Source organism: Acinetobacter sp. ANC_7654, assembly GCF_056779855.1.
This window is the reverse complement of the sequence record NZ_JBWYIR010000012.1, coordinates 1-57,671: the sequence shown is the minus strand read 5'-3', so window position 1 is coordinate 57,671 and position 57,671 is coordinate 1. Positions and strand designations below refer to the sequence as shown.

Here is a 57,671-nt window from a genome sequence, read left to right as displayed (position 1 = left end):
GCGCAAGGGGTCACAGTGAAGTTACATGATCCTCAAGCTTTGCCTGAAATTGAAAAAATTTATAGGCATCGTCCTGATTTAATCTACTGCACAAACCAATATGACGCAGTCAAGGATGCACATGCGCTGTGTTTGCTGACCGCTTGGAAGCAATATTGGAGCCCAGACTATGCTGAATTATTAAAAACCATGTCCCATCCACTGATTTTGGATGGGCGAAATATTTATGATCCAAGTTATGTGAAAGCGCAAGGATTTGCTTATATGGGGGTAGGTCGCTAATGAGCAGTCATGCAAAACCTTATGCGGTTGAAGATCGCGCGACAGTCATACAACAATTAAACACATTGAAAGCTGAATTTGCGCAATTACATCTAACTGAGTTATTTGCCAAAGATGCCACACGCTTTGAAAAATTTTCAGTGGCTGTTTCACCGATAGTATTTGATTTTAGTAAACATCGTATTCATGCAGAGGTTTTAAGTCGTTTGGTCGCTTGGGCAAATGCGCAAGAGCTCACGCCTTGGATCAAGCGTTTATTCTCTACAGAACAGATCAACTATACAGAAAACCGCGCGGCCATGCATTGGGCGCTACGCTTACCGAAACATGATCAGTCTCATCCTGAATTGGCAAAGCAAGTGCATGCACAGCTTGATCGGATGTATGCCTTGGTCAATAAAATTCATGCAGGTCAATACCGCGGTGCAACGGGTGAAGTGATTCAGGATGTGGTCAATATTGGTGTAGGGGGATCAGACTTAGGACCACTTATGGTCAGTCATGCACTGTCTGATTTTAAGAAAATCACAGACAAACCACTCAATGTGCATTTTGTATCCACGATGGATGGTAGTCAGCTCTCAGATTTATTACATAAGCTCCGTCCTGAAACGACACTTTTTATTATTTCATCGAAATCGTTTGGGACGATTGATACCTTATCCAATGCACAAACCGTGCGTCTATGGTTGGAAAAAGCTTTAGGTCAGGAAGCGAAAATTTTAAAACACCATTTTATTGGGGTGTCAACCAAACCTGAAAAAATGACCGCTTGGGGACTTGCACCTGAAAATCAACTGCTCCTTTGGGATTGGGTCGGCGGTCGTTATTCATTGTGGTCATGTATTGGTTTGCCGATTGCTTTAACGGTCGGTGTGGATGGCTTTAAACAGTTACTAGCTGGTGCTTATGCCATAGATCAGCATTTCCAAACAGCCCCTTTTGCTAAAAATATTCCTGTACTGATGGGTTTACTGGGTGCTTGGAACACGAATTTTCTAGATATTCAAACCCATGCGGTATTGCCTTATGACGGCCGTTTGAAATATTTTGCCTCTTATCTGCAGCAATTAGAAATGGAATCGAATGGTAAGTCGATTCAACGCGATGGCAAGAAAGTAGATTTAGATACATGTCCGATTGTATGGGGGGAAGTAGGACCCAATGCACAGCATGCTTTTTATCAGCTATTGCATCAAGGTACGCAGTCCGTCAGTTGTGATTTTATTGCACCGGTCAAACGTTATAACGGGCAACAATTTACCTATATCGACAATGCAGATGCTTTAATCGAACAACATCATTTGGCATTATCAAATTGTTTAGCACAATCACGTTTATTGGCATTTGGTAATCAGGCATTGGATCAAAATGAAGTTGCAGATTTACCTGAATATAAACAATATACAGGCAATCAACCGAGTACCACCATTTTAATGCAAGAATTGAATCCCTATAGTTTGGGCATGCTGATCGCGATGTATGAGCACAAAGTCTTTGTACAATCGGTGCTTTGGAATATCAACCCATTTGATCAGTGGGGCGTTGAAAAAGGCAAAGAGATTGCCAATCAACTGTTGCCAATTTTAAGTGGCGAACAAACAGATTTATCCAAGCTTGATGCGTCGACACAAGGTTTAATTCAGATATTAATGGGAAAAGACAATGTCTAAAGTTTTAGTGACGGGTGGTGCAGGTTATATCGGTTCGCATACCTGTGTGGAACTCCTTGATGCAGGACATGAAGTTGTCGTACTGGATAATTTATCCAATAGCTCAAAAGAATCCTTAAATCGAGTACAGCAACTCACTGCAAAATCTTTAGACTTTGTCGAAGGTGATATTCTCGATCAAGCCATTTTGGATCAAATTTTTCAAGATCATCAGATTGATGCTGTGATTCATTTCGCAGGCTTAAAAGCAGTAGGTGAAAGTCAGCAAATCCCGCTGAAATACTTTGAAAATAACATTGCAGGTTCGATTAGCTTAGTTAAAGCGATGGAGCGTGCCCAAGTCTTTAATTTGGTATTTAGCTCGTCTGCAACCGTTTATGATGAAGCCAATGTCTCACCACTCAATGAAGAGATGCCAACAGGGATGCCAAGCAATAACTATGGCTATACCAAGCTGATTGTTGAACAGTTATTGCAAAAACTTGCACAAGCCGATGTACGTTGGTCAATTGCATTACTGCGTTACTTTAACCCTGTTGGTGCGCACAAAAGTGGTCAAATTGGTGAAGATCCTCAGGGGATTCCAAACAACTTAATGCCTTATGTGACCCAAGTGGCTGTGGGTCGTCGTGAAAAATTGTCGATTTTTGGTAATGATTACGACACAGTTGATGGCACGGGGGTACGTGATTATATCCATGTGGTGGATTTGGCCAATGCCCATTTATGCGCACTGGAAAATCGTTTAAATGCACAAGGTTGTCGCGCTTGGAATATTGGGACAGGCAATGGCTGTTCAGTGCTAGAAATTAAAAATACCTTTGAAAAAGTGAATGGTATTGAGATTCCTTTCGAATTTTCACCGCGTCGTGCAGGGGATGTCGCAACATCATTTGCAGATAATGCGCGTGCAGTTGCTGAATTGGGTTGGACGCCAAAATCGAATCTGGAAGATATGTTGGCAGATAGTTGGAATTGGCAAAAACAAAATCCAAATGGCTATCGTGAATAAAAAATGGAGCGTTACAACGCTCCATTTTTTTATGTGGTTTTAAGCCTGAATGAGTTGAGTGAGCTCATCGATATAAGCTTGCATCGGCTTTGGATTTTTGTCTTTACGGCTTTCAATATTTAAACGGAGTAATGGCTCTGTATTTGAAGCCCGTACATTTAAACGCCAAGCACCAAAATCTAAACTGACGCCATCCGTTTCATCAATTTTGGGTTTTTGGTCAGCAAAATGATCAAAGATGTTTTGAATGGTTTCTTTTGTGTCCGCAACTTTAAAGTTAATCTCGCCAGAACATGGGAATTTTTCAATCATTTCCTCAACCAGAGCAGAGAGTGGTTTTGCCGTTTCAGAGACAACCGAGATTGCCAATAACCATGGAATCATGCCACTGTCGCAATAGGCAAAATCACGGAAGTAGTGGTGCGCTGACATCTCACCACCATACACTGCATTGTGTTCACGCATTTTATCTTTAATGAAGGAGTGGCCTGATTTCGATTGCACAGCTTCACCTTGATATTGTTCAACAATATCGAAGGTATTCCACACCAAACGCGGATCATGCACAATTTTTTCGCCTTTTTGTTTCAGTAAAAATGCTTGTGCTAAGAGACCGACAATGTAATACCCCTCAATGAATTGACCTTTTTCATCAAAAAGGAAACAACGGTCAAAGTCACCATCCCACGCGATGCCCATGTCAGCCTGATGTTGAAGTACAGCATCGGAGGTGCTTGCACGGTTTTCAACTAAGATGGGGTTGGGAATACCATTTGGAAAGTTGCCATCCGCTTCATGATGAATTTTGATAAATTCTACTGGAATATTCAGGGTTTTAAATTTTTCTTCGATCGCATCGATCACATGACCTGCTGCACCATTCCCCGCATTGACCACGAGTTTTAGTGGTTTGATTTTAGCAGGGTCAATATAGGTCATCAAATGATCAATAAATTCAGGCAAGATATTATAATGCTGAGTTGTGCCTTTAATTTCGACTGCTTTGAACTGATTTTTTTCAGCAAGAAGTTGGATATCTTTTAAACCCGAGTCTGCACCAATCGGACGAGCATTTTCACGTACAAGCTTCATGCCGTTATAGTCCATCGGGTTATGGCTGGCTGTTATTTCGATCCCGCCTTGCACATCAAGATGGAATGCACCGAAATAAACTTCCTCAGTCCCAGTCATGCCTAAATCTAAAACATCAACGCCTGCATCATTCAGGCCATTGATGGTGGCTTGTTTCAGTGCTTCACTGGTTAAGCGCACATCACATCCGACCACTACTTTTTGAGGTTGATAAATTTCGCCATAAGCACGTCCAACACGGTATGCGATATCTTCATTGAGTTCTGTGCCCAATTTTCCGCGGATATCATAGGCTTTGAAACAGGTTAATTTTTCCATGTTAAGGTTCTAATCTATTGAGTAAATTGAATACGAAAATTATAGCGATTTTATGTAAGTCAGGCATGGGTTGAGATGAAAAATTACATTTAAATTCAGTAAATTAATTTACTTTATAATGCTTATTTTTGATTGTAAGTAAAGCAGCGCTCATAAGTGGATGAATTTTTTTGGAAAAAGTGCAGTAAACGTTTATTGGTTTTAAAAAATGAATTTATAAAAATTTTAATAATAAAAAAGCCCTGATGAATATCAGGGCTTTTTTTGAATCTGGAGCGGGAAAGGAGACTCGAACTCCCGACCCCAACCTTGGCAAGGTTATGCTCTACCAACTGAGCTATTCCCGCGGAGTCTATCAATTTTTTAAGTGAAAAAACTGAATGAAAAAATTTTGAGCGGGAAAGGAGACTCGAACTCCCGACCCCAACCTTGGCAAGGTTATGCTCTACCAACTGAGCTATTCCCGCATGCCGTGTATAATACAGCATGAAAAATCAGGGTCAACAACTTTATAAAAAAATATCGTGTGATTGAATAAAATTAAAGCATTTCAATGTATTTCGCTTAATTTTTGATAGGTCTTAAGCTCAAGATTAAAGCGTAACTCTCCAATGGCGGTGTGTTTTATTTACTTTTTATTCTAAAACTTCACGGTATACTGCTGGCAACCAATGAATGCGTGTGGAATGTAAGCATGACTTTAGAGCAACAATTAATTGAACGTTTACAACAATTGTCTCCTGTGCACTTGGACGTGGTGAATGAGTCATCAGGTCATGGTGGCTATTTCCCTGGTAAAGAATCGCATTTTAAAGTCACTGTTGTAAGTGAAGTGTTTCAAGGCTTACGTTTAGTACAACGCCATCAAAAAGTATATGCACTGGCGGGTGACCTATTGAGTCCAGGAAAGATTCATGCTTTGGCGATTCATGCTTATGTGCCAACTGAATGGACTGGTCAAGCGCCAAATAGTCCTGAATGTGCACATGCACCGAAAGCTTAAATTTTAAAAGTAGGAGAGTGGCTGAAATGGATACACACTTAGTCATTAAAATCGTGCATATGTCGAGTTTGCTCTTGTTGATCATTGCTGTATTAGCACGTGCGACAACCTTATATTTTGGCGTCGAAAATCAACAACCCAATCCGAAAGGACGTAAGGCTTATGTTGCGCTTCAACATTTGGCATTTACTTTGGTCATTGGGACAGGCTTGATTTTATTGTTTTTGAATAATTTTCAAGTTCAGCCTTGGTTCTATGCCAAAGTGGTCTTAGTGATCGTAATGTTATCTTCATTAATTAAAGCATACCGCCAAGATGCGTCTGTACTGTTAATTCAACGTCGTGCGGGGGTACTGATTAGTTGTGTCGCATTTATGGCCATTATTGGCATTGTGATGATTAAGCCAACTTTCGGTTAATTGTTAGACACAATCGCTTAGGCTCTCACCCCTCTAGGTTAAACTTGATTCATAGAATGAATTGAGCCTAGAGGGAATGATGCGTACACGTGTGGTGTTTAATCAAAAAGGTGGCGTTGGTAAATCCAGTATTACAGTAAACTTGGCTGCACTGAGTGCACATCAGGGTTTTAAGACACTTGTCATTGACCTCGATCCTCAGGCCAATTCCAGTCAGTATCTATTGGGGGATGATGCGACTTATAATGCCGATAAACCTGCACTAGAACCCAATATTGAAAATTTTTTCGAAGATGTATTGGCGAATCAGTCGAGCAAAGGTTTGATTGGTCAAGCCATTGGAAATTTACTCAAAAATAAAAATAAAGGCTTAGAAGCCTATATACATCAGTCACCATTCCCATCTCTCGATGTTTTGCCTGCAAGTCCCTCGCTTGGTGCTTTAGAGCATAGCCTCGAATCCAAACATAAAATTTATAAGCTGCGTGATGCGATTCAGCATCTAGCAGGGACTTATGATCGGATCTATATCGATACACCGCCTGCATTTAATTTTTTTACTTTGTCGGCATTAATTGCAGCAGACCGAGTGTTGATTCCATTCGATTGTGATGTCTTTTCTAAGCGTGCTTTAAACACGTTGATCGAAAACATCATGGAAACCCAAGATGATCATAATGATCGCTTGGAAATTGAAGGTATCGTCGTTAACCAGTTTCAAGCGCAAGCAAAACTTCCTCGTGAAGTGGTACAGCAGCTCAGAGATGAGCAACTACCTGTGCTCAATGCGATGTTGCCACCGTCGGTATTGATGAAAGAGTCTCATCATAAAAATATGCCGTTAATCTATTTAAATACAGATCATAAATTGACGCAGGCCTACCAATCATTGTTCAATGAAATCGAGAATAAATAAGATTTGAGAAGTGTATGAACTCACGCGCGATGAAAATGGTCATGCAACTTAGTGCAGTCGGTACGGTTGCTGTATTGATGACTGCTTGTGCGACGACGGTTAAACCGAGTTATGTTTCTCCGACGCAATATCAAGCATTGAACTGTGTACAACTTGGTGCTGAATTCAATCGTATTCAGCAGTATATCAATAATGGTGTACAACCGCCTAAACGTACAGGTGTTGGCGTTGGTCTAGGTGTTGGTGGTGGCTGGGGCCGTGGCGGTTGGGGCTTTGGTCCTTCAGTTTCCGTCAATATGGGACAGTCATCGAATACCAAAAATACTGAATTGTCGCGATTATATGGTGAGCAAGATGCGATCTCACAAGCGGCAACATTTAAAAATTGTCCTTATGTTCCTAAGCGTCAACAGCAAGCTCAGTAATTTAAAAGGGCTGTTCAAACTGAGCTTGAGCAGCTTTTTTTTAGCAAAATGTTTCAATGTAAATTTATTAAAATCAATATTTTATAAAATTATTAACTGAAAATAGACGCGACATTCATCATTCCTTCACTTTAAAAACTTGTCTTTAAATTCGTTTTTCGTTTAAGGTGTGCCTCCTCTAAATCTCTGATTTTAATCTATGGTAGAAAGTTGGCTTTATATTTTTGCAGTGTTCGCGGTATTACTTATTCCCGGTCCAACCAATGCATTATTGGCTAGCGCAGCACATCACCATGGCGTATTAAAAGCATTCTATTTCGTACCTCTTGAATTACTGGGTTATATCTACGGCATTAGCATTTGGGCACTGTTGGTGCATTTAACCCTACCAATTTGGCCGATGCTGATTCATATCTTACATTTGGTAAGTGCAGTTTATGTGATTTGGATGGCTTTTCATTTATGGAAAGCTTCACATCTTAAGCAATTGAGCCAAAAAAACATTCGAATGAGTCGCAGTCATCTTTTTAAATCGACACTGAAAAATCCAAAATCTATTTTGTTTGCAGTTGGTATTTTTCCAGCATGGACTTGGGATTCTTTTCAAAACTATTTTTTAGTTTTGGGTGTATTCACCTTATGTTTAATTCCATGTGCTTTATTTTGGATGTATTTTGGTCGTAAAGTCTTGGCAGGGAATCAGACGGTGGTCAGCGCAGATCGCTTATACAAAGGTTCTGCCATGTTACTTATGCTCAGTATGTTACCTGTCATTATTGGATTTTTCTAAGCCATTCAATATTTTGTAGTGATAAAAAAAGCAGATTCTTGGTGGAGAATCTGCTTTTTTTGAAGCCTAAGATGATTACATCATTTCGGGATTTTTCTTTGGGAAAAACTTGTGGCGAATAAAGCCAATGATCCCCGGCAATACGCTCAGAATAATGATTCCGAAAATTAAATGGGTGAAATTATCTTTCACGATCGGCATATTACCGAACAAATAACCCAAGGTGATAAACGAAGAAATCCACAAGAAAGCACCAACGACATTATAAGTAATGAAGTACTTGTAGTTCATGCTTCCTGCACCAGCGACAAAGGGTGCAAATGTACGTGCGAATGGGACAAAACGCGCAAAAATAATGGTTTTACCACCGTGTTTTTCGAAGAATTTTTGCGTATAAACCAAATGTTTTTTATTGATAAATCGAGATTCAATCTCAAAAACGCGTGGTCCAATATATTTTCCAATATGATAATTTAAGGTATCACCCAGTACTGCCGCAGTGAATAACAACATGCCCAAGAGCCACGGATCCATTGCACCTGTTGAGGCTGCTAACGCACCTGCTGCAAACAGTAAACTGTCCCCAGGTAGAAAAGGCATGACCACTAATCCCGTTTCTACGAAAATAATCAGGAATAAAATTCCGTAAATCCAAATGCCATAATTGGTAATAAATTCAAGTAGATGATCATCTACATGCAGAATAAAATCGATTAAATCCATGAGGGGTGAACTGAGCAAAAATGTGTTCAAATGCTAACAGCCATCGGCGCTGATGTCAGTAGTCAATTGATTTAAATTATAGGTGAATTATTGTTCTGATTATGCAACGCTGATTCTTTGTATTGATTATTTATCCTAAAAATAAAAGCTACTAATCTAGGGTCATTACCAAAAACAAAACATAGATAGGTCAACCCAATGTTTAATCCAAATCAAGTGATTCAAAAAATTGTTGCTCAACCCACAGTGCATGCAACTTTAACCTTCGTCGCACGTGTCCTTTTAGCATATATCTTTATTGTGGCGGGATGGGGCAAACTCGCAGGTTATAGCGCGACAGTTGGATATATGGAAGCGATGGGTGTGCCAGGTGCATTATTGCCAATAACCATTTTGGTTGAACTGGGTGGAGGCTTAGCACTGTTGTTTGGAGTGCAAGCACGATTATTCGCAGCAGCTTTAGCTGGTTTCAGTTTAGTTACCGCATTTCTTTTTCATGGTACACCTGAAGATTCGATACATTTCATGAAAAACTTTGCTATGGCGGGTGGTCTAATCTTTCTCGTATTGCATGGTGCAGGTCAATGGAGTGTGGATCAGCGTTTTGAAAAATAAATGACGAATACGCAATGCAGGTGAAATGAGAGAATTATTCGCCTGCTGCATCGTGATCTGAATGTAACTCCAAGGCTTGCATGATCAAAGCAATCAACTGAAATTGTTGAATAAAAAGATAATATTTAATAATAATGTATTGAAATATAGAGAGATTTGAATAGTGTGCGTAAGCTTAATAAAAATGATAGAATAGCGCGCTAATCCTTCGTTAGCCTTTCATAGTTGTTATCATGACTACCAATACTCAAATTACCGAAGATCGTATCCTGATTTTGGATTTCGGCTCTCAATATAGCCAATTGATCGCACGTCGTGTACGTGAATCAGGCGTATATTCTGAAATGTATGCTTTTGATATGTCGGAAGAGGACATCCGCGCATTTAATCCAAAAGGGATTATTCTTTCAGGTGGTCCTGAGAGTGTTCACGTTGAAGGCAGCCCACGTGCGCCAGAAGTTGTGTTTAACTTAGGCGTACCAGTATTGGGTATTTGTTACGGTTTACAAACGATGTCTGCTCAGTTGGGCGGTAAAGTTGAACCGGGTACAGTTCATGAGTTTGGCTATGCTGAAGTCGATATTAAAGTACGTGATGCTCTAATTGGCGATCTTGAAGATTCAGCAGACAAATTGAAAGTATGGATGAGTCATGGCGATAAAGTGACTCAAATTCCAGAAGGTTTCCAAATTACTGCAAGTACACCAAGCTGCCCAGTGGCAATGGTGTCTGACGAAGCTCGTCGTTTCTACGGTATCCAGTTCCACCCTGAAGTAACCCATACTGCTAAAGGTAAAGAGTTACTTGAGAACTTTGTACAAAAGATCTGTGGTTGCCGTAGCCTATGGAATTCTGAAAACATCATTGATTTGCGTGTTGAACAATTACGTGAACAGATTGGTGATCAGAAGGTTCTTCTTGGTCTTTCAGGTGGTGTAGATTCATCTGTTGTGGCTGCATTGCTTCACAAAGCAATTGGCGATCAATTGACATGTGTATTCGTTGACAATGGTCTTCTTCGTTTAAATGAAGGGGATCAAGTGATGGAAATGTTTGCGAAAAACATGGGTATCCGTGTGATTCGTGCTGATGCTGAACAACGTTTCCTTGACGCTTTGGCAGGTGAAGTTGATCCTGAAGCAAAACGTAAAATCATTGGTCGTGAGTTCATCGAAGTATTTGCTGAAGAAGCACGTAAGCTTGATGGCGTGAACTTCCTTGCGCAAGGTACGATTTATCCTGATGTGATTGAATCTGCTGCAAGCAAACAAGGTAAAGCACATGTGATTAAATCACACCATAACGTGGGTGGTTTACCCGAAGATCTCGCTTTTGAATTGGTTGAGCCAATTCGTGATTTATTTAAAGATGAAGTACGTCGTTTGGGTACAACTTTAGGTTTACCATTTGAGATGCTTTATCGTCACCCATTCCCAGGACCAGGTCTTGGTGTTCGTATCTTGGGTGAAGTGAAGAAAGAGTATGCTGACATTCTTCGTTTAGCTGATGATATTTTCATGCAAGAACTTCGTGCAAGTGGTTGGTATGACAAAACTGCACAAGCATTCGCTGTATTCCAACCAGTGAAATCTGTGGGTGTAGTCGGTGATGGTCGTCGTTATGCATGGGTGATTGCACTTCGTGCGGTTGAAACAGTTGACTTTATGACGGCTCGTTTTGCGCATCTTCCTTATGATCTTGTTGATAAAATTTCGACGCGTATCATGAACGAGATTGCAGAAGTTTCACGTGTTGTTTATGACGTATCGTCTAAACCACCTGCTACGATTGAATGGGAGTAATTTAGGGCTTTCAAGAAACAACGTTTCTTGCCTAAATTACGCCAACGGCTGTCCCAGCGGCAGTGGGGGATTTCGGACAGCATGGCTGTCCGCTTGAATTACCCAAGCGCTGCGTGCGCGGCAGTATCTAAATCAAGACATATCCCAATAGAAAGGACGCTTAGGCGTCCTTCCTATTTTTTTATCTAAAATTTAATTTAGAAGAATTCTATATTTTAAGAATTAGTCAAAATACGTAAAGCATTGGAAGTCATTAGCCCAAATAACGTTGTTTTAAGAAATTCCCCAAACTCTTGCTGTGGCAATGCAAGCAATTTGATTGCTACTTACTTAGAATCTAAAGGATATGGTGAATTCCAATATATTTTAGGAAAAAATATAAAGGAAACAGAAAGTCATGCTTGGCTTTTAAATGTAAGAAGTAGATATATAGTTGATCTAACAGCAGATCAATTTGGATTGGATAAAATTATTTATACATTAGAGAATGAGTATCCTTTATCACAGTTATTTCCAAAACTATTAAATCAAGGGCGAGCAAGCATTCTATTTTCAATACATACAAAACTCTAATTGTCCTACCTATAGTATTCAGCGTATTAAGTCTAAGGTGGTTCAATTTGCATGACCTTGTTAATATCTATAACAAAGATAGCCATTTGCCAAACTTTTAGGATAACAATATGACCAATAATACTTATACCGAATTGTCTCATTCAGAAGACTGTGAAAAGCACGCCAACCAATTTATTCAGGAGTTTCCACTGCGCCGTGCAGAAATTGGTCAAGGGACAGTGATCAAACGCGCTTTACCAAGTCGCCATAAGCGTATGATTGGCGCATGGTGCTTCTTAGATCATGCAGGTCCTGTAACATTTGAAGCTGGACAAGGTCTAGATGTTGGTCCACATCCACACATTGGTCTACAAACCTTTACTTGGATGATTGAAGGGACCATGTTGCATAGCGACAGTTTAGGGACAACAGATCAGCTGATTCAGCCCAAGCAAGTCAACCTCATGACAGCAGGTCGAGGTATTTCACATACTGAAGTCGCGCCAGCGAATGAAACAAAAATGCATGCTGCACAACTTTGGATTGCATTGCCTGATGACAAACTTACCATCGATCCAGCTTTTAACCACTATCCAGAATTACCCGTCGTCAATCAGTCAGGTATCGAATTTACGGTATTGGTCGGTGAGTATCTAAATACAGTATCACCAGTCAAAGTACATACAGAGCTTTTAGGTGTTGATTTATTTGCGCAAGCAGCCACAAAAGCACGTTTACCTTTAAATCCAAAGTTTGAATATGGATTTATGGCGCTTGAAGGTACAGCAACCATCAAGGGTCATCATTTAGATGAAGACAATATGGTAATTTTAGAGCCAGGGCTAGAATATGTGGAAGTAGAGATCCATGACAATAGTCGTGTACTGCTTTTGGGCGGTGAGCCATTTGAGTCACCAATTTTATTATGGTGGAATTTCGTTGGACGTACGCAAGAAGAAATCAAAATTGCACGTGATCAATGGATAGCAGAAGATCCACGTTTTGGGTCAATTCCATCATACCAAGGCGAGCGTTTGAAAGCTCCAACATTGCCTGATAGCATGCGCCCATCTAAATAATAAGACAAAGAAGGAAAATAAAATGGCAACGATCGCAAGTGCAAAGGTCACCACACTACCTGAAAAATGGGGCGGTGAAATTCAATCTGGTCAGCACACATTTCTCACCGATAAACCTGAATCATTCCAAGGTTTAGATCGTGGGCCTGCACCGTATGATTTTATTTGTTCAGGATTAATTTCCTGCACAATGATCACATTACGGATGTATGCAGAGCATAAAGGACTGGATTTAGGCGAATTTACTGTCGAGGCAGATTTTAAAGCCAATAAAGAAGGGCAGGAATGGATTGAGCGTCGTTTAAGTTTTAAAACTAACTTGGATGAAGCACTACAAGAAAAAGTTTTAAATGTGTGCCAAAAAACACCCGTCACTAAAACATTGCTCAGAAGCGTCGAAATTAAAACAACAATTGTTTAAATATAGACAATTTAATAGCCATCAACATTCTGTATTTTTGTAATTTACAGCTAAAAAGAAGACATTTTGTGTAAAGCAGGATGTCTTTTTTTTATTCAAAATGGCTATATAGAGAGAAATAAAATTAGGTGGTCTTATGCTGACATTACATCATTTAGAAAAATCACGTTCTTTAAGAATCATTTGGGCGCTAGAAGAGTTGGGTGCTGAATACCAAATTCAACATTATAAAAGATTGCCAACTTACGCCGCTCCACCAGAATTGAAGAAGGTTCATCCTTTGGGGAAATCACCAGTGATTACAGATGATAATTTAGTGATCGCAGAATCTGCGGTGATTTTAGACTATCTGGCTGATCTCTATGATACCCAGCATCAATTTAAACCCCAGTCACAGCCTGATTTAACACAATATCAGTATTGGATGCATTATGCTGAAGGTTCATTAATGCCACTTTTAGTGATGACCTTAGTTCTCTCGTTTGTACCTCCTAAAGTACCTTTTGTGATTCGACCAATTGCCAATAAAATTATTGATGGGGTGACTGATGGATTTATACAACCGCGTCTCGCTGAACATATTGAATTTTTAGAACAGCATTTGGCGCAACATGAATTTTTTACATCTCAGTTTTCATTTGCAGATATCCAAATGAGTTTTCCCTTGATCGCGATGGATGAACGCTTAAATGGAAAATATCCGAACATTCATGCCTATGTAAAACGCATAAAACAAAGACCTGCTTATCAGCGAGCGGTTATCAAGGGGGGTGATTAAGATGGCAGATCAGGCAGTGAAATTAATCTTCCTGCCCGGAGCATCTGGCAGTACTGCATTTTGGAAACCTGTTCAATCACATTTTGAATCTGAGTACGACACGCACATCATTGCTTATCCCAGTTTTGGTGAATATCCTGATCATCCACATGTAAATTCAATGTCAGATTTACAAGATTATGTATTTGATCATCTTCAGCGCCCAAGTATTCTGATCGCTCAATCTATGGGTGGGGTCATTGCTGTTCAAGCGGCGTTGAGGTATCCAAAATTGATTCAAGGTTTGGTGTTGGTCGCTACGTCAGGTGGCGTTGATTTAACACCATTTCATGTTAAAGATTGGCGTGCAGAATATCAAAATGAATATGAAGTGCCGCACTGGTTTATTGATGATGAAACCAAATTAGATGAACGGCTTGCTGAAATTGAATGTCCTGTACTATTAATCTGGGGCGGAGATGATGACATTAGTCCTGTCGCAGTAGGTGAGTATTTAAATCACGCTTTTAAGTATTCAGAGCTGAATGTGATCCCGAACGGACAACATGATTTAGCTAAAGTTTATGCGTCAGAGTGTATTTCTTTTATCCAACGCTACTTAGCAAAATTTTAGGTTTGCTCTAGACTAAAAAAGGATGCTAATCGCATCCTTTTTTATGATTATCGTTTTACAACGATTGAATCAATACCGCTGTGTTGTAGGGTTTGCTGAGCGATAACAGCTGCTTCTTGAGAGTCATAAGGTCCAGAGACAACCCGATACCAGGTTTGACCGCCTTCCGTGGTTTTAATGACATCTGCAGATAAGCCGTTGAGAATAATTTCAGCACGACGTGCATCAGCACTATCTGGATCTGGATAACTTCTGACTTGTAAAAGGTAGCTACTCGCCACGGGTTGAGGTTCTGCATTTTCAATCAGCTCACCCTCTGTCGTTGTAGCATCAGCAACCACAGGTGCTTCCACGATGACAGGTGCGGTGTTCACTTGCTGATTTTCAGGTACAGCTTGATCGGGGATTGGAGTCACTTGTTGTTGAGGCAATAAATCGTAGAAGCGATAATCTTTATTCGTATCTTCTTGATAATGTTCAGATTGAATATCATTGCTTTTTGGTTGGACTGGCGCCCACGGTTTCCATAGCATTAAGGCTACGGCAAAACTCAGTACAATTAAAATCAGAACAAGCATACCTAACCATTTTGGTATTAATGGTTGTTTAGGTTTGTTAGGTCTTTCTGATACACCACGCTGCGTTTTTCCAAACACTTGGAAACCTCTCTTATTTTAAGATCATGCAATGGAAAATTGGATTACCATCACATGGAGTTTTTATCTCATTTTTTTCAATAATAAAAGTCTAAAGAGGTGAATCTTTTAAAAAGATTCACCTTCGATGACTTACATGCTTTCAGGTGCAGAAACGCCTAAAAGCTCTAAACCATTTTTCAAGACTTGACGAACATTTACCGATAACAACAAACGTGCTTGGGTCAGATCAGCATCATCACCGAGTACTTTATTTTCGTTGTACCAACCATGGAACAATGCTGCAAGTTCTTTTAAGTAGTTACCTACTTGATGCGGTTCATGGCTGTTTGCAGCACGTGCAAGAATTTCAGGGTATGCTGCAAGTTTTGCTAAGATTTCAGTTTCAGCTTCTAATTCAAGCTTTGCGGCAAAACCACGCGCAGTGGTCGCATCGAAGTTGATGTTCAAGCTGCTTGCTTTTTCTAGCATACGACAAATACGTGCATGGGCATATTGAATGTAATACACCGCATTGTCTTTACTTTGAGAAACCGCGAGATCTAGATCAAAGTCGATGTGCTGTTCAGACTTACGCATGACATAGTAGAAGCGAGCAGCGTCGTTGCCGACTTCTTTACGTAGATCACGCAATGTGACGAATTGACCTGAACGAGATGACATTTGAACCATCTCACCACCGCGCCATAGGCTGACGAATTGTACTAATAACACAGTCAGTTTTTTTGAGTCATATCCCATCGCATCAATCGCTGCTTTTACACGTGCGATATAACCGTGGTGGTCTGAACCCCAAATATCAATAATGTCAGTATAACCACGCTGAAGTTTATTCAGATGGTAAGCAATGTCAGAAGCGAAATAAGTGGTTTGACCATTACGACGTTTTACAACACGGTCTTTTTCATCACCAAATTCTGTTGATTTGAACCAAATGTTGCCATCTTTCTCATAGAGGAAGCCGCGTTGATCAAGTGTTTGTAATGCTTCTTCAATTTTTTCAGTCAATGATGCTTCACTAAACCATTGGTTGAAAGTCACACCAAATTCACCAAGATCATCTTTAATATCATCAAGAATTGCTTTTAACGCAGCTTGATGAAAAACGCGATAACCTTCACCTATTAACGTCTGCGAGTTAAAAATTAGACCATCAATGTGTTTTTCTTTATCGCCAGTAATTACAACCTTGTTACCTTCGGTATCAAGTTCTTCAGCATACTGCACATCTTCTGGTACATCTTTATAAACATCAGCTACAGGGCGAACATATACATCGCCGTCTTGATCAATAATGCTTTGTGCGATTTCTTTGACATAGTCGCCTTGGTAAGCATTTTTAGGGAATACTAATGTTTGACCAGTTAACTCAAGGTAACGTAGATAAGTAGACGTCGCTAAAATATCCATTTGACGACCAGCGTCATTCACATAGTATTCACGATCCACTGTAGCACCAGTTGCTTCAAGTAAATTCGCAACCGTCATGCCATATGCTGCGCCACGACCGTGACCCACATGTAAGCTTGATGTCGGGTTCGCAGAGACAAACTCAACTTGGATTTTTTTCGTAGCATTTACTTGTGTACGACCAAAATCATTAGCTTGTGCCTGAATAGCATCAAGAACAGCAAAACGTTGGTCTGCATTCAAGAAAAAGTTGATAAAACCAGGACCAGCGATTTCCGCTTTACTGATATCCGCAACTTCTGGCAGTGCAGCAAGAATTTTTTCTGCTAAATCACGAGGCTTCATACCTGCAGCTTTAGACGCGATCATTGCGATATTCGAAGCGAAGTCACCATGGCTTCGGTCTTTGGTTCGCGTTAAGTTTCCGCTGTTGTTAAAGTCAGATGGGAGGACCCCTTCAGCTTGAAGAGATTGCACTGCATGATCGAGAGCTGCTTGTATTGCCGTATTCATAATTTATCGAAAAATTAATGTCGCAGAAAAACGACAAATATAGCAAATTTAGCGCTCATTAGCGAAGCAGATTTGCGTTGAATAAAACTTATCCGACATAAAAAATAATAAAATCAGTTTTTTTAATCACTATGCGCTATTTGCAGAATTAACGATGATGAAATTAATCTTTTACATCTAATGCATATCGATGATTGAATTGAGCCTGATTGTCTTTATCTCATTTAATGTGAATTTAAATAGAAATCAGGCAATTTTATGACTCGAAATTAAGCCATACACGTGACAGGCTTATTTAGTAATTCTGCTTTACCATTTTGGAAAGTGTATAACTTAGATGCATGGAAGATTTTAATGGTTTTGGCCTTTTGAGCAGCAGTTTGAAATGTCGCTAATTTTTTTTGATTCGCCAAACTAAAAGGATTTCCGTAATTCTTATTGTCGAGTAGTACTTGGATCGTTCCAACTTCAGGCTGAAGACTATTTAAAATTTCTGATCCTTCCGCATTTTGTATGCTGAGACTTGGTTTTTGGACACTATTCTTACAATTTAAGCGCAGGAACAGCATGTGACCATCAACTGCTTTGTTTTGTAAGTCATAAATTCCTTGAAGGTCATTTTCGATATATACCCACTGACCAATCGGCATATTTTGTTTAAGTTTCTCAATTTGCTCGAGTGTTGTTTTACTAATATCGACAATGCCTTTTTTATCAATTTCAGGGGTCTTATCGGCGCGTGCTAAACCCACCATTGAAAGTGCTTTATCACCGACCTTTGAGGTCGTGTCAGTGATGGTTTGGCAACCCGTTACATTTAGCAGTGAAATAATAGTTAATGGCAAAATGGCAATTTTAGCTGTAATTTTCATGTGGATCTAATAATGAAGTAAAAATACGATTGAATCCGATATTAGCTGAATCGTTCAGATTAGTTTGCAAAAAAAAGTTAATAAACATGAATAATACATTTGAAATGTGACAGTTTTATCTAATTTTCTATCAATAGAATGATGGATTGAAGTTATAAAATTTAAAAATACTGCCAATATTATTATCAATTTTATAAATATACATTTGTCTTCATTTCGGCTTAAGCTATTTCTTAAATAAATGGTAAAAATGAAATGAAAAAGGTCTGAATTTAGGCCTGATCCATGAGATTAGAGATGACAACTGAACACACTGAAGTAAAACACCCTCTTTATACCCCTTATGCTGGCTTTACTTTGCTTGAACTACCTCTTCTTAATAAAGGCTCTGCGTTCACTGAGGAGGAGCGAGCGAGTTTTAATCTAAACGGTTTGCTGCCTCATGTGATTGAAACGATTGAAGAGCAACACCAACGTTCATATCAACAATTTACGTCATTTCATGACGACATTAATAAGCATATTTATCTGAGAAATATACAAGACACCAATGAGACTTTGTTTTATCACCTCATAGAAAATCATTTATCAGAGATGATGCCGATTATTTATACCCCAACGGTAGGTGAGGCTTGCCAACGATTTTCTGATATTTACCGCCGTCATCGTGGTGTATTTATTTCATATCCTGATCGTGCCAACATTGACGATATTTTACAAAATGTGAATAAGAACAACGTCAAAGTCATTGTAATCACAGATGGTGAACGCATTCTTGGTTTAGGTGACCAAGGGATTGGTGGGATGGGAATTCCAATCGGAAAATTATCTCTCTATACCGCATGTGGTGGTATTAGCCCAGCGTATACATTACCCATTACATTGGATGTAGGAACCAATAATGCACAGTTGCTAAATGATCCAATTTATTTAGGTTGGAATCAGCCTCGTATTAGTGGCGATGAATACTATGACTTTGTGGATGACGTACTTCGTGCGATTAAACGCCGTTGGCCAAAAGCTTTGATTCAATTTGAAGATTTTGCTCAAAAAAATGCAATGCCATTGCTGGAAAAATATCGTAATCAATATTGTTGTTTTAATGATGATATTCAAGGCACTGCTGCTGTTGCAGTCGGCAGCTTAATCGCAGCAAGTCGTGCTGCAGGAAAGCAATTACGTGACCAGAAAGTGGCATTCTTGGGTGCTGGTTCAGCGGGCTGTGGTATCGCTGAGCAAATCATTGCGCAAATGGTGGCTGAAGGTTTGAGTGATGCTGAGGCAAGATCAAGAATCTATATGGTCGATCGTTTTGGATTATTGACCGATAATCAACCAAACCTTTTAGATTTTCAGCGTAAACTGGTTCAAAGTTCAGAAAATGTATCCGCGTGGGCTGATGCGGAAGGCATCATTTCATTGCTAGATGTTGTAAAAAATGCACACCCGACTGTGTTGATTGGTGTTTCTGGACAACCGGGTCTGTTCACTGAAGAAATTATTCGAACTATGGCATCCAATTGCGAGCATCCTATTGTATTGCCATTGTCGAATCCAACGTCGCGTGTAGAAGCCGTACCAGCAGATATTATTCAGTGGACGGACGGTCGCGCTTTGATTGCAACTGGTAGTCCATTTATGCCAGTTAATTATCAAGATAAGCTACACAATATTTCTCAGTGTAATAACTCTTATATTTTCCCAGGGATTGGCTTAGGGGTGATTGCTGTGCAGGCAACGCGTGTTACAGACAATATGCTGATGGCATCAAGCATGGCGTTAGCAGATTGCTCTCCAAAATTGCAAAACCCTGACGACGACTTACTTCCTGATCTTAATGATTTGCAGAAAGTCTCCCGAATCATCGCGTTTAAGGTTGCAAAAGCGGCAATTGAGGATGGTGTTGCTTTGCCATTGAGTGATGAGCTGATCGAAAAAAGTATTGAAGATAATTTCTGGAAGCCTGAATATCGCCGTTATAAGCGAATTCCATTTTAAAAAAACTTGAATTTTCAATATAAATTCATTGGAAATAAATAGGAATCAATGCGTTGGTTCCTATTTTTTGTTTAGAATAATTACAATATTTAAAAGCAAGATTGAGCGGAATACGCTACAATTTTCAAAAATCATAATAATAGCTTTAATCATTCTATGCTCAATAATATCAATTCAATTATAGAAGGCTTGGGTCTTAGCCCGCAAAAGCGCGCCTTACATATTAAATTTTCTAATCCAATATTAGATAGCCAAGTTTTCATTCAACGAATTCAGGGTCAACACTTTATTAATCAAGGCTTAAAAGCTGAAGTATTATGCTTATCGACGAATGCGCATTTACAACTTAAGCAATTCATTGGTTGTTTAGTGGCTGTCGATCAAGTTACGGATCTTGGAAAATTAGCTCGGACTACTGGGATTGTGACAGGGGTGAGCCAAGGTCAAAGTGATGGAGCATTGACCTTATATAAGTTGACTGTTGAAGATGCAACTTCACTTTGGCACAAACGCCGTAACAGTCGCGTATTTATGAACAAATCCGTGGTTGATATCACTGAGATTATTTTTAAAGAGTGGCAGACGAAAAGCGTGTTATTTAGTGCCGCTTTGAGTCTGTCAACGGCGGGTTTAAAAGCATCATATGATATACGTCCATTTGTGATGCAAGCCAACGAATCAGACTATGATTTTCTAACACGCTTATGGCGGAGTGAAGGCATTAATTGGTTGATTGATGAGACAGATCAAACTGTGCCATTCTCAGTGAAAGAAATTCAATCACAAAAATTAAGGCTAATAGATGAAAATAGTCAGTACGAGCCTTTAGATCGACGCACGCTCAGATTCCATCGCAGTCATGCAACAGAACGTTTTGATACGATTACCAGCTTTATTGCTCAACGCTCAATACAATCTACAGCAATTCAGGTACAACGTTGGCAGGGCGATATACTTGCGCAAGATCAAGATGATTATCAACTCAGTGCTCATCAACATAGTGACCAGTTGGACAATGAAACCTTAAGTCTAGAACAAGCATGGACTGTGAGTCCTGCTTGGATTGCTGATTTAAAAGGTGAAGATCAAGCCACTCCATCAAACAATTCACAACTGCAAAAACTGAATACACAACTCAATCAATACCAAGATTTGCAGGCTAAATACTTTACTGCGGTGAGTAGCGTTCGAGATGCCAATGTTGGGTATTGGTTTGAATTTATGGGTCATCCAGAAATAGATCAACATCAAGGGGCAGATCGCCAATTTATTATTTTAGGAAAACATTTTTTTAATCAAAATAATTTACCTAAAGATTTAAATAATCAAATTGAAACATTAATTGATTTAAGTCGTTGGAAAAAGACAAAAACAGATGAGCGTTTATCTACAGAACTGAGTTTAGTGCGCCGAGCTATACCTATTGTTCCAGAATATGATCCATTGAAACATCGTCCAGTTGCTTATCCTCAACGGGCAAAAGTGGTTGGACCTGAAGGTGAAACGATCTATGTGGATCAATGGGGACGTATTAAGGTTCGCTTCGTATTTACACTTAATGATGACCATCAACATGATGGTGGGGCAGGGGCGAATGATAATGATACAGACTCTGCATGGGTTGATGTTTTAACCTCTTGGGCTGGGGAGGGTTATGGATCAAGATTCCATCCACGTATAGGTGAAATTGTAGTCATTGACTTCTTTGATGGAAATGTTGATCGACCTTTCGTTGTTGGGCGTTTACATGAGGCTGAACGTCATCAAACCATGTTTGATGTTAAGGGGCAGTTACCTGATACAAAAAAACTCAGTGGAATTCGCACGGCAGAAGTTGGTGGTTCTGGATTTAACCAACTCCGATTTGATGATACGACAGGACAAATTAGTACTCAGTTGCAAAGTAGTCATGCGGCAACTCAATTGAATTTGGGTAATTTGAGTCATCCTAAGGATAAGGAAAAAAGTGATGGACGTGGAGAAGGATTTGAGCTGAGAACTGATGCCTATGGTGCTGTTCGTGCAGGGAAAGGAATGCTCATTACGACTTATGCACAAGAAAAAGCAATTGCTGATCATCTTGAAGCTACACAGGCTCAATCTCTGTTGAGTCAGAGTGAGCAGAGTATGAAAATGCTCAGTGAGATTGCAGTAAAACAACAATCGGATGCATTAAATGTAATTAGTAGATTACCTAAATTTATTCAATCATTAGAAATCAAAAGTAGTGCTCAAGCTTTGCAGTCTACAGTGAGTTTATTTAAAGAGGGAATAGCGAAGGATCCAGTAAATGCATTGAAAGATTGTGGTGGCTTTATTAAGGATATTGGTACTTTAGGTGGTAATGCTGCTGGTATTGTAGATGAGTTTAATAGTTACTTTGAGCATGCTCAAGAAGCGGTTGATAATCTCAAGGAATTTATTGATAACGTACAAGAATATGGTTCTGAGGCGATAAAGAGGAAATTTGAAAGTATTAAAAATGGGATTAAAGATAACCCATTTCAAGCACTTCAAGATGTGAGTAAAGCAATTTCGAGCGTTGACTTGAATGTGGAAGATCAACTGGTGTTATGCACTAGTTTTGGTGGTGCAAACAAAAAAGATGATATTAATCCAGTAAAAGCCTTAAGCACACTGACAGGTTTTATGGAGGGATATACTCAAGGATTAGAAAATAGTTCTAATCAAAAAAAACAAGAGCAAGGACGTTTATTTAGACAGGCACTCATGCTTTTGGCTTCACCGAATGGGATTGCATTAACAACGCCTGAGGACATTATTCTTCAAGCATCACAAGATATTGCGGAGAGTGCACAGGGTTCAATTAATTTAAGTGCGCAAAAAAACATTGTGGGGCATGCTCAAGACAAGATCAGTTTGTTTGCTGCACAGAAAGGATTTCGAGCGTTCGCAGCTAAGGGTAAAGTTGAATTACAAGCGCAAGATGATGCGATTGAAGCAATTGCACGTAAGGTGATTAAGCTTATTTCAACCGAAGATAAAATTGAAATTACCAGCCCTAAAGAAATTGTACTGACCGCAGGTGGCTCGCAACTCAAGATTAATGCTAGTGGAGTATTTAGCACGACGGGTGGAAAATTTGAGAGTAAGGCAGGGCAACATTTGTTTACGGGTGGAGCCAATATTTCTTATGAGTTTCCGCAATTACCAAATACAACTTTATTCAGCAATAAGTTAGACATTTATGATTTATTTTGGGAAAGTGATTTTAGTAAACTGAGTTATAAAGCATTTATACCAGACACCAATTCTTTTGTTTCAGGTCAAATTGATGAGCACGGTCGAACTGGCAAGATAAACACAGCAGATCCCTCAAAAATACAAGTTCTTATTGGCCCTGATGAAGAATGGGGAATAACAATAGATGGCTTTGATGAAGAAGATTTTTTAGGTAGTTCAAATAGAGCAACCCTAAATTTTAAAGATAATAATAAATAATATACGGTCTAAGTTATGACAAACTCTAGGAAATCATTAGTAACTATTAAACTAGTAGATATATTTGGGAATCCTATTTCTAAAGTTCAATATCAGGTTAAAAATACAAAAACAGGTCAACTAATAGCTGCGGGAGCAACAAATTCGGCTGGTTGTATTGTTGAGATTAGTAGAGATAAAGGCACTAGCTTAGATGTATATATCAAAAGTATGTTTAATGGAATGATGCTGAATGTTAAAAGTTTTGTGATGTCAAAAGATCGTATGCTGGTCACTATCGCAAGTCCCAAAGTGCTATTGGATTTGAAAACACTCAATAATCAAGGTGCTGCTGGTGTATATAGAAGAAAAACTCATGTAGTACGAAAAGGTGAGACGCTAACTGCAATTGCTAAAGCAAATGGAACTACTGTTAGAGCATTGGAAAGATTAAATCAGTTAAAGAATCCAGATAGACTAAATATTGGGCAAATTTTAAAGCTGCCTGTTAATATACCAGCTACAGGTGATAGGAGTATTCAAGATAAACCCAAACCCATAACGCAATCTAAACCTTCTCCAAAAAAGCAACAAACAAGCACATCGACTACCGAAAGAAACGACGGCTTTAGTGGCTTAACGAATGAGGCAAAAGAGTGGCTGAACAAAGTTTACGAAGATGGAAAGAAGGCTATTACTGAAACGGTAGATTCAGCTGTCAAAATTTTGACGGTAGAGGATAGAAGTCAAGAAAGTGGGACCCCAAAAACATCAGCCCCCAATATGTGTAAAACTGATCCTCAATGTATTTCAAGTGGAAAGAGTGAATTAATACAAGAAATCAATATTCGTTTAGCTGGTTTTGGCGGGGCTTTACCAAGCGATGAATTCACTGAGTTAACTGCCAAATGTATTAGACAATTCCAAAAAGATTATATGGGCGTTCCTGAAACGGGCAAAATTTGTGGAAGTGTTTTAGCGGCACTTGATAAGTTTTACTATGAATATCCAGTAAGTAGTTTTATGAACAAAGCTTCATGCCCATGTGGTAGTTGTTCGGGTTATGGTAATAATAGAAGAGGTATTAAATCTGGAAGTAATATTGCTAACGAATATCCTGGGTTACATAGATCACTTATCTGGATTGTGAAAGCTTTGAATTTCTATTTAAAAAATGAATTTAAAACTAAAAACTTAGAAATTGCTTATATTGAATCTGGATATAGGTGCATTGAAAATAATAAGAAAAAAAGCAGGACTAGTGTTAATCATATGGGTTTAGCACTAGATTTGCATATCAATAAAAACGGAGTTCGAACCCGTGATTTGGCGGATATGGAATTTATACGTAAGAATATTATGGCGGTAAAAATGGATGCCACTGAACGGAGAGCTAGCAATAAAATTTACTTAGAACCTAAAGTATTTAATGATGGTTCTTCAGGAGCACAAACATGGGTACATTTTGATATTACTAGGTTATCAAACATATATTTTGAAGATGAGTTTTTTAAAAAAACGGTAACTGAATTGAATGGTGGTTCAATAGTTGATATAGCAAAATCGCTAAACTTGAACTCATTATTAAGTTGTGCAGGTTTTACTGCAACTTCTACACAACTCTCTAAAATTACAGACAAAACTATTGATCAATTAGTGATTGAATTGGGCGATGCTATAGCAAGTGGTGAGGGGAGTTATGAAGCATGGAATGCGGGTGCACCTGAAAATAAAAGAGTAAAGTTTGGAAAAATGAATGATTTGCCTGGGACAATAACAGGAAAAACAATTAATCAGCTATTGGATGCTTCAACCAAATATACTTGGCAAGATGAACGACGCCGGTTTGCAACTGGGAAATATCAAACAATACCTTCAACATTATCTGCAGCAAAATCGAGAATGAATCTTACTGGTGATGAACTTTACGATGCAGATATGCAAGAAAGAGTATTTAAAGAGCATTTATTGAGAGGAAGATCTGCAATTTACAATCTAATTTCAAATGGAAGCTCCACAGTTGAAATGGCCATGATTGATGCCTCTAAAGAGTGGGCTTCAATTGCATTGCCTAAAGGTCACAAAAATAAATCTAATGTGGTTTCTGACGGTACAATAGGTTATCACGAATCAAATACTAACAGAGCAAATAGTCATTCAACTGCTAAGGTTAAAATGATATTTGAAGAAATTAAACAATACCACTCTGCCAAATAGGTTGAAAAATGAATATGTTTAAATATTTAATAACATTAATATCTGGATTTTTAATTACGAGTTGTACTTATTCAAAAGAGCAGAGTGAAGATTCCTACTCTACAGCAACAGTTTTAACAAAAAACAATGTTTCTAATTGTTTTATTGAGGAGATAAATGTAGATTTTTGTAGTGAAGACAAACTCAGAAAATATAATATACATATTAAAGATCAACCTAATTTTTTTCATAATAAAATTATTTTAGTGGATGATGGAAAAAGAGATATAGGTAAAGGAGAGAGAAGGCACATAAAAAATATTATTCTTCTTGATCCGAAAACTAATAAAGTTATACCGTTGCCACAGAGTTTAGGGAACTTCGTTGATGAAAGATTACAAGTAATTTTTGATGAAAAACCCCAAATTAGGTTTTCAAAAAATGATAATAAAATTTGTCTTTCGGGAACGACATTTGCAAAAAGCGACAATAATATTAATGTTGAAAATGACTGTTATATATTTGAAAAAAATAATTTTAAAAAGATGGAAGTAGAAAAAAATGAAAATAAAAAAAGTTATAAAACATCAATAATTTACAATTCAGATTTACATTTTAAATGTATTAATGATATTAAAGTTAAAGAATGTGAGAATTTAAATCTATTTTCAACGAGTATTTTATTCAAGAAGTATGACTTTATAAATATTAATGATGGACCAAGTGCAATATTGGAGAAAGATAATTTTAAGATTATTATTTCACCATTTGAGGATGAGAGTGGTCCAAACTTAAGAATCATGAAGGTTAACAATAATCAAATGGTAGAAGAAAAATATATCTACGCAAATAAAAAGGTTTTAATCGACAGCGATTTCAAAGTTGAATATTCTGAAGGATTAGGAAAAAAAACTTATAACTTTAAATAAAATTAAAGAAAGCCGACTTACGTCGGCTTTCTATTGTTTAATCTTCGAATACCTTTTCTAGCAACTCTTCACTTGGGGCGAAGTAATAAGCTCCATCTAAAGGCGCAACAAAGTGCAATAAACGATCATGAATACCATCGCCACTAGTTCCAAACATACGTGTCAGCATGCGATCAATACGGGTTAAATCTTTCGTATAAGCGATAAAATACAAACCTTGATCACCACGTCCATCCCCATATGGTAAAGAGTGGCGAAGAATTTCAAGCTCCTCACCTTCATCATCTTCAACAACGGTGCGAGCCACATGTGCATTGTCGGGTTTAACATCGTCATCAAGCTCAATGCTTTCGAGTTTGGTGCGCCCAATCACTTGCTCTTGTGCATCAACTTTAAGTTTTTTCCATTTATCTAAATCATGACGATAACGTTGAGCAAAAACGAATGAGCCATCAGTGAAAATTCCTGCATCTTCACCTAATAAAGCTGTTTCAGCACGATCATCTGGAAATTGAGGATTTTCGGTGCCATCAATAAAACCAGTTAAATCTCGACCATCAAAATTTCGGAAGCACACGCGCTCATCTAAAACCTCAACTAAATCCTGAATGCCTTCAAAAAAAGCTTGGCTTAAGGCAAAACAAATATCAGTGCGCTGTGCTGCGATATGGATTAAAACATCAGCAGGGACCACAGGCATTGTGAAAGAGCCTTGAATTGGTTCAAGCTGTTTAAAACCTTTTGGTTGGTGAGGGTAAAGTTGTGACCAAAGTTCTGGTCCAAAAGCCACCGCAGTTTTAATTTGAGCATGAGGATGTTGAGTAATTAAGCGATCACGAGTCGTAAAGAGATCTTCAAGTTTTTCTTTTAGTTGATCTATTGATAAATCTTTTAAACGCAAAGTGATAAAGCGAGCATGATCTGAAGGTAATGGTAAGATTACGGATTGGGAAGTCATTCATGGCTCCTGAAATTATAATATCCTAATTTTGCTGATCACATTGTGCCTGATCATCATAGTGCTGAACAGACAGACGTTTAAAAAAACATTCAAATTTTAAATCTTAAAAAAGTCGAATTGTCATATAATCTCATCAAAATAAATCTCCCAAATCGTTATGTCTTATCAAATGTGGTTTGCCTACATGCTTGCATGTTGGGTTATTAGTATTTCGCCTGGTGCAGGTGCTATTGCATCTATGTCTAGTGGTTTGAATTATGGATTCAAACGAGGCTATTGGAATGCAATTGGTCTGCAACTTGCACTTTTGGTTCAAATTGGAGTTGTCGCTGCGGGAGCAGGCGTACTTTTTGCTACGACTCCTTTGGCATTTTTGATCGTCAAATGGTTTGGGGTTGGGTATTTATTATATTTGGCATATTTACAGTGGAAAGCCCCAGTGCAGTCCATAGAAATTCAGTCTGATTTAAAGCAAAAGTCAGCGATGAAGCTAGTAATCAGCGGTTTCTTTGTCAATATGAGTAATCCAAAAGCAATTGTATTCTTATTGGCAGTATTGCCACAGTTTCTGGATCTTTCAAAGCCTCAATGGCCACAATACCTCATCATGGCTTGTACAATGATTGCTATTGATCTTATCGTTATGGCTGGATATACAAGTCTTGCAGCGAAGGTATTGCGTTTACTTAAATCACCTCGTCAACAAAAAGTCATGAATCGTACCTTTGCAGGTTTATTTGCAGGTGCGGCTTTTTTATTGAGTTTAGTGCATCAATAAGACACAATAAAATAACGAATGAGGGTTATTTTGTTGAAAATTAAAATATTAATTTTGACTATTCTGTTGGGGCTCGGCTTAATTTCAACTCCCTATATCTGGGCGTATTTTTATTTACAGCCTGAAAGTGTGTGGGAATGGATCAAGTTTGTGATGTGGGGCGCGGGTGTTGGCATATGCGCCACATTTGGTCTTACAGTGATTTTAACTTTGATCACCACCCTTATAAAAAAAATGATTGTGGATGATACTTCGCAATATAAGATGTTTTTCAAACAAATGGTTTATTTTATGTGGATCAATGTGGTCTTATTTATCACGGCTGCAATCGGTTTACTATTCGAATGGTTGCCTTTCTATATTGTTGAATATTGGTTTATGCCTCAGACCTTTTTTGGCTTTTGGCATGTGATATGGATAAAAGGCCTCATTAATTTATTGGTTATGGTGGTTTTTTTATTCTCTTGTTATATCTTTCTCTGTCTTCATAAATATTTTATAAAGAAGCAAGATTAATGAATAGCCCAAATAAATCAGGCTATTTTTTTAAATTTTTGAATGATAAAAATCACAGCAAATACGATTGCCATGGTTAATACAATGCTTAAACCTGTCGCAATATTTAAACCTGCACTCGACCATAAGCCCACAGTCACACCAACTTGAGCCACAATAAAAGACCATAGCACCATGCGTTTAGGTGAATGTGCTAAAAGTCTTGCGGTTAATGCAGGTATAACCAATAAAGCACCCATGAGTAATGAACCTACTGCACGTAACGCTAGTACTGTAAATAAGGCAAGAAGCAGCATAAAAATAAGGCGCTGCCATTTCGCATTCACACCTTCACTTACCGCAATATCAGGATCAATCGCAATTTGAATCTGAGATTGCCAACTTTTATAGAGCACAGAGAGTGCAATGACAATCACCACTGCAAATGTCGGTAAGTCGGACCAAGATATTGTTAAAAGATCGCCAAATAAATAACTCAGCAACTCAGGTCTTAGCGCAGGGAGGTGTTGGATGACCAATAGTCCTGAGCAAAGCAGCGTTGCTGAACATAACGCAAGTAATGCATCGTTGGGCAGGCGAGGATCATGCAATACCCAAAGGACTGCGACCAAGAGTAACGCGGTAAACGTAACCCCCATCCATAAGGGGAGGGTGAGTAAGCCAGCAATCGCCACACCCAAGAGAGTTCCATGCGCCATTGTGTCTGCAAAGAATGACATACGGCGCCATAACATAAGACAACCGAGCGGTGCAGTTAGAAACACTAATAATGTTCCCATAATCCATGCGGGTAATAGAAGTTGTAACCATTCCATCATGATCTAAGCTTCCGGTTCTGGATGAATATGGGGACGAGGATCGTGTTGACATGGCGTTGCTGTATCACCATGTGCACAATGATCGTGATGATGTTGGTAGAACACTCGATTAGTGCCGAAAATAGCTTGATACTCAGGGTCTTGTTGAATATTTTCAGGCAAACCGCTACAACATATATGTTTATTGAGGCATACCACGCGCTGTGTACCTTGCATCACCCACTGCAAATCATGAGAGACGATTAAGATCGAGCAACCGTAGCGCTCAGGTAGACTTCGAACATAATCATAAAGTTCAGCTTCAGATTGAATATCTAAACCTTGCATCGGTTCATCGAGTACCAATAAGTTGGGTTGACGCAGTAGAGCGCGTGCTAAAAGTACACGCTGGCGTTCCCCACCAGACAGCTGTTGGACTTTCGAATCTTGTAAATTTATGATCCCAGTATCTCGAATAATTTCTTGTTTAATCGCAAGATCACAATTTTCTAAATCAAGTAAATCTTTCACTCGAAGTGGCAAGCTGTGGGATGGATTGAACTTTTGAGGGACGTAAGCAAGCTTTAAGGCTTTATGATGTTTAATTTGACCAGAATTGGCCTTCACAATTCCAAGAATCACTTTGATAAGCGTAGATTTACCCGCCCCATTGGGACCAATGAGGGTAATAATTTCTTTGTCATGAATCTGAAAGTCAACATTCTTTAAAATGTCTCTTTCATCAATTCGCACATTAATTTGCTGCAGTTCAATTAATGGCAATGCAGAACTTACTGAGAGCACTGCTGACATAATCCTGAAATCTCAATAATGCTATGTTGAGCCTGAAAATGATCAGACGAAGCCAATTGATCAAGTTGTTGAATCAAACCAAGAGCTGAAGCCTCTTTTACTGTATTGCATTTAGAGCAAATGAGAAAAGCGGCTTGATGTCCAGCACGAGGATGGCAACATGGAATATAGGCATTAATTGAAGTTAAACGATGAATAAAACCTTTTTCGAGCAAAAAATCGAGGGTGCGGTAAACAGTTGGAGGTGCTGCTGGACGTTCAGCATTACCTTTTAATTTCGCCAACAAGTCATAAGCGCCCATAGGCCCTGAGGCCGTTAAAATTAACTCTAAAACTTCTCTGCGAAGCGGAGTCAATTTAGCGCCTGAAGCAGCGCAGCTTGCTTCAGCTTCTAATAAACGAGCTTCAACATTCGGGTGATCATGCACACCGTGTAAAGTATCATGATGTTCGTGTGAACATGCGCTCATGGACTGACCTCAAGACTTCGAAAAGGGAAGGGGATATCTCATAAATAGTATCATGAGACCTTGCAACTTACGAACAGCATAGGCATTTTCAACTGTTTGTTATATTATAACGTCAAAATTCGAGTGGTAATTAATTTCATGTTGCGTCTGCTAGCACTATGCTTTACAGCATTATTCACAACCTTGGCTTGGGCACAAGCACCCTTGGTGGTTTCGACACACCCAGTGTATTTGATTGCAAAAGAAATCACTCAAGGTATTGAAGAACCAAAATTGTTGCTAGAAAATCAAACAGGGCATGATGTTCATCTGACCCCTGCGCACCGCAAATTAATTCAAGATGCAGGATTGGTTATTTGGCTTGGTAAAGCGCATGAAGCGCCATTAGAGAGTATTTTGGCGAAAAACTCTAAAGCAGTTGCCTTATTGAATACAGGAATATTGCAAACATTGCCGCTTAGAAATAGTCGAGGGGACGTAGTAAAAGGAACTGTCGATACTCATGTATGGTTAGAACCAAATAATGCAGTTCGTATTGGCTTTTTTATAGCGGCATTACGCTCACAACAACAACCTGAGTTTAAAGACAAGTATTGGAGTAATGCTAAACTTTTTGCACATGAGATGCTGAAAACCTCACAAAGTGTAAAACTCAATCATGGTGTTCAGCCGTATTGGTCATTACATGATGCATACCAATACTTGGAGCGTGCGCTGTTGCTAAAATTCGCTGGTGCGATGACAGAAGACCCACATATGGCACCTACAATTGCTCAAATCAAATATTTAAAAGACCATCGCCCTCAGCAAAAGATGTGTCTTTTGGCTGAAACTGTAGCTAATAAAAATCAATATAAGTCTCTAGGTCATGTGAATTTTCTCGCAGTTGATGAGAGTTTTGCTAAACACCAGAATTTTATAACAGCATGGCAGACTCTAGCGATACAAGTACGTGCATGTGTAGAAAAAGCACAAAAGTGATGTAAAAACAGCCGATAATTGTATAAGTGCTCAGCAATAAACGATCTAAAAATACCAGACTTAGGTCGGGAAAAGATTGCATGTTCAGGGGTGTAACTCTATAATGCCTGCGATTAAAAATAATCATCAGCTAAACTTGTCAAGCATTATTGCTGTGAGTGGATAATAAATGAGCCGAACTAGTCGCTTGATTGACCGACGATTAGCGAAAGCTTTAGTCATCTTGCAAGCATGTATGATACCTGTTTCAGCCTTGATAGCGTGGGTCTTGAAAGACTCGACTGCGGCTTTGAGTGCAGCATTAGGTGCATTCGTATGTTGGCTAGCCAGTTGTTATTTTTCATGGCAGTCGTTCAGAGCTGCAGGTGCAAGAGCTTCGAAACAGGTTCTATCGAATATGTATCGGGGGTTGCTCGGTAAGTTTGGAATTGTGATTGTTGGCTTCATTTTGATTTTAATCAATGTGAAACCGTTGTCAGCGGTCGCATTGTTTTGTGGTTTCATACTCGTTCAGACCATGTCGTGGGTCGCACCTTTTTGGGCGTCGCGTCTATCAAAATGAGTTGAATTGCAACGAAAAATTGAAAAGTTTTTTAGATGTTTAACGAGATATCAAGCAGCACGCGATATTCGTTAACTCTAATTTGTATTTGACATTAACCAGGTGTGATTTATGGCTGCTGAAGAACATACCCTTACCTCGTCTGAGTATATTCAGCATCACTTAACGAACATGACCTATGGTAAAGCACCAGATGGTACGTGGAAGTTAGCTGAGACTGCTGAAGAAGCGAAAGAGATGGGGTTCACTGCTATTCACTTGGATTCTATGGGTTGGTCAATCGGCCTTGGCGTCATTTTCTGTTTGTTGTTCTGGTTAGTAGCGAAAGCTGCAAACTCTGGTGTTCCGACCAAGTTCCAGGCTGCAATTGAAATGATCGTTGAGTTTGTTGACTCAAGTGTTCGTGATACCTTTCATGGTAAATCACGTTTAATCGCGCCTCTAGCTCTTACCATCTTCGTGTGGATTTTCCTCATGAACTTGATGGACCTTATCCCTGTTGACTGGATTCCTTATACAGCTCAACACATAATTGGTGGGCTATTCGGTATCGACCCGCATCATGTTTACTTCAAGATCGTTCCATCTACTGACCCTAACGTAACCCTTGGTATGGCGTTATCAGTATTTGCGTTAACTATTTTCTATAGTATCCGTGAAAAAGGTCTTGTCGGTTTCGGTGCAGAATTTGCGCTTAACCCATTCAATCCAAGTAACCCATTTTTAAAAGCATTATTAATTCCAGTAAATATTCTTCTTGAATTAGTAACTTTTATCGCGCGTCCAATTTCATTGGCTCTCCGTTTGTTCGGTAACATGTATGCGGGTGAATTGATCTTCATTTTGATCGCATTATTACCGTTCTGGATTCAATGGGCGTTGTCTGTGCCTTGGGCAATCTTCCATATTCTTGTTATCACGTTACAAGCATTCATCTTCATGATGTTAACGATCGTGTATATGAGTATGGCTAGCGAGAAGCATTAATTAATATTTGCTCGACTACACTATGTAGTTGGGCTAAAGTTTTTTTGTTTGATTTAAACTCAACCTCTGAGGATTTTTTCATGGATTTAGTAGTTGGCTTATCTGCTGTTGCAGCTGCTCTTTTAATCGCGTTCGGTGCTTTGGGTACTGCGATCGGTTTTGGTCTTTTAGGTGGTCGCTTCCTTGAAGCTGTTGCTCGTCAACCAGAATTGGCTCCACAACTTCAAACTCGTATGTTCTTAATCGCGGGTCTTCTTGATGCTGTGCCTATGATCGGTGTTGGTATTGGTTTGTTCATTATCTTTGCAAATCCGTTCATCGGCCTAGTAGGTTAATTAGCTAAATTCCGAAATCAACTATTTGAGGAATAGCAATGAATATTAACTATACTCTGTTTGGTCAAGCGATTGCGTTTGCGATCTTTGTCGCATTCTGTATGAAATTCGTTTGGCCTCCACTAATCAATGCGATTAGTGAGCGTCAGCGTAAAATTGCTGATGGCTTAAATGCAGCTGAAAAGGCGAAAGCTGATCTTGCAGATGCGCAAGCTCAAGTTAAAGCTGAATTAGATGCAGCGAAAGCACAAGCGGCTCAATTGATCGAACAAGCGAACCGTCGTGCGGCTCAATTGGTTGAAGAAGCTCGTACTCAAGCATCTGCTGAAGGTGAGCGTATTCGTCAACAAGCGAAAGAAGCTGTTGACACAGAGATCAATGCTGCTCGTGAAGAATTACGTCAACAAGTTGCAGCTCTTGCTGTTGCTGGTGCAGAGAAAATTCTGAACCAACAAGTTGATGAAGCAGCTCACAATGCCATGCTTACTCAGCTGGCTGCTAAACTTTAAGCGAGGCGATTATGGCTGAACTCTTGACGTTAGCACGCCCGTACGCTAAAGCAGCATTTGCTTTCGCTTCTGAGCAAGGTGCAACTGACAATTGGTCAAATGTGTTACAAGTGCTTAGTGCTGCGGTGCAAGATGAAGCATTTTCCGCTTACTTGAGTCGCCCTGAGCTTACTCCTGTGGAGCAAGTAAGTTTATTTGCTAAGGTTTTAGGTGCAGATCAAACTGCTGAAGTGTCTAACTTTTTGACACTTTTGGCTGAAAATGATCGTTTAACTTTGTTACCTGAGATTGAAGCAGAGTACGAACTTCTTAAATCACAAAATAACAATGTGGTAGATGTTGTGATTGAATCTGCATTACCACTTTCTGCTGAACAAGAGCAATTACTTGCATCTGCGTTAGAGAAACGTTTCAACGCAGCTGTAAATGTTTCAGTAGAAGTTAACCCAGCGTTAATCGCGGGTGTTGTTATTCGTGCAGGCGACCAAGTGATAGATGATTCTGCGCTTAATAAGCTTGAAAAAATGCGGACTCGTCTTCTTGCATAATTGCGTAAAAAGAAGACTGAACTTAATAAAGATTGAGGTATAGCGCAATGCAACAACTGAATCCATCCGAGATCAGTGCGCTCATTAAACAGCGTATCGGCGATCTGGACACCAGCGCGACCGCTAAGAACGAAGGAACCATTGTTATGGTTTCCGACGGTATTGTGCGTATTCACGGCCTTGCTGATGCAATGTACGGTGAAATGATCGAATTCGACGGCGGCTTATACGGTATGGCACTGAACCTAGAACAGGATTCAGTGGGCGTCGTTGTTTTAGGTAACTACTTAAGCCTTCAAGAAGGTCAAAAAGCGCGTTGCACAGGTCGTGTATTAGAAGTTCCGGTTGGTCCAGAACTTTTAGGCCGTGTAGTAGATGCTTTGGGTAACCCAATTGATGGTAAAGGCCCAATTGATGCAAAATTATCTGATGCAGTTGAAAAAGTTGCACCAGGCGTAATTTGGCGTCAATCGGTAGATGAGCCTGTACAAACTGGTTATAAATCAGTTGATACAATGATTCCAGTTGGTCGTGGCCAACGTGAATTAATCATCGGTGACCGTCAAACTGGTAAAACAGCAATGGCGATCGATGCGATCATCGCACAGAAGAATTCTGGCATTAAATGTATCTACGTTGCAGTTGGTCAAAAACAATCAACTATCGCAAACGTTGTACGTAAGTTAGAAGAAACTGGCGCTATGGCGTATACGACTGTTGTAGCAGCAGCGGCAGCGGATCCAGCAGCAATGCTTTTCCTTGCTCCGTACTCTGGCTGTACAATGGGCGAATACTTCCGTGACCGCGGTGAAGATGCGTTAATCATTTATGATGACTTATCTAAACAAGCAGTTGCGTATCGTCAAATTTCATTGCTTTTACGCCGTCCACCAGGTCGTGAAGCTTACCCAGGTGACGTATTCTATCTTCATAGTCGTCTACTTGAACGTGCTTCTCGTGTATCTGCTGACTATGTTGAGAAATTCACTAACGGTGAAGTTAAAGGCCAAACTGGTTCATTAACTGCATTACCGATTATTGAAACTCAAGCGGGTGACGTATCTGCATTCGTACCAACGAACGTAATTTCGATTACTGATGGTCAGATCTTCTTAGAAACATCATTATTCAACGCAGGTATTCGTCCTGCTGTGAACGCGGGTATCTCTGTATCTCGTGTTGGTGGTTCTGCTCAAACTAAGATCATCAAAAAATTGTCTGGTGGTATTCGTACTGCTTTAGCACAATATCGTGAATTGGCTGCGTTTGCTCAGTTCGCTTCTGACCTTGATGAAGCAACTCGTAAGCAACTTGAGCATGGTCAACGTGTAACTGAATTAATGAAGCAAAAACAGTATGCTCCATATTCAATTGCTGACCAAGCTGTTTCTGTATATGCATCTAACGAAGGCTACATGGCTGACGTAGAAGTGAAGAAAATTGTAGACTTTGATGCTGCATTAATTTCTTACTTCCGTTCTGAACATGCTGCGTTAATGCAACAGATCGATGAAACTGGTGATTGGAACAAAGACATCGAAGCAGCATTCAAAGCTGGTATTGAAAGCTTTAAAGCGACTCAAACTTACTAATTTTCAAACTGTTGAAATTTAGTGTCGGTTTGGTTCACGGAATCAACCTTCGAGGGCTCGAAAGGGCCTTCGAATACTAGGTTAAGCGTATGGCAAATTTAAAAGAAATTCGCGCCAAAGTAGCTAGTATCAAAAGCACGCAGAAAATTACTCGCGCGATGCAGATGGTAGCAGCTTCTAAGATGCGTCGTGCGCAAGAGCGCATGGCTCAGGGCCGTCCGTATGCCGAAAATATGCACCGTGTAATTGCTCATTTAGTACAAGCGAATCCTGAATATAAACATCGTTATATGGTTGAACGCCCAGTTAAGCGCGTTGGCTATATCATCGTGTCATCAGATCGCGGTCTTGCTGGTGGTTTGAACATTAACTTGTTCAAGAAAGTGGTAAAACACGTTCAACAGCAACAAGAGCAGTCAATTGAAGTTCAATTTGCTTTGATTGGTCAAAAAGCGGTTTCGTTTTTTAAAAACTACGGCGGTAAAGTACTTGGTGCAACCACTCAAGTGGGTGACACTCCAAGTCTTGAACAGTTGTCTGGTTCTGTACAAGTCATGTTGGATGCATACGATAAAGGCGAATTAGATCGCATTTATTTAGTGTCTAACGGCTTTGTGAATGCCATGACTCAAAATCAAAAAATCGAACAACTTGTTCCTTTAGCAGCTGCTGAAGATGACAAGACTCTTAACCGCCAATACGGTTGGGATTATATCTATGAACCAGAAGCTGAAGAGCTTTTAAATGGTTTATTGGTTCGTTATATCGAGTCTGTGGTATACCAAGGTGTGATCGAAAACATCGCGTGTGAGCAATCTGCTCGTATGGTTGCAATGAAAGCTGCAACGGATAACGCGGGTGAATTGATCAAGAACCTACAACTTATTTATAACAAGCTGCGTCAAGCCGCGATTACTCAGGAAATTTCTGAGATCGTTGGTGGTGCCGCTGCCGTTTAACATTATTTTGAATTGAGGAGACAGCAATGAGTAGCGGTCGTATCATTCAGATCATCGGCGCGGTTATCGACGTCGAGTTTGAACGCAACAGTGTTCCTAAGATCTATGACGCTCTTCAGGTTGATGGCACTGAAACTACATTAGAAGTTCAGCAACAACTTGGTGACGGCGTTGTACGTACAATTGCGATGGGATCTACAGAAGGTCTTAAGCGTGGTTTGAACGTAACTAACACTAACGCTCCGATCTCTGTACCAGTTGGTCCAGCGACGCTTGGTCGTATCATGGACGTTCTTGGTCGCCCGATCGATGAAGCTGGTCCTGTTGCAACTGAAGAGCGTTTACCGATTCACCGTCAAGCGCCTTCTTATGCAGAACAAGCTGCTTCTACTGACCTTTTAGAAACTGGTATTAAAGTCATTGACTTACTTTGCCCGTTCGCGAAAGGTGGTAAAGTTGGTCTGTTCGGTGGTGCCGGTGTTGGTAAAACTGTAAACATGATGGAGTTGATCAACAACATCGCTAAAGCGCACTCAGGTTTATCTGTATTCGCTGGTGTTGGTGAGCGTACTCGTGAAGGTAACGACTTCTATCACGAGATGAAAGACTCTAACGTTCTTGACAAAGTAGCAATGGTTTACGGTCAGATGAACGAGCCACCAGGTAACCGTTTACGCGTAGCGTTAACTGGTCTTACTATGGCTGAGTACTTCCGTGATCAAAAAGACGAAAACGGTAAAGGCCGTGACGTATTATTGTTCGTAGACAACATCTACCGTTATACACTAGCAGGTACTGAAGTATCAGCGCTTCTAGGCCGTATGCCATCTGCAGTAGGTTACCAACCGACACTTGCAGAAGAGATGGGTGTTCTTCAAGAACGTATTACTTCTACTAAGTCTGGTTCGATTACATCTATCCAAGCTGTATACGTACCTGCCGATGACTTAACGGATCCATCTCCAGCGACTACGTTCGCTCACTTAGATGCGACAGTTGTATTGAGCCGTGACATCGCTTCACAAGGTATTTACCCTGCGATCGATCCACTTGACTCTACTTCACGTCAATTAGATCCATTAGTTGTTGGTACTGAGCATTACGAAATCGCTCGTTCAGTTCAAAACGTTCTTCAACGTTATAAAGAATTGAAAGACATTATCGCAATTCTTGGTATGGACGAATTGTCAGAAGAAGACAAGCTTACTGTATACCGTGCACGTAAGATCCAACGTTTCTTCTCTCAACCGTTCCACGTAGCAGAAGTGTTTACTGGTGCTCCTGGTAAACTTGTACCGCTTAAAGAAACTATTCGTGGCTTTAAAGGTCTTCTAGCTGGTGAATACGATCACATCCCAGAACAAGCGTTCTATATGGTTGGTGGTATTGACGAAGTTATTGCTAAAGCCGAGAAACTTTAATTAGCTACCTAATTTAGGAGGTTCTCATGGCGACTATGCAATGTGACGTTGTAAGTGTTAAAGAGTCTTTGTACTCAGGCACTGTAACTATGCTAATTGCTAAAGGTGCTGGTGGTGAGTTAGGTATTATGCCTGGCCATGCTCCACTAGTAACTTTACTTCAACCGGGCGCGATTCGCGTTCAGTTGGAGAATGGTACAGAAGAATTAATCTATGTATCTGGTGGTGTTCTTGAAGTTCAACCGCATGTTGTTACGGTTCTTGCAGATACTGCAGTCCGTGCAGAAAACTTAGATGAAGCTGCAATCGTTGAAGCACGTAAAAATGCTGAAACTTTGTTAGCAAATCAAAAGAGCGATTTGGACGCTGCTGCTGCTTTGGCTGCGCTTGCAGAAACAGCTGCACAGTTGGAAACCATCCGCAAAATCAAAAACCGCGCTCAATAAGAGACGGTTCGAGATTGAAAAACCACCCGAAAGGGTGGTTTTTTTATGGCTAAAATATATGGCAAATAAAAAGGGACATCTGATAAGATGTCCCTAGTATTCATTGCGTCATATAACCTATTAAACCAGCTCAGGTGAGGGGGGATAATAGTTAAGCTATAAGCGCTTACGTAGTATATACTAATGGAATGACTAGAAATTGCAACTATAATCTGATTAAAAAATGTTAATTACAGATCATCAGCATTTTTTCGACTTAATTTCTTATCCTAGAATTAATGCTTACAAACGATATTTTGGTAACTCTTTAGCAAATGAAAAAATTTTAGGTATCTATATTTGGAATGATAATATCTGTAGTTCATTCTTTAAGATATTGAACTTATTAGAGATAACACTAAGAAATAAATTTCATAGTCATTTAAGTCAGTATTATTATACCTATCCTAAGAGTCAGCAGACTAGGCGTGGTTCAACTAACTATACTGCGACTATAACTTTAGGAATACCAAAATCATGTAATTGGTATGAATGCGCTTTATTAGAAGATAAGAGCCTCAGTAAAATTCTCGATAAGACACATCATCATCGCAATAAAAGGCCTCTTTCTTCACCACCTCAACCAGATGATGTAATTGCAAGTTTAACATTAGGATTTTGGTGTTCTCTTATTGATAAAAATCCTAGATTTATGTGGGAAGATATACTTTTAAATGTATTTTCGAATCATCGTTACTCAAAATCATTTCAGGAAGCAACTAGGCCTCCAACACGGCCATTAACAAATCCTTGGTCAATTCAAAAAAATATAAAAACCTTATCGAATAGATTAGTTTTAATTAATGATATACGAAATCGGATAGCTCACCATGAACCTCTATGGAAAGTAAAAGAGATATATGATGAAGTATTCTCAAGTCATTCTAATACTAAAGGGAATGTCTTGTATCCAAAGACTTCAAATATATCTGAAACTTTAAATTCGCTTAATATTATATTGGATCGTATTATAGAGATTATAAGTTGGATTGATCCTAAGCTATGTCTTGATTGTAATAGATGGGGAGTTTTAAAGCATTTAAAGTGGTTATTAACTGAAAAGGGTTTCAATGCTTATATGAATAATTTTGGAGATGATACACTTGTAACATCGAAAACAAGATTTAAAAAAACGTTATCAACTACACTTTGCAAACAAGACGTTCGTTATTTTAAATATAATGAGCAAATATATTGTTTGCATAAAATTATTTAAAACTTTGGTTGAGTGAGGATTCTTTAAGTGGGAGTATAAATTCAAAGGCTAGAAATAGAAAACTTCCCATTCCCTATAATCTTGACCTGAAAAATCTCATCAAATCCTTCATCTAAACTTGGCACTTCAAGCTTTTGATAAATCGCTCGAACTTCCATGTCAGGAATATTCGCTCTACCTTCAAGGTAGCTATTACGCTGTTAAGTACAATTTAAATCTGTTTCAAAATAATAAGAAACAACTTCAGAACTGCTTATTAAGAGGCTGAGTTTAAAACAGCACGTTCTACTTTGATTGATATTGTTGATCACCATCTTACTAGTTGAAGGTAAACAGTAGGAGTTATGTACATCTACTTATAACTTTACCAAGCACTACGTAACGATTTGCACCAAACTGTAAACGATGCCTGAGTTCAATAAAAATAATGCTAAGTTGATTGATGTAAACAAAATTTTTGAGCACTTTGAGCTTATCTAGAGTTTGCATAGCTAACGCGCACTTCAATGAATACGCTTAAATCAATACATAGCATTGAACTGTAAATTTTTATTGGCATGAAGGGAAGAATTATGAGTTATCAATCTATTAACCCATTTACCAATACTGTATACAAAGAATATCCATCACACCAACAACAAGATATTGATCGTGCTTTGGATTCAGCCGAATCTATTCTTAAATCGGATTGGGTAAAAAATGTAGATGATCGCGTAAAAGTTTTACAACGTTTGGCAGCATTATTTAGAGAGAAAAAGAGTGAATTAGCCAAACTCATTACTTTAGATATGGGTAAGCTCATTGAACAAAGTGAAGGTGAAATCGAATCCTGTGCTCAAATTGCTGAGTACTATGCAAAAAATACTGAACAATTTCTGAAATCAGTCCCCTATAAAACTGAGTTAGGCGAAGCTTGGGTGGAGCATCATCCATTAGGTATTATCATGGCTGTTGAACCATGGAATTTCCCATTTTATCAATTGGTCCGTGTATTCGCACCAAACTGTGGTATTGGAAATCCTGTATTGGCCAAACATGCAGGTATCGTTCCACAATGTGCTGAAGCATTTGAAAAACTCGTATTAGAAGCAGGAGCGCCTAAAGGTGTTTGGACCAATCTATTTATCAATACCGATCAAGTCGCAGATATTATTGCAGACAAACGTGTGCGCGGTGTTGCATTAACTGGTTCAGAAGGAGCAGGTAGTGCGGTCGCTGCGCAAGCAGGCAAACACATTAAAAAGTCTACGCTTGAATTGGGTGGGAATGATGTCTTTATTGTGTTGGATGATGCGGACTTAAATAAAGCGATTGAGATTGGTTGTAAAGCGCGTGTAAATAATACAGGGCAGGTGTGTACTGCAGCAAAACGATTTATTTTGCATAAAGACATCGCTGATCAGTTTAGAACGGGTTTGGTTGAAGCATTTAAAGCACTCAAAATTGGCGACCCGTTAGATCGTAGTACCACATTGGGACCACTCTCATCGGAAAGTGCGCTTAAAAACTTGATTAAACAAGTGGATAAAGCAGTTCAGCAGGGTGCAATTTTGGTTATCGGTGGCAAAGCAATTGAACATGATGGTTATTTCTATGAGCCGACAATTTTAGAAAATATTAGTCGAGATAATGAAGCTTGGTACGAAGAATTCTTTGGGCCAGTTGCTCAGATTTATGTTGCGGAAAATGAGGATGAAATCGTTGAAATCGCCAATGACTCTAATTATGGTCTTGGAGGTGTAATTCATTCTCAAGACCTAGAGCGTGCAAAAAAATTAGCTTCGAGAATTGAAACAGGAATGGTGTGGATCAATTGGTTAACAGATACTGCTCCAGAATTACCATTTGGTGGCGTAAAGAATTCTGGTTATGGTCATGAACTCGCAGATTTAGGTTTTCAGGAATTTGTACAAAAAAAATTAGTGGTGGTGAAACAATAAAGTCTTTGAAATAAAGCGATCTTCGGGTCGCTTTATTATTTGGAGTCTAATATTAAATGGTGGTATTCACCTGCGCCTTTTATCTTAATATGATGTATTTCATCAAACCCCTCTTGAAAATCAGGTACTTCTAACTTCTTATATGTTGCTCGAACACCGACTTCAGGAATATTGGCTTTACCGCTTCGTTGACCATTGCGTTCTAGCGTACTTTTCAAATCTGTTTCAAAGTAATATGAAATCACTTCAAAGCCTGCTAATTTAGCACGTTGAATATAACGAGCACGGTCTGCTTTGGTTGGGTTGGTATTGTCGATCACCGTTTTGGTTTTAGAGGCTAGACATGCTTCAAAGATCATGTTTTCCCGATGGCGAGTTTTTAGCATGTCTAAGTTAATTCTTAAATGTGAATGCGCCAAATGTAAAAGATAGTAGCTTGATTTGCCTGAAGCTTGAACTCCAGTGAAGATGATCAGTTGCATGGTTCAATTACATTAAAAGTATAAAGCTGAATTAAATCACGGCTTAGACTTTGCTACAATTCAGGTATAAGTCTAATAAATCCAAATAAAATAATGTATCGTCAAAGTCTAATTATCGCGCTAAGCATATTTATCTTCAGTCAGCTCACCGCATGTCAAAATTATTATTTAAGTCAGCCCAATGAACCTACTGAAGCGGCCTTGGTTGCCAACTCGTATAAAAATGGTTTAAGTGCTGAAATCGAGTTGGATTATCTCAGCGTATTTCAAAATCTGAGACAAGCATATCGGCGATGTATCGGTTTCACACGTGATGATGACCTAGTCTTTACTGAAAACAAGCTTGAAGAGCATATTGAAATGGCAACCCTATTTGCTCGAACAGAACGTGGTGAATACGTTCATAAGGCAACTGTAGAAAAGCTATCACCTACGTTGACAAGATTTACCTTGTATTTGCCTCAACGTTATCCTTTTCCCAATGCACGTTTTGAACAGGATATTAAACGAGCATTGGGCAAAGATGAATACTGTAATATTTAAACCTTGTTAAGCCCCATCTGAACTCATTTGTTCAGGATATTCCTTGCGTTTACCACCTTCATAGCTTGCAAAACGGGGTGTTTCACGTGAAAACGTTGGAGCATCACTTGGCCAAGGCCAGTCACCAAAATGGGTCTCACGATATCGTTTGAATGCAACATCAAGTTCTTCTTTGCTGTTCAATACAAAAGGCCCTCGCATTGCAACTGGTGCACCAATAGGTTCACCTTCTAACCATAAGATTCTCGCTTCTTGATCACCTGCTTCAATTTGAATTTCGGTGTCAGCTTTAAGCTCTACAAGATGTTTGAATTGAATGGTTGAATCAGCAATATTTAAAGTTGAACCCTGATAGAAGTAAGCAAATCGAGTGGAGGTCGCGGTGGTAGCTGGAATTTCAAGATGTGCGCCAGCTTCTAAAGTAATTAAGTATATATTCACTTTATTTTCTGCTGCAGCTGCCCAAGAATGTGGTGGGCGACTTAATGCATTTTGATTTTGATATTGTCCTGAAATAACTCGTACATCAATGCTGCGAGACTGGTGATCAGTCGCTTTCACATGTGGAATTTGTTCACGCCAAAACATTTTATAATCAGCAGGTTGTTTTTTTTGTTCTGGAGATGAGTTAAACCAAATTTGAAATAATTCAAAAGGATTCTCTCGATCCTGATGAATTAACGGGAACATTTCACAGTGTTCAACACCATTTCCCGTACTTAGCCATTGCACATCACCTGCAGCATATCGTCCACCATTACCCAAGGAATCAAAATGATCGACATAACCTTGTTCCACTAAAGTAATGGTTTCAAAACCTGTGTGTGGATGTTCGGGAAAGCCGGGAACAACACTACCATAATACATATTGAATTCTTGATTGATTGCAGGATGAACTGGTCCCATTTCAGCATTCCCGGCAGGATAGTGATCAATATGATGAGCAGTAAAGATGAAAGGATCTTTTAAATCTAAACGAAAAGTAATAGGAGTTATATTATAGATGGGTGAGGTAGACATGCCGACTCCATGATATCTGAATTATTTAAGATCCAAATTAAAGAGAAATCCCTCACTCCACCATCTCTATTTTGTGAGAATAATGTATATCAATCCTCGGCTTGATTATTTTCTGTAGATGATCCGGACTGAGTCAAAAGCATACTGGCTAATTTCACCATTTCACCTTGGATATTACCCATTTGCTTTTCTAAAGCTGCAAAATCGATGTTGTTTAAATTCACTTGGCCGTTTAGTAATGGTGAAGCTAATACATTTTCATTTGCCGTTAAAATATTCGAACGAATCTGGGAAATTTCTTGGCTTTTTAGGTCAAGTCCTGTCAACGCATCGTTAAAGCCCAGTAATTGAGATTTTAAACTTTGCACTGACTGATCTAACTTTTGTGGATCTTTATTATTTACAGCTTCTTCTAAATCAGATTGTAGGTGTTGAATTTGCTCAATATATCCACCTGCTTTAAGTTGTACATCTGCCACATCACGCACAATATAAAACATATTGCCTGATTTTAAGTCAGTAGGATCAGTGACTTGGACAGGGGAAGATTCTTCAACATTAGCTGCTGTTGTTTCCTTTTCTTGATCGTGTTGGGTTTGCGGCTGACAACCTAACATCACGAGACCGAAGCCAAATAATGCAAAAGGGGTAACAATGCTTTGAAATACTTTCATTAATAAAACCAAATCGTTAATCACTTCATTCCAAGATACGATACAAATATGAGTTAAATCTGAATATTTGCAAAGCAATAACAAAAATTTTGATGTGAAAGAGTAACTTATGATTTTGACAGATTAATGAAGATATTTATTGAATTGAATAAGAAATAATCAAGTGACAAGATCGTCACTTGATCTTGATGAGATTATTTCGCCAGTTCAGCATTAATTGCATCAACAATACGCGCATCATCTGCAGTGATGTCTGGTGCAAAACGAGCAACGACTTCCCCTGTTTTTGAAACTAAGAATTTCTCAAAATTCCATAATACTTCAGGGGGATTATTAGGCGTTAAACCATAATCAACCAGATCTTTCCACCAAGGCCCCTCACCAATACGCTCTGGAATGGCATTTGTTAAAGTTTCATATAGCGGATGTTTATTCTCCCCAACCACTGGAATTTTCGCAAAAAGAGGGAAGTCCACTTGATAATTCACTGAACAAAATTGTTCAATCTCTTCATTGCTTCCTGGTTCTTGTTCAAGAAAGTCATTGGAAGGAAAACCAAGAATTTCGAAACCTTGTTGTTTTTTTTCACTATAGAGTTTTTGCAGACCTTCGTACTGTGGCGTAAGGCCGCATTTAGATGCTACATTCACGATCAATAATACTTTGCCTTCGTATTGTGATAAATCAACAGGCTGCCCCTGAATTGTATTTACTGGAATGTTATAAACTGAAGCCATTTCAATGTCCTAATCATAAAGTACTTAAAATATGTAGATTGAAAATACCATGGCATATAGATCTCACCAAGGTGTCTACAGTGAAAAAAAACAGGCCTGACGGCCTGCTTTATGAGTTAAGATTTTGTCCCGACTTGGTTTTTAAGATTCTGCATGTCCTGTAACAAGCTTTGTTGTAACTCAACAGCTTTCTTTTGTAGTTCAGTGATTTCATTCATATCAGGCTTTTCTTTAACACCTGCTTCTGCGAGGTCCAATCCAAGCTCATTCGATTCTTTCATTTTATCTCGAAGAGATGCACCTTCAGTACTTTTGAGCGCAAGTTTGTCGAGATCATCATTAAATTGATCCACATAGTTATCCATCTTCTCAACCACTGCGTCTAATTCAGCTTTATTATTGTTTTGCGCAGCTTGTGTCACTTCGTTTTGAAATGCCAAAGCCTCTTGAGCTTTTGTATTTGAAATTTGATCCAGTAAATCTAAGTCATGTTGAATATCTGCATTTACATTGGTACTTAATGTATTGCTTTGAACTGTTTCAGCGGCAGTAGGTGAGGATTGATCGTTAGACTTTTTATCACAAGCGGTTAGAAAAACAGCTGTAGTGCATAGTGATGCAATGAGAAGTTTTTTCATAATTTATCCTTTTTATATGCTCGGTTCAATGCACTCACATTCACGATGAAGCACATTAAAAAATATTCAGTTAACCCGTTGATGGGAAAATTCAAGCATTTACGATCTCATAGCTCACACACAGCTTCTAGTGTTGTTTTGTAGAGGAATCCCTGTAAAAAAGTGAAAAGTGTTTTAAAATAGAACAGCACTCTACTTAATTTTTTAAGTAAAAATCTCAGACTTAGATGGCTGTTCTGCAGTCATTAACAATGAAGGGGGAGTGTGTTTCATGGAATGAAAAAGTCTAAAAATTGATGAAAACTTGATCTTAACGATTAAATAAAAATTAGGATGAAAATATGACATTTGAAAAAAAGCATTTGCTCTGGGCTTTATCATTGCCAGTCATTGCTGTATTGATTTGGTCGTTGAATATAGCCATTACACGATATGTTGCAGAGTATATTTCACCTGTCAGTATTAGTTTTTATCGTTGGATTATTGCCTTTTTGATTTTAACACCCTTTATCCTGCCTAAAGTCATCAAACAGCGTACTTTGGTACGACAAAATATAGTGAAATTAGCAGTGCTGAGTGCATTTGGTATGGTGCTTTATCAGGGGTTAGCTTACACCGCAGCACATTACACGACTGCAACCAATATGGGCATAATTAATGCCTTTATTCCAATTTTCACCATTTTTGTTTCACTGATGATTTTAAAAGAGTTTCCAACTCGATTTGCAGTGGTGGGTAGTATTTTATCATTTATCGGGCTGATTTATGTCATCGGTCAGGGGCGTCTAGATACACTGATGCATCTGGGTGGGCATTGGGGCGACATGATTATGATCGTCGCGGTATTCTTCTATGCTTTTTATGGTGTATTTCTCAAAAAGTGGCAACTCGAGCTCCCTTTAATGATTAGTCTTTATATTCAGATTGGTTTTGCAGTGTTGTACCACTTACCATTCGTTGCCGTATTGGGGCTCGATGCAATTGATCTGGATAACGGCTTGAGTGTGTTATATGCGGGAATTTTCCCTTCGATTATTGCGCCGTTAGTATGGATGTTGGCTGTTCAACATTTAGGCCCAAATCGTACCAGCATCTTTATGAACTTAATGCCAATCTTTACCGCTATTATTGCTTATGTCTGGTTAAAAGAAGCATGGACGATTTATCACAGTTTAGGCGGAATCGTGATTTTGATAGGTATTGCTTTAGCACAGAAAAAACTTCATTCATAAAGGCTAAGAGTGTTTAAAAAACAGACAATCGATTTATTTTTTTATTATACTTAAAATCTATAAAAGCTTATTGATCTAAATTAACTATCATTAGGCTTTTTAAAAAGTAAAATTAATAATTAAAAATAGGTACTTAATTATATCAATTGAACTAATAATTAATCTTTATAAGAAAAATGATGATTTGAAACTCTAAGTCTTAGTAATTGTGTAATATTTTTTTTTGTAGCATAATATGCGTACTGCAGAGAAAGCGATAATACACTCTTTTTCTGTACAGATGAATTTCTGAACCCTCTGGATGTGATTAGCACATCCTTTTATATGCTCAGTCAATACCTTTATGACTGAGCTTTTTTTTGTCTTAAATAATAAGTTTTAAGTCTCAGCATATCATGCTTTTTAAGCACGAATGACATCACCTGTTTCTGCATCTAATATTCGGCTAGGTTCTTGGCTCAGGCCTAAATCTCCATTTAAATAATTTAATTCAGCACCAAAGTACTGATTGACTTCTTGCAATGAGCGAGCGGGGTCTAAACCAGCAGGATTTGCACTGGTTGAAACAATGAACCCATCAAATGCGTTACACAGTGCGATGCAAAGAGGATGGTTGGTGACTCGGATAGCAACCTTAGGATGTTTGCCTCGAATCCAAAGTGGTATTTGCTCATCAGCTGGGAGAAGCCATGTGGTGGCGCGATCTTGATAAGATGTTTGTGACCAACTTTCAATCACCGCATCACGGCGGTCTTGAGGCAGCTTTGATAATAAATGTTCAACCTGACTGACTTGACCAGCCAGTAAGATCACCCCTTTTTCGATAGGGCGCTGTTTTAATCTTAAAATTTCTTTAAAAGCATTTTCATTAAAAGGGTCGCAACCTAAGCCCCATACTGCTTCTGTAGGATAAGCCAAAACATGACCTTGTTTTAGACATTGAGCAGCCTCAGCAACTGAGGTTGTTAACATAAGCGTTCACCATTCTCTTGATTGAAAAGACTATTGTGAACCTTAATTTTAATTACGGCAACGTAGGTATAACCCAGATTGTTGAATACAGCGTCCTAAAAGTTCTAACTCCATCAAGTGGCTGGTGAGTGTCGCTGTGTCTAAATCAAGGGTAGCTGCAATTTGATCGAGATCGCGTCCAACCCAATCTAATTGTTGAAATACAGCTAACAAATGTATAGGAATCGAATGCTCATCATCCTCATGCTTCTCTAGCTTTGGATGGACTACTGAATGAACTATTTCGTCATTTTGGAACTCATTAGGATTGTTTTTTCGTAACAGAGATGCTTGTTGATGCTGCCATTGAGTCGGCAGGGCTAAATCTTCAATGATCTGATCAGGATGATCAACTAAGATGGCACCTTCACGAATCAACTGATGGCAACCTTGATGAAATTCACTATAAATATGACCTGGAATCGCAAAGGTCGTTTTACCTTGATTTGCAGCAGCTTGGGCCGTAATTAATGAACCACTGCCCAATTGAGCTTCCGCTACCAATATCCCTAAACTTAAGCCACTTACAATTCTATTTCTGCGTGGAAAATTATGCTGAAGCGGTTTTGTCCCGGGTAAAAACTCAGAAATGATGGTCCCGTTCTGCTTCAAGATTTGATCATGTAATGGGCGATTTTGTGATGGGTAAATTAAATCTAACCCTGTGCCGATAACGGCGATTGTTCTGCCATGTTGCAAAGCACCCTGATGGGCTGCTTCATCAATGCCTTGTGCTAGGCCACTCGTGATATAAAAACCTTGATCACTCAGATAATACGCAAAATCATATGCGACTTGTTTGCCATGTGGACTTGGTTTACGGCTTCCAACAATGGCAATTTGTGCTTCAGATAAATGTTGTGCTTTACCTTTCCCAAATAAAATTGGGGGGCGGTCATGATAGGGCAACAATTGCTGAGGATAGTCTGGATCTTGCTCAGTGAGCATAAAATCAGAATGTTGATGAATTTGATGCAGAATTCGCTCAAATTCTTGTTGCTGTTGATCAGAGAAAAATTGAGATGCACGCTCGATATGGTTTTTATGTAAGTTGAGCTGATGCCATTGATTTAGATGATTTTTCTGTACAGCATCTTGAGCTGAACCAAAATGCTGAACAAGTTTTTGATAAGCACTGAGTGAATGTTGAACGAGGTACCAGAGTTTAATATAAGCCAACTGATGGTCGTTAATCTCGTTCAACATATCCGCACCTAATTTTAATTTTCAACCATTGGTGATGGTTCTAATACAGCACCTACTTTAATTGGAAGTGCGCTGTCTAGCACGTAAGCGTAACTTAATTGATCGAAAGTTTTAAAAATCATTAAATTGCCCACACGCTGATTAGGCAGTTGAATATTTTCTTTGGTCTTCGGGTCTTTAACCACTTCGCCTTGTTGGAAAATACTTAACACGTGACCATTTTTTGCACCGTGAACGTTTCCTCGGTTAATGGTGACAACACTATGTTGAGCTGCTGTACCAATAGAACCCATAACACGAATCACTTGACCGCCTGGCTGAATATCCGTTGTTGCCGTTGGATAGAAGAGACTTGGTAATTCATTTTGAAATTTAGGTAAAACGTAATCACCGCGACGAACTTCGGCATTAAAACTTTGTTTAAGCTCTAAAGTTGAAATTTCATTTTCGTTGGCAACAGCGACTGCAGTAGCTACCTCAATCAGTTCAAGTGCACCTGTGTATTTTTTCCCTTTTTCATCTAAGAAAACATACGGTTCAGCTTCACGATAAACACCGTAGCTTTGTCCAGGGTTAATCCCTTGACCACGTGCATAAACTGTTTGACCTTCCCCAGCAACGATACGACGATCTGCCGAACCGAGAATATAAGGTGTGCTTTGCAAAGAATCAGGCGCAACGATAATACTTCTTTCTAGCCAAGGTTGAATATCATCCAAGGGAATAATTGGAATGGTATTCCCTAAGCTTTCAACACGTACTTGAGGTTTTAGATTGATAGCACCAAGATGACGACGAATAACGCCTTCACAACCGTCACCTTCATCTTTACCAATCAGTGGACGCCCATCTAATGTACAGAGTAGTAAGCGATCACCCGGGTAGATCCAGTGTGGATTTTTGACATGTTTATTGGATGCCCAAATTTCTTTCCAACGCCAAGGTGAGCGCAAAAATTTACCTGAAATATCCCACAAAGTGTCGCCTTTTTTGACCACATAAACGTGAGGAGCACCGGCCTTAATCGATGGTGGGCTTACATTTGGACTGGCTTGTGTCATTTGCGCGGTAAACAAGCCCGCACTAATGCAAATTGCAAGTGAAAGGCAGTGTTTCTTTAACCCCAGAGCATGTGAAAAAGCCATGCCATTGAAAACCTTTTTCATTATCATAATTCCTAAAATTATGTATCTATTTGCGCTATAATACGCATATTACACGTATTATTTGATGAAGCATTAACTTCATTTAATTTTTAAGATCAATGGCATAGCCGGTGAGGAGCAGCATGGCCTTATTACCAATTTTAAGTTTTCCTGATCCCCGTTTGCGTACTATTGCCAAACCTGTAGAGGAAGTGACGGATGAAATTCGTCAACTTGCTGCAGACATGTTTGAAACCATGTATGAAGCACCAGGTATTGGTCTAGCTGCAACCCAAGTTGATCATCATATTCAGCTTATCGTCATGGACTTGTCTGAAGATAAAAATCAGCCGATGGTTTTTATTAATCCTAAAGTCACCCCATTAACTGAAGATACCCAACCTTATGAAGAGGGTTGTCTATCAGTTCCACAAATATACGATAAAGTTGAGCGTCCGTCACGCGTCAAAATTGACGCAATTAACTTAGAAGGGCAAGCTTTTGAATTAGAAGCTGATGGTCTTTTGGCAGTATGTATCCAGCACGAAATGGATCATCTGAACGGAAAATTATTTGTTGATTATTTATCTCCTTTAAAACGCCAAAGAGCGCGTGAAAAGGTAGAAAAAGTCGTTCGTCAGCGTCAAAAAGAAAAAGTTGCTGTAAAGCGTTAATTTTCTAAGAACTTTAAATATATTGATAAAGCCCAATTTCGATTGGGCTTTGTTATAATTGCTCAAATTTTATTTGGAATGACAATTTGTTCCGCAATGGGTTGCTGCTGAGTTTCGCAGCAGTATTATTACAGATCGCTGTTTTTCTTCAGCCTTTGCTTCCAGCGCAATATCAAATTGCGCCGGTCTGCGAAACGATCACCCGTGCCTTATTCGAACAGCCTAATCATTCTAGTATTACAACGCTCGTTCATCATGCTCATCATGTTTCCACTTCACATGCGTTACATGAACATCATGAGTCTAAGCGCTATGTTGAATCCTCGCATAGTGGGCACGATCATCATGATCCAAACCATCAATGCCAATACTGTACTGTATTTGGTAATTTGATTTTGCCACCTGAGCTGAATGTGAAAGAAGTTTTTGTACGTTTGAATATACGTTTGATCGCATTCCAAAAAGCGTTCAAACATATTTATTTCGACTTACAGCGTTTATTCCTTTTACCTCAAGGTCGGGCACCACCACTCTTTTCTTAAATATTGTCTTTATTTTTAGGGTCTTGAATGACTCTAGCATTGTCATATTTAAATTTTGAGTGAATATATCATGGCTCAGCCAAAATTCTATTTACAGCCACTAGCGGCTGCGATTTCTATTGCCTTTATTTCGCAAACTTCATTTGCTGAAGTCCAATCTACAACTTTAAATCCAACACCTGATACACACACGACGAACTTAGCGCCAATTGTTGCTACAGCTCTACAAGGTAATGATGCTAATGGCTTGATTGTACGTGCAAACCCGAAGCAACCCATTCAGCCTATTCCTGCGTCGGATGGCGCAGATTACTTACAAAGTATTGTAGGGTTTAGCAGCGTAAATAGTGGTGCAGGTACGAACGGTGATGTGACCTTTCGTGGAATGTTTGGATCACGAATCAAAATTCTAACAGATGGAACTGAAAATTTAGGCGCATGCCCGAGTCGTATGGATTCACCGACTTCGTATATCTCACCTGAGAGCTATGATCGAATCTCGGTGATTAAAGGTCCCCAAACTGTCCAGTACGCCAACACAGGTTCAGCAGCAACAGTGATTTTCGAGCGACGCCCAGAACAATTGAATGATGAAAAAAATTATCGAGGTCAGGCAAGTGTATTAATGGGCTCTTTTGGGCGTTTAGACCAAAATATTGAGGCAGCGGTAGGAGATGAACAAAAATATATTCGAATCAATAGCAACCGATCAGTCTCAAATAGTTATCAAGATGGTAATGGGGCGACCGTACCATCAGATTGGAAACGATGGAATGCAGATTTAGCATTGGGCTGGACACCTAATGCAGATACATGGATCGAGTTAACTGGCGGTAAGGCTGATGGTGAGGCTGTATATGCTGGGCGAGATATGGATGGTTCTAAATTTGCCCGCGAGAGCTTGGGATTAAGATTTGAGAAAAAGAATCTCTCAGAGGTAGTTAAAAAAGTTGAGGCGCAAGTCAATTACAACTTTAATGATCATGTGATGGATAATTTTAGTTTGCGTGATGTTGATGGCGCGGATCGCGCTATGAATGTGACACGTCGTACTTTGAATGCACGTTTAGCCACAACGATGAAGTGGGATAAAGCAATATTCATTACGGGTGTTGATACTCAGAATAATCAACATGCTGGTGGAATGTATCATTCAAGCATGCCAATGATGAATACTCCACTGACAGAGGATATGAAGTTTCAATCTTATGGTGGGTTCACTGAATTATCATATCCATTGAATGATCATAATAAGTTGGTCACAGGTGTTCGGGTTGATCAAGTTAAGATTAAAAACTTAAAAATGGTTCAAGAACGTCAGGAAACATTACCAAGTGGTTTTATACGGTTTGAAAATCAGCATCCAGAGCATGATGCTAAAACCTATGTTGGTCTAGGCTATGTAGAGCGCGTACCAGATTATTGGGAGTTGTTTAAGACAGATTATCAAGGCAATGCTGTTGCTACCTTCAAGGATTTAGAAACAGAAAAAACCTTACAGTTGGATGTTGGATACCAACATAATCACGGGGCATTCAGTTCATGGGCATCAGCTTATGCTGGTTTGATCGATGATTTCATATTATTGAATTATGACCCAGCAAAAATGACTGGTCATGGTAAAAATGCTGCTGATTCTAGAAATGTCGATGCGACAATCGCAGGGGCAGAAGCTGGTGTAGGTTATCAATTTACCGATGCTGTTCAGGCAGATCTTAGTGCGATGTATGCTTGGGGAAAAAACACAACTGATCATCAACCTTTACCTCAAATATCACCGTTGGAAGCACGTGTAAATTTAAGATATGTGCAAGAGCGTTTTAACTTAGGTTTATTGTGGCGTGTGGTAGATGGGCAGGATCGTGTCAGTATTAATCAAGGTAATATTGTAGGTAAGGACTTTAAAACGAGTTCAGGTTTCTCGACGCTGTCTTTAAATGGTACTTATCAAATTCATCAAGGTGTTGATTTGAGTATTGGAATTGATAATGTTCTGGATAAAGTTTATACGGAACACTTAAATAAAGCAGGTAGTGCTGGATTTGGTTTTGCACAGAATGAGCAATTTAATAATATAGGACGTAATTATTGGGCGCGTGTGAGTATGAAGTTCTAGTCATATTCAGTTTATTTGACGTATTAAGCCTAACACCCATTTAGATCGCCGTCTGAATGGGTGTTTTCTTTAAAATTGTCAGACATAAAATATGAATGTCCTTAAATGATATTGTGATGAGGTTATCATTATTTTAAAAATAATAAAAAAAGAAGTAATGGATAATAAAATGACAACAATGAGTCAAGTTCATCAACTACATGGTCGTAAAGTAAAATTTGATTTCAATCATATTCCAAAGCATTGGATTGAAAATGACCCTGTTTCCACCCATATGTTGAATACAGCACATATGATTTTACCTGCGGGTGAGTTTTGGTTTTGCCGTGTATTTAATAAAGCTTTACCGTTCGTCAAAGACGAACAATTAAAAGCTGACGTGAAAGGTTTTATTCAGCAAGAAGCGATTCATGGTCGTACTCATCAACATGCACAAGTTTATTTTGATCAACATGGATTAGATGTAAAGCCGTTCATTCAACGCATGCATTATCTTTTTGAAATCCTTTTGGGAGAAAATCCAGTAGGTATCAAAATGATGAAAAAAGTGGTTGGTGAAAAACGTTGGTTAATCTTCCGACTGGGTGTGATTGCAGCCATTGAGCACTATACTGGTGTGGCAGGGCAGTGGAGCTTGGACAATACTTCATTGGATAAAGCCGATCCAATCATGGCTGATCTATTCCGTTGGCATCTTGCTGAAGAAGTTGAACATCGTACGGTTGCGTATGATTTGTTTAAACATATGTTTGAATCAGAGTTTAATTTCCAAATTTCAAAAAATGCTTTGATGACCTTTATCTTCCCTATTATGGCAGCGGTTTGGGTTGAAGGCGGCAAAACAATTTTGAAACAAGATAAAGATGCAGGTAAGTTTAGACATATGGGTACTTTAAGACTCATTATGCAAATGGAAAAAATTAGTCGTAAGACCGATCATATTCCTACCTTCAGTCATTTAACTTTAGCTACTATCCGTTGGTTTAGTCCAAAGTTTCATCCAGTGCAAGAAGGTAATACTCAACAAGCTTTGGATTATCTAGCACGCTCTCCATCAGCACTTCGAGCTGAGCAAGAGGCAACATTAAAAATGGCTTAAAAATATACATGCAAAAAACCGAGCCTTAGCTCGGTTTTTTATTTATTGATGCATACTTGCCAGCTGTTTTCCTGCATTTTGATATAAATCGAGAGCTTGTTCTTGTTGTGATCGCCCTTTACGCTGTAAATAAAGATCAAGCTTTGGTATTTTTTTTGCGCCAGCATAAATCACAGTATTTTTGGTCAGTAGATACAGTGGATACCACGGCAGTATTCGAGGCTTAAGCCCTAAATTTTTCATTTTTTTACGGCCCATAAAGATTTGGGTAACATCTAAGTGATTCTGGTAGGCTTTCTTCTGCATGAAACGTTTAAAATGTTTATATTCGCGTTCAAATGGTTCTTTGGATAGGCTTACTGCAAGCTGACGACTACTTTCATCCACTTGAGGGTGAGCATAATTCATCCATTGCAATAATTTCCAGCCTTCAGACTCTTTATCAATCAGCCAGTGTTCGTCAACACCCATCAACCAGCCTGTATATTTCCAAAAATGCATAATCGCATCGACTTCACTTTTAGTTGGAAAAATACCGATTGCTCGAATACCTAAAAGCATTACACCGCTGAAAGCAATATTTGTCATTGCCTGATCATATTGGTTAATCGGCATTCCCCAAATATCCCAGTCCCAATCTTTAGATTTTTTTAGATGGTAGCGAACTAAAGAATGGATGAAACGCACAAAAATTGTTGAAGTAAAGCCATCATTAAAGCGTTGAAATCCGTTCGGCTTAGTAACATCTAGCCACCATTTATGCGTTTCTGCTAAGCGCTTGCCTGCATATTTGCTTAGAGCACCTGTTAAAATTAAAGGTTGATTAAAGCCAGGGTATTGATATCCAGTCATTAGCGCGAGATCACGCATAATAAAAGTGACATTCGAGCCTAAACGATGTGTGAATTGAATTGCACGATCAATTTTTTCTTGATCGAACCAAACAGGCTGTTGTTCCACGAGATCAAAGAATGCTTTGATTTCAGGGACTGGTTTGGGAAGAGCATCTAAGCCTTGATATAAGGCTGTTTCAAAAAGCTTTCGATTTTCGCGTGGATTGGTCATCACCCAATCCATTAAGCGATCCATCGGCACATCACCCGTATGTAAACTTTCATTTAACTCTAAATATTCAGCATAAGTTGGAATGAAGTTTTGATCGGTCATTTTGTGTAGAAGCTTGGACAATAGATCGCTACGCTTCATTCGCTCATATGAAGCCATACGTTTTGGAATGCTAAAATTTGACATGGTGTAATTAATCTGGTTATTGTTTGATCAAAGATTAATATGAATATTTATTCGCATTCAATTCGCATTATTAGAATGGCAGCTATGAGAAAAAGACCACAACAACAAAGAGCAAAGCTGGTAGTCGATAGTATTTTGGAAGCGACTCTGATATGCATTTCTGAAATGGGCCTAGATCAAGTCACTACGCCAAAAATATCTGAAAAATCAGGGGTGAGCGTAGGCTCTATCTATCAATATTTCGAAAATAAAGATCAGATAATTTTAGAATTGTTACGCCGTAAGAGTGAAAACTTAGGTTTGTCACTTAAAGCGCTGGCGATGAATCAAGAAGAAATGGATTTAAAAACCTTAGTCGATGTTAGTCTTCAATTCGGATTTGATGTAATGAGAGAAGATAATGGTTTCTTCTTTGAAGTCCTCAAGCATTGGCATGGCTATAACAATTCAGAAGCAGCAAAGGTTTTAGAAAAGCATTTTTTTGAAGTTGGTTTATATGTATTTAATCGTTTTTATCGTCATTGGGACTTTGAAACACTCAAGCATAAATCTTTTGTGATTATTAATAGTACCTTGTTCACAATGATGAGGTTTGTAAGCAACAATGATTTTCTTATTTCAGAACAACAGCTTAAGCGGGAATTAAGTGCAATGATTTTGTCTTATTTAGACAGTGACAAGAGTTAAAGGTTTATACAAATAAAAATTGTATATAAAAAACATATAGTTAATGTGTCATTGGTTTATTAACTATACAAACAAATAGAAAAGATTGAAAAAGTAGTTGCGTAAGAAAATAAATAGCCTATAATGCACATCCATCGGCGGTGATGTTGATTAAAACTTGTTGAAAAACAAGGATTTAGCTGAATAGGTTGGATCTAAGTTTTGAGAATGAGT

Annotated in this window: 57 protein-coding genes, 2 tRNA genes and 1 pseudogene (1 of these 60 running past the window's edge); 40 read left to right on the top strand and 20 right to left on the bottom strand. The window is 38.9% G+C overall.

Going from position 1 to position 57,671, the window contains the following annotated elements:
• The 3 genes in view from AC1M86_RS12785 to galE are tightly spaced (each overlapping or abutting the next) and all read left to right on the top strand, a layout consistent with a single transcriptional unit that may run on beyond the window.
• Window positions 1-282, top strand: the end of a protein-coding gene (locus AC1M86_RS12785) for a nucleotide sugar dehydrogenase (protein ID WP_481608107.1). Its footprint begins 975 nt before the window's first position; only the last 282 of its 1,257 coding nucleotides appear in the window; the start codon falls outside the window, past its left edge; it ends in the stop codon at window positions 280-282.
• A complete protein-coding gene (pgi, locus tag AC1M86_RS12780; RefSeq protein WP_481608106.1) occupies window positions 282-1,955 on the top strand; it encodes a glucose-6-phosphate isomerase in 1,674 nt (557 codons plus the stop codon). Before AC1M86_RS12785 ends, pgi begins: the two co-directional genes overlap by 1 nt.
• A complete protein-coding gene (galE, locus tag AC1M86_RS12775; RefSeq protein WP_481608105.1) occupies window positions 1,948-2,967 on the top strand; it encodes a UDP-glucose 4-epimerase GalE in 1,020 nt (339 codons plus the stop codon). The genes pgi and galE overlap by 8 nt, the downstream gene beginning before the upstream one ends.
• A 39-nt stretch (window positions 2,968-3,006) precedes the next feature.
• Here the strand turns inward: galE and AC1M86_RS12770 are convergent, their stop codons facing one another.
• The 3 genes from AC1M86_RS12770 to AC1M86_RS12760 all read right to left on the bottom strand — a co-directional run bounded on the left by AC1M86_RS12770 (window position 3,007) and on the right by AC1M86_RS12760 (window position 4,844).
• Complete coding sequence (locus AC1M86_RS12770) at window positions 3,007-4,377, bottom strand: phosphohexomutase domain-containing protein (protein ID WP_481608104.1); 1,371 nt, start codon at window positions 4,375-4,377, stop codon at window positions 3,007-3,009.
• A 271-nt stretch (window positions 4,378-4,648) separates the two neighbouring features.
• Window positions 4,649-4,724, bottom strand: a tRNA-Gly gene (locus AC1M86_RS12765).
• A gap of 47 nt (window positions 4,725-4,771) precedes the next feature.
• Window positions 4,772-4,844, bottom strand: a tRNA-Gly gene (locus AC1M86_RS12760).
• 227 nt (window positions 4,845-5,071) lie between these two features.
• Between AC1M86_RS12760 and AC1M86_RS12755 the strand changes: the two genes are divergently transcribed.
• The 5 genes from AC1M86_RS12755 (at window position 5,072) to AC1M86_RS12735 (ending at window position 7,930) form a co-directional block, all read left to right on the top strand.
• Window positions 5,072-5,380 (top strand): BolA family protein, encoded by a 309-nt coding sequence (locus AC1M86_RS12755; RefSeq protein ID WP_035268950.1) that lies wholly within the window; start codon window positions 5,072-5,074, stop codon window positions 5,378-5,380.
• A gap of 26 nt (window positions 5,381-5,406) precedes the next feature.
• Entirely contained in the window at window positions 5,407-5,799 is a 393-nt protein-coding gene (locus AC1M86_RS12750; protein ID WP_180028969.1) for a SirB2 family protein, read from the top strand.
• Between the two features lie 79 nt (window positions 5,800-5,878).
• Window positions 5,879-6,715, top strand: a complete 837-nt coding sequence (locus AC1M86_RS12745) for a ParA family protein (RefSeq protein ID WP_180028975.1) — start codon at window positions 5,879-5,881, stop codon at window positions 6,713-6,715.
• Between the two features lie 35 nt (window positions 6,716-6,750).
• A complete protein-coding gene (locus tag AC1M86_RS12740; protein WP_416224328.1) occupies window positions 6,751-7,140 on the top strand; it encodes a hypothetical protein in 390 nt (129 codons plus the stop codon).
• Window positions 7,141-7,339: 199 nt separating this feature from the next.
• Window positions 7,340-7,930, top strand: coding sequence for a LysE family translocator (locus AC1M86_RS12735; RefSeq protein WP_092767920.1), 591 nt, complete (start codon window positions 7,340-7,342; stop codon window positions 7,928-7,930).
• 75 nt (window positions 7,931-8,005) lie between these two features.
• Here AC1M86_RS12735 and AC1M86_RS12730 read toward each other — a convergent pair whose 3' ends face one another.
• Window positions 8,006-8,653, bottom strand: coding sequence for a DedA family protein (locus AC1M86_RS12730; protein WP_180028967.1), 648 nt, complete (start codon window positions 8,651-8,653; stop codon window positions 8,006-8,008).
• Window positions 8,654-8,851: 198 nt separating this feature from the next.
• Here AC1M86_RS12730 and AC1M86_RS12725 point away from each other — a divergent pair, with 198 nt between their 5' ends.
• From AC1M86_RS12725 to AC1M86_RS12695, 7 genes are all read left to right on the top strand, one after another.
• Window positions 8,852-9,268, top strand: a complete 417-nt coding sequence (locus AC1M86_RS12725) for a DoxX family protein (RefSeq protein WP_481597744.1) — start codon at window positions 8,852-8,854, stop codon at window positions 9,266-9,268.
• A 233-nt stretch (window positions 9,269-9,501) separates the two neighbouring features.
• A complete protein-coding gene (guaA, locus tag AC1M86_RS12720) occupies window positions 9,502-11,070 on the top strand; it encodes a glutamine-hydrolyzing GMP synthase (RefSeq protein WP_481589363.1) in 1,569 nt (522 codons plus the stop codon).
• 243 nt (window positions 11,071-11,313) lie between these two features.
• Complete coding sequence (locus AC1M86_RS12715; RefSeq protein ID WP_481608103.1) at window positions 11,314-11,643, top strand: hypothetical protein; 330 nt, start codon at window positions 11,314-11,316, stop codon at window positions 11,641-11,643.
• Between the two features lie 110 nt (window positions 11,644-11,753).
• Entirely contained in the window at window positions 11,754-12,704 is a 951-nt protein-coding gene (locus AC1M86_RS12710) for a pirin family protein (protein WP_481608102.1), read from the top strand.
• 22 nt (window positions 12,705-12,726) lie between these two features.
• Window positions 12,727-13,125: an OsmC family protein gene (locus AC1M86_RS12705; RefSeq protein ID WP_481608101.1), complete on the top strand. Its 399-nt coding sequence runs from the start codon at window positions 12,727-12,729 to the stop codon at window positions 13,123-13,125.
• Window positions 13,126-13,261: 136 nt separating this feature from the next.
• Window positions 13,262-13,903, top strand: coding sequence for a glutathione S-transferase family protein (locus tag AC1M86_RS12700; protein WP_481608100.1), 642 nt, complete (start codon window positions 13,262-13,264; stop codon window positions 13,901-13,903).
• A 1-nt stretch (window position 13,904) separates the two neighbouring features.
• The gene (locus AC1M86_RS12695; protein ID WP_218947423.1) at window positions 13,905-14,516 is read left to right on the top strand and encodes an alpha/beta fold hydrolase; all 612 of its coding nucleotides are present in this window, start codon (window positions 13,905-13,907) and stop codon (window positions 14,514-14,516) included.
• Window positions 14,517-14,563: 47 nt separating this feature from the next.
• On the opposite strand, the gene AC1M86_RS12690 is transcribed toward AC1M86_RS12695, so the two are convergent.
• The 3 genes from AC1M86_RS12690 to AC1M86_RS12680 all read right to left on the bottom strand — a co-directional run bounded on the left by AC1M86_RS12690 (window position 14,564) and on the right by AC1M86_RS12680 (window position 17,967).
• Entirely contained in the window at window positions 14,564-15,172 is a 609-nt protein-coding gene (locus AC1M86_RS12690; RefSeq protein WP_035268975.1) for an SPOR domain-containing protein, read from the bottom strand.
• A gap of 132 nt (window positions 15,173-15,304) precedes the next feature.
• Complete coding sequence (gene argS, locus AC1M86_RS12685) at window positions 15,305-17,095, bottom strand: arginine--tRNA ligase (RefSeq protein ID WP_481608099.1); 1,791 nt, start codon at window positions 17,093-17,095, stop codon at window positions 15,305-15,307.
• Window positions 17,096-17,364: 269 nt separating this feature from the next.
• Window positions 17,365-17,967: a hypothetical protein gene (locus tag AC1M86_RS12680; RefSeq protein ID WP_180028962.1), complete on the bottom strand. Its 603-nt coding sequence runs from the start codon at window positions 17,965-17,967 to the stop codon at window positions 17,365-17,367.
• Between the two features lie 297 nt (window positions 17,968-18,264).
• Between AC1M86_RS12680 and AC1M86_RS12675 the strand changes: the two genes are divergently transcribed.
• The 4 genes from AC1M86_RS12675 (at window position 18,265) to AC1M86_RS12660 (ending at window position 26,531) form a co-directional block, all read left to right on the top strand.
• Window positions 18,265-19,965, top strand: a complete 1,701-nt coding sequence (locus AC1M86_RS12675; protein WP_035268988.1) for an NAD-dependent malic enzyme — start codon at window positions 18,265-18,267, stop codon at window positions 19,963-19,965.
• 156 nt (window positions 19,966-20,121) lie between these two features.
• Window positions 20,122-23,427, top strand: a complete 3,306-nt coding sequence (locus AC1M86_RS12670) for a type VI secretion system Vgr family protein (protein ID WP_481608098.1) — start codon at window positions 20,122-20,124, stop codon at window positions 23,425-23,427.
• Between the two features lie 15 nt (window positions 23,428-23,442).
• Complete coding sequence (locus AC1M86_RS12665; protein WP_481590694.1) at window positions 23,443-25,623, top strand: LysM peptidoglycan-binding domain-containing protein; 2,181 nt, start codon at window positions 23,443-23,445, stop codon at window positions 25,621-25,623.
• Between the two features lie 8 nt (window positions 25,624-25,631).
• A complete protein-coding gene (locus AC1M86_RS12660; RefSeq protein WP_481608097.1) occupies window positions 25,632-26,531 on the top strand; it encodes a hypothetical protein in 900 nt (299 codons plus the stop codon).
• Between the two features lie 37 nt (window positions 26,532-26,568).
• Here AC1M86_RS12660 and AC1M86_RS12655 read toward each other — a convergent pair whose 3' ends face one another.
• Window positions 26,569-27,489, bottom strand: a complete 921-nt coding sequence (locus AC1M86_RS12655; RefSeq protein WP_481608096.1) for a Dyp-type peroxidase — start codon at window positions 27,487-27,489, stop codon at window positions 26,569-26,571.
• Window positions 27,490-27,649: 160 nt separating this feature from the next.
• On the opposite strand from AC1M86_RS12655, the gene AC1M86_RS12650 reads away from it, so the two are divergent.
• Complete coding sequence (locus AC1M86_RS12650; RefSeq protein WP_481596429.1) at window positions 27,650-28,270, top strand: LysE family transporter; 621 nt, start codon at window positions 27,650-27,652, stop codon at window positions 28,268-28,270.
• A gap of 30 nt (window positions 28,271-28,300) precedes the next feature.
• Complete coding sequence (locus tag AC1M86_RS12645) at window positions 28,301-28,786, top strand: hypothetical protein (protein ID WP_481608095.1); 486 nt, start codon at window positions 28,301-28,303, stop codon at window positions 28,784-28,786.
• 17 nt (window positions 28,787-28,803) lie between these two features.
• Here AC1M86_RS12645 and znuB read toward each other — a convergent pair whose 3' ends face one another.
• Genes znuB through AC1M86_RS12630 form a run of 3 tightly spaced genes read right to left on the bottom strand, consistent with a single transcriptional unit; the run spans window position 28,804 to window position 30,866 of the window.
• Entirely contained in the window at window positions 28,804-29,604 is an 801-nt protein-coding gene (gene znuB, locus AC1M86_RS12640; protein WP_481608094.1) for a zinc ABC transporter permease subunit ZnuB, read from the bottom strand.
• A 3-nt stretch (window positions 29,605-29,607) separates the two neighbouring features.
• Window positions 29,608-30,396 carry a zinc ABC transporter ATP-binding protein ZnuC gene (gene znuC / locus AC1M86_RS12635; protein ID WP_481608093.1) on the bottom strand — a complete coding sequence of 263 codons (789 nt, stop codon included), beginning with the start codon at window positions 30,394-30,396 and terminating at the stop codon, window positions 29,608-29,610.
• Window positions 30,375-30,866, bottom strand: coding sequence for a transcriptional repressor (locus tag AC1M86_RS12630; protein WP_481608092.1), 492 nt, complete (start codon window positions 30,864-30,866; stop codon window positions 30,375-30,377). The genes znuC and AC1M86_RS12630 overlap by 22 nt, the downstream gene beginning before the upstream one ends.
• A 138-nt stretch (window positions 30,867-31,004) precedes the next feature.
• Between AC1M86_RS12630 and AC1M86_RS12625 the strand changes: the two genes are divergently transcribed.
• The 12 genes from AC1M86_RS12625 (at window position 31,005) to AC1M86_RS12570 (ending at window position 42,401) form a co-directional block, all read left to right on the top strand.
• Window positions 31,005-31,847 (top strand): metal ABC transporter solute-binding protein, Zn/Mn family, encoded by an 843-nt coding sequence (locus AC1M86_RS12625; RefSeq protein WP_035268175.1) that lies wholly within the window; start codon window positions 31,005-31,007, stop codon window positions 31,845-31,847.
• A 169-nt stretch (window positions 31,848-32,016) separates the two neighbouring features.
• A complete protein-coding gene (locus tag AC1M86_RS12620) occupies window positions 32,017-32,409 on the top strand; it encodes an ATP synthase subunit I (RefSeq protein ID WP_035268179.1) in 393 nt (130 codons plus the stop codon).
• A gap of 111 nt (window positions 32,410-32,520) precedes the next feature.
• Window positions 32,521-33,396: a F0F1 ATP synthase subunit A gene (gene atpB, locus AC1M86_RS12615; protein WP_035268181.1), complete on the top strand. Its 876-nt coding sequence runs from the start codon at window positions 32,521-32,523 to the stop codon at window positions 33,394-33,396.
• A gap of 80 nt (window positions 33,397-33,476) precedes the next feature.
• The gene (atpE, locus tag AC1M86_RS12610) at window positions 33,477-33,731 is read left to right on the top strand and encodes a F0F1 ATP synthase subunit C (protein WP_035268188.1); all 255 of its coding nucleotides are present in this window, start codon (window positions 33,477-33,479) and stop codon (window positions 33,729-33,731) included.
• 38 nt (window positions 33,732-33,769) lie between these two features.
• Window positions 33,770-34,240: a F0F1 ATP synthase subunit B gene (locus tag AC1M86_RS12605; RefSeq protein ID WP_035268191.1), complete on the top strand. Its 471-nt coding sequence runs from the start codon at window positions 33,770-33,772 to the stop codon at window positions 34,238-34,240.
• Window positions 34,241-34,251: 11 nt separating this feature from the next.
• A complete protein-coding gene (locus tag AC1M86_RS12600) occupies window positions 34,252-34,788 on the top strand; it encodes a F0F1 ATP synthase subunit delta (protein ID WP_035268194.1) in 537 nt (178 codons plus the stop codon).
• A gap of 47 nt (window positions 34,789-34,835) precedes the next feature.
• A complete protein-coding gene (atpA, locus tag AC1M86_RS12595; protein ID WP_035268197.1) occupies window positions 34,836-36,380 on the top strand; it encodes a F0F1 ATP synthase subunit alpha in 1,545 nt (514 codons plus the stop codon).
• Window positions 36,381-36,469: 89 nt separating this feature from the next.
• The gene (gene atpG / locus AC1M86_RS12590; RefSeq protein ID WP_035268202.1) at window positions 36,470-37,339 is read left to right on the top strand and encodes a F0F1 ATP synthase subunit gamma; all 870 of its coding nucleotides are present in this window, start codon (window positions 36,470-36,472) and stop codon (window positions 37,337-37,339) included.
• A 26-nt stretch (window positions 37,340-37,365) separates the two neighbouring features.
• Entirely contained in the window at window positions 37,366-38,760 is a 1,395-nt protein-coding gene (atpD, locus tag AC1M86_RS12585; RefSeq protein WP_035268203.1) for a F0F1 ATP synthase subunit beta, read from the top strand.
• Window positions 38,761-38,786: 26 nt separating this feature from the next.
• Window positions 38,787-39,206: a F0F1 ATP synthase subunit epsilon gene (locus AC1M86_RS12580; protein WP_035268205.1), complete on the top strand. Its 420-nt coding sequence runs from the start codon at window positions 38,787-38,789 to the stop codon at window positions 39,204-39,206.
• A gap of 223 nt (window positions 39,207-39,429) precedes the next feature.
• Window positions 39,430-40,461, top strand: a complete 1,032-nt coding sequence (locus AC1M86_RS12575; RefSeq protein WP_481608091.1) for an Abi family protein — start codon at window positions 39,430-39,432, stop codon at window positions 40,459-40,461.
• Window positions 40,462-41,033: 572 nt separating this feature from the next.
• On the top strand, window positions 41,034-42,401 hold the full coding sequence (locus tag AC1M86_RS12570; RefSeq protein WP_481608090.1) for an NAD-dependent succinate-semialdehyde dehydrogenase: 1,368 nt from the start codon (window positions 41,034-41,036) through the stop codon (window positions 42,399-42,401).
• Between the two features lie 35 nt (window positions 42,402-42,436).
• Here the strand turns inward: AC1M86_RS12570 and AC1M86_RS12565 are convergent, their stop codons facing one another.
• The gene (locus AC1M86_RS12565; protein WP_481608089.1) at window positions 42,437-42,883 is read right to left on the bottom strand and encodes an AAA family ATPase; all 447 of its coding nucleotides are present in this window, start codon (window positions 42,881-42,883) and stop codon (window positions 42,437-42,439) included.
• 93 nt (window positions 42,884-42,976) lie between these two features.
• Here AC1M86_RS12565 and AC1M86_RS12560 point away from each other — a divergent pair, with 93 nt between their 5' ends.
• Window positions 42,977-43,426: a hypothetical protein gene (locus AC1M86_RS12560; protein WP_179999932.1), complete on the top strand. Its 450-nt coding sequence runs from the start codon at window positions 42,977-42,979 to the stop codon at window positions 43,424-43,426.
• Window positions 43,427-43,432: 6 nt separating this feature from the next.
• Here the strand turns inward: AC1M86_RS12560 and AC1M86_RS12555 are convergent, their stop codons facing one another.
• The 4 genes from AC1M86_RS12555 to AC1M86_RS12540 form a co-directional block, all read right to left on the bottom strand.
• Window positions 43,433-44,446 carry a pirin family protein gene (locus tag AC1M86_RS12555; protein WP_481608088.1) on the bottom strand — a complete coding sequence of 338 codons (1,014 nt, stop codon included), beginning with the start codon at window positions 44,444-44,446 and terminating at the stop codon, window positions 43,433-43,435.
• 89 nt (window positions 44,447-44,535) lie between these two features.
• Complete coding sequence (locus AC1M86_RS12550) at window positions 44,536-45,120, bottom strand: hypothetical protein (protein ID WP_481608087.1); 585 nt, start codon at window positions 45,118-45,120, stop codon at window positions 44,536-44,538.
• Window positions 45,121-45,314: 194 nt separating this feature from the next.
• Window positions 45,315-45,857 (bottom strand): glutathione peroxidase, encoded by a 543-nt coding sequence (locus tag AC1M86_RS12545; protein ID WP_481590704.1) that lies wholly within the window; start codon window positions 45,855-45,857, stop codon window positions 45,315-45,317.
• 116 nt (window positions 45,858-45,973) lie between these two features.
• Window positions 45,974-46,495: a hypothetical protein gene (locus AC1M86_RS12540; RefSeq protein ID WP_092767874.1), complete on the bottom strand. Its 522-nt coding sequence runs from the start codon at window positions 46,493-46,495 to the stop codon at window positions 45,974-45,976.
• Window positions 46,496-46,836: 341 nt separating this feature from the next.
• Here AC1M86_RS12540 and AC1M86_RS12535 point away from each other — a divergent pair, with 341 nt between their 5' ends.
• On the top strand, window positions 46,837-47,727 hold the full coding sequence (locus tag AC1M86_RS12535; RefSeq protein ID WP_481597763.1) for a DMT family transporter: 891 nt from the start codon (window positions 46,837-46,839) through the stop codon (window positions 47,725-47,727).
• A 402-nt stretch (window positions 47,728-48,129) separates the two neighbouring features.
• On the opposite strand, the gene tsaC is transcribed toward AC1M86_RS12535, so the two are convergent.
• Genes tsaC through AC1M86_RS12520 form a run of 3 tightly spaced genes read right to left on the bottom strand, consistent with a single transcriptional unit; the run spans window position 48,130 to window position 51,110 of the window.
• Window positions 48,130-48,699: an L-threonylcarbamoyladenylate synthase type 1 TsaC gene (tsaC, locus tag AC1M86_RS12530; protein ID WP_481592437.1), complete on the bottom strand. Its 570-nt coding sequence runs from the start codon at window positions 48,697-48,699 to the stop codon at window positions 48,130-48,132.
• A 48-nt stretch (window positions 48,700-48,747) separates the two neighbouring features.
• Window positions 48,748-49,944: a DNA-processing protein DprA gene (dprA, locus tag AC1M86_RS12525; RefSeq protein WP_481608086.1), complete on the bottom strand. Its 1,197-nt coding sequence runs from the start codon at window positions 49,942-49,944 to the stop codon at window positions 48,748-48,750.
• Window positions 49,945-49,958: 14 nt separating this feature from the next.
• Complete coding sequence (locus AC1M86_RS12520; RefSeq protein WP_481608085.1) at window positions 49,959-51,110, bottom strand: LysM peptidoglycan-binding domain-containing protein; 1,152 nt, start codon at window positions 51,108-51,110, stop codon at window positions 49,959-49,961.
• A 122-nt stretch (window positions 51,111-51,232) separates the two neighbouring features.
• On the opposite strand from AC1M86_RS12520, the gene def reads away from it, so the two are divergent.
• The 4 genes and pseudogenes from def (at window position 51,233) to AC1M86_RS12500 (ending at window position 55,520) form a co-directional block, all read left to right on the top strand.
• A complete protein-coding gene (def, locus tag AC1M86_RS12515) occupies window positions 51,233-51,763 on the top strand; it encodes a peptide deformylase (protein ID WP_035268228.1) in 531 nt (176 codons plus the stop codon).
• 335 nt (window positions 51,764-52,098) lie between these two features.
• Window positions 52,099-52,305, top strand: a pseudogene (locus AC1M86_RS12510) (DUF2946 domain-containing protein); the annotation flags it as partial.
• A gap of 70 nt (window positions 52,306-52,375) precedes the next feature.
• Complete coding sequence (locus tag AC1M86_RS12505) at window positions 52,376-54,421, top strand: TonB-dependent copper receptor (protein WP_481608084.1); 2,046 nt, start codon at window positions 52,376-52,378, stop codon at window positions 54,419-54,421.
• Window positions 54,422-54,590: 169 nt separating this feature from the next.
• A complete protein-coding gene (locus tag AC1M86_RS12500) occupies window positions 54,591-55,520 on the top strand; it encodes a metal-dependent hydrolase (RefSeq protein ID WP_092768017.1) in 930 nt (309 codons plus the stop codon).
• Between the two features lie 42 nt (window positions 55,521-55,562).
• Here AC1M86_RS12500 and AC1M86_RS12495 read toward each other — a convergent pair whose 3' ends face one another.
• Window positions 55,563-56,771, bottom strand: coding sequence for an oxygenase MpaB family protein (locus AC1M86_RS12495; RefSeq protein WP_481590710.1), 1,209 nt, complete (start codon window positions 56,769-56,771; stop codon window positions 55,563-55,565).
• A gap of 84 nt (window positions 56,772-56,855) precedes the next feature.
• On the opposite strand from AC1M86_RS12495, the gene AC1M86_RS12490 reads away from it, so the two are divergent.
• Window positions 56,856-57,458 carry a TetR/AcrR family transcriptional regulator gene (locus AC1M86_RS12490; RefSeq protein WP_035268244.1) on the top strand — a complete coding sequence of 201 codons (603 nt, stop codon included), beginning with the start codon at window positions 56,856-56,858 and terminating at the stop codon, window positions 57,456-57,458.
• Window positions 57,459-57,671 lie beyond the last annotated feature (213 nt).

What these genes read in the sequence shown, in the direction of transcription:
- pgi (WP_481608106.1), top strand. Translation starts at nt 282, where the DNA reads ATGAGCAGTCATGCAAAACCTTATGCGGTTGAAGATCGCGCGACAGTC.
- galE (WP_481608105.1), top strand. Translation starts at nt 1,948, where the DNA reads ATGTCTAAAGTTTTAGTGACGGGTGGTGCAGGTTATATCGGTTCGCAT.
- AC1M86_RS12770 (WP_481608104.1), bottom strand. Translation starts at nt 4,377, where the DNA reads ATGGAAAAATTAACCTGTTTCAAAGCCTATGATATCCGCGGAAAATTG.
- AC1M86_RS12755 (WP_035268950.1), top strand. Translation starts at nt 5,072, where the DNA reads ATGACTTTAGAGCAACAATTAATTGAACGTTTACAACAATTGTCTCCT.
- AC1M86_RS12750 (WP_180028969.1), top strand. Translation starts at nt 5,407, where the DNA reads ATGGATACACACTTAGTCATTAAAATCGTGCATATGTCGAGTTTGCTC.
- AC1M86_RS12745 (WP_180028975.1), top strand. Translation starts at nt 5,879, where the DNA reads ATGCGTACACGTGTGGTGTTTAATCAAAAAGGTGGCGTTGGTAAATCC.
- AC1M86_RS12740 (WP_416224328.1), top strand. Translation starts at nt 6,751, where the DNA reads ATGGTCATGCAACTTAGTGCAGTCGGTACGGTTGCTGTATTGATGACT.
- AC1M86_RS12735 (WP_092767920.1), top strand. Translation starts at nt 7,340, where the DNA reads ATGGTAGAAAGTTGGCTTTATATTTTTGCAGTGTTCGCGGTATTACTT.
- AC1M86_RS12730 (WP_180028967.1), bottom strand. Translation starts at nt 8,653, where the DNA reads ATGGATTTAATCGATTTTATTCTGCATGTAGATGATCATCTACTTGAA.
- AC1M86_RS12725 (WP_481597744.1), top strand. Translation starts at nt 8,852, where the DNA reads ATGTTTAATCCAAATCAAGTGATTCAAAAAATTGTTGCTCAACCCACA.
- guaA (WP_481589363.1), top strand. Translation starts at nt 9,502, where the DNA reads ATGACTACCAATACTCAAATTACCGAAGATCGTATCCTGATTTTGGAT.
- AC1M86_RS12710 (WP_481608102.1), top strand. Translation starts at nt 11,754, where the DNA reads ATGACCAATAATACTTATACCGAATTGTCTCATTCAGAAGACTGTGAA.
- AC1M86_RS12705 (WP_481608101.1), top strand. Translation starts at nt 12,727, where the DNA reads ATGGCAACGATCGCAAGTGCAAAGGTCACCACACTACCTGAAAAATGG.
- AC1M86_RS12700 (WP_481608100.1), top strand. Translation starts at nt 13,262, where the DNA reads ATGCTGACATTACATCATTTAGAAAAATCACGTTCTTTAAGAATCATT.
- AC1M86_RS12695 (WP_218947423.1), top strand. Translation starts at nt 13,905, where the DNA reads ATGGCAGATCAGGCAGTGAAATTAATCTTCCTGCCCGGAGCATCTGGC.
- argS (WP_481608099.1), bottom strand. Translation starts at nt 17,095, where the DNA reads ATGAATACGGCAATACAAGCAGCTCTCGATCATGCAGTGCAATCTCTT.
- AC1M86_RS12680 (WP_180028962.1), bottom strand. Translation starts at nt 17,967, where the DNA reads ATGAAAATTACAGCTAAAATTGCCATTTTGCCATTAACTATTATTTCA.
- AC1M86_RS12675 (WP_035268988.1), top strand. Translation starts at nt 18,265, where the DNA reads ATGACAACTGAACACACTGAAGTAAAACACCCTCTTTATACCCCTTAT.
- AC1M86_RS12670 (WP_481608098.1), top strand. Translation starts at nt 20,122, where the DNA reads ATGCTCAATAATATCAATTCAATTATAGAAGGCTTGGGTCTTAGCCCG.
- AC1M86_RS12665 (WP_481590694.1), top strand. Translation starts at nt 23,443, where the DNA reads ATGACAAACTCTAGGAAATCATTAGTAACTATTAAACTAGTAGATATA.
- AC1M86_RS12660 (WP_481608097.1), top strand. Translation starts at nt 25,632, where the DNA reads ATGAATATGTTTAAATATTTAATAACATTAATATCTGGATTTTTAATT.
- AC1M86_RS12655 (WP_481608096.1), bottom strand. Translation starts at nt 27,489, where the DNA reads ATGACTTCCCAATCCGTAATCTTACCATTACCTTCAGATCATGCTCGC.
- AC1M86_RS12650 (WP_481596429.1), top strand. Translation starts at nt 27,650, where the DNA reads ATGTCTTATCAAATGTGGTTTGCCTACATGCTTGCATGTTGGGTTATT.
- znuB (WP_481608094.1), bottom strand. Translation starts at nt 29,604, where the DNA reads ATGATGGAATGGTTACAACTTCTATTACCCGCATGGATTATGGGAACA.
- znuC (WP_481608093.1), bottom strand. Translation starts at nt 30,396, where the DNA reads ATGTCAGCAGTGCTCTCAGTAAGTTCTGCATTGCCATTAATTGAACTG.
- AC1M86_RS12630 (WP_481608092.1), bottom strand. Translation starts at nt 30,866, where the DNA reads ATGAGCGCATGTTCACACGAACATCATGATACTTTACACGGTGTGCAT.
- AC1M86_RS12625 (WP_035268175.1), top strand. Translation starts at nt 31,005, where the DNA reads ATGTTGCGTCTGCTAGCACTATGCTTTACAGCATTATTCACAACCTTG.
- AC1M86_RS12620 (WP_035268179.1), top strand. Translation starts at nt 32,017, where the DNA reads ATGAGCCGAACTAGTCGCTTGATTGACCGACGATTAGCGAAAGCTTTA.
- atpB (WP_035268181.1), top strand. Translation starts at nt 32,521, where the DNA reads ATGGCTGCTGAAGAACATACCCTTACCTCGTCTGAGTATATTCAGCAT.
- atpE (WP_035268188.1), top strand. Translation starts at nt 33,477, where the DNA reads ATGGATTTAGTAGTTGGCTTATCTGCTGTTGCAGCTGCTCTTTTAATC.
- AC1M86_RS12605 (WP_035268191.1), top strand. Translation starts at nt 33,770, where the DNA reads ATGAATATTAACTATACTCTGTTTGGTCAAGCGATTGCGTTTGCGATC.
- AC1M86_RS12600 (WP_035268194.1), top strand. Translation starts at nt 34,252, where the DNA reads ATGGCTGAACTCTTGACGTTAGCACGCCCGTACGCTAAAGCAGCATTT.
- atpA (WP_035268197.1), top strand. Translation starts at nt 34,836, where the DNA reads ATGCAACAACTGAATCCATCCGAGATCAGTGCGCTCATTAAACAGCGT.
- atpG (WP_035268202.1), top strand. Translation starts at nt 36,470, where the DNA reads ATGGCAAATTTAAAAGAAATTCGCGCCAAAGTAGCTAGTATCAAAAGC.
- atpD (WP_035268203.1), top strand. Translation starts at nt 37,366, where the DNA reads ATGAGTAGCGGTCGTATCATTCAGATCATCGGCGCGGTTATCGACGTC.
- AC1M86_RS12580 (WP_035268205.1), top strand. Translation starts at nt 38,787, where the DNA reads ATGGCGACTATGCAATGTGACGTTGTAAGTGTTAAAGAGTCTTTGTAC.
- AC1M86_RS12575 (WP_481608091.1), top strand. Translation starts at nt 39,430, where the DNA reads ATGTTAATTACAGATCATCAGCATTTTTTCGACTTAATTTCTTATCCT.
- AC1M86_RS12570 (WP_481608090.1), top strand. Translation starts at nt 41,034, where the DNA reads ATGAGTTATCAATCTATTAACCCATTTACCAATACTGTATACAAAGAA.
- AC1M86_RS12565 (WP_481608089.1), bottom strand. Translation starts at nt 42,883, where the DNA reads ATGCAACTGATCATCTTCACTGGAGTTCAAGCTTCAGGCAAATCAAGC.
- AC1M86_RS12560 (WP_179999932.1), top strand. Translation starts at nt 42,977, where the DNA reads ATGTATCGTCAAAGTCTAATTATCGCGCTAAGCATATTTATCTTCAGT.
- AC1M86_RS12555 (WP_481608088.1), bottom strand. Translation starts at nt 44,446, where the DNA reads ATGTCTACCTCACCCATCTATAATATAACTCCTATTACTTTTCGTTTA.
- AC1M86_RS12550 (WP_481608087.1), bottom strand. Translation starts at nt 45,120, where the DNA reads ATGAAAGTATTTCAAAGCATTGTTACCCCTTTTGCATTATTTGGCTTC.
- AC1M86_RS12545 (WP_481590704.1), bottom strand. Translation starts at nt 45,857, where the DNA reads ATGGCTTCAGTTTATAACATTCCAGTAAATACAATTCAGGGGCAGCCT.
- AC1M86_RS12540 (WP_092767874.1), bottom strand. Translation starts at nt 46,495, where the DNA reads ATGAAAAAACTTCTCATTGCATCACTATGCACTACAGCTGTTTTTCTA.
- AC1M86_RS12535 (WP_481597763.1), top strand. Translation starts at nt 46,837, where the DNA reads ATGACATTTGAAAAAAAGCATTTGCTCTGGGCTTTATCATTGCCAGTC.
- tsaC (WP_481592437.1), bottom strand. Translation starts at nt 48,699, where the DNA reads ATGTTAACAACCTCAGTTGCTGAGGCTGCTCAATGTCTAAAACAAGGT.
- dprA (WP_481608086.1), bottom strand. Translation starts at nt 49,944, where the DNA reads ATGTTGAACGAGATTAACGACCATCAGTTGGCTTATATTAAACTCTGG.
- AC1M86_RS12520 (WP_481608085.1), bottom strand. Translation starts at nt 51,110, where the DNA reads ATGAAAAAGGTTTTCAATGGCATGGCTTTTTCACATGCTCTGGGGTTA.
- def (WP_035268228.1), top strand. Translation starts at nt 51,233, where the DNA reads ATGGCCTTATTACCAATTTTAAGTTTTCCTGATCCCCGTTTGCGTACT.
- AC1M86_RS12505 (WP_481608084.1), top strand. Translation starts at nt 52,376, where the DNA reads ATGGCTCAGCCAAAATTCTATTTACAGCCACTAGCGGCTGCGATTTCT.
- AC1M86_RS12500 (WP_092768017.1), top strand. Translation starts at nt 54,591, where the DNA reads ATGACAACAATGAGTCAAGTTCATCAACTACATGGTCGTAAAGTAAAA.
- AC1M86_RS12495 (WP_481590710.1), bottom strand. Translation starts at nt 56,771, where the DNA reads ATGTCAAATTTTAGCATTCCAAAACGTATGGCTTCATATGAGCGAATG.
- AC1M86_RS12490 (WP_035268244.1), top strand. Translation starts at nt 56,856, where the DNA reads ATGAGAAAAAGACCACAACAACAAAGAGCAAAGCTGGTAGTCGATAGT.